The sequence below is a fragment of the Acetobacter sp. P5B1 genome (genome assembly GCF_018811985.1).
Taxonomy (GTDB): domain Bacteria; phylum Pseudomonadota; class Alphaproteobacteria; order Acetobacterales; family Acetobacteraceae; genus Acetobacter; species Acetobacter cerevisiae.
In genome coordinates this window covers 57672-115342 of record NZ_JACRVS010000002.1, presented here as the reverse complement: position 1 = coordinate 115342, position 57671 = coordinate 57672, and the positions used below count along the sequence as shown (strand labels likewise).

The 57671-nt window shown below is 59.6% G+C and carries 51 protein-coding genes (2 of these 51 cut by a window edge); 27 read left to right on the top strand and 24 right to left on the bottom strand.

What is annotated here, in order from left to right:
- Together KP703_RS01860 and KP703_RS01855 are read right to left on the bottom strand one after the other, a co-directional pair.
- On the bottom strand, positions 1-600 hold the 5' portion of the coding sequence (locus KP703_RS01860; protein WP_215753629.1) for an FAD-dependent oxidoreductase. 384 nt of this gene lie to the left of the window's left edge; the window shows 600 of its 984 coding nt (coding positions 1-600); the start codon lies at positions 598-600; its stop codon lies beyond the left edge, outside the window.
- 77 nt (positions 601-677) lie between these two features.
- Entirely contained in the window at positions 678-1154 is a 477-nt protein-coding gene (locus KP703_RS01855) for a DUF3429 domain-containing protein (protein WP_215753628.1), read from the bottom strand.
- A 182-nt stretch (positions 1155-1336) separates the two neighbouring features.
- Here KP703_RS01855 and eno point away from each other — a divergent pair, with 182 nt between their 5' ends.
- Both eno and KP703_RS01845 read left to right on the top strand, forming a co-directional pair.
- Positions 1337-2614, top strand: coding sequence for a phosphopyruvate hydratase (gene eno / locus KP703_RS01850; RefSeq protein ID WP_215753627.1), 1278 nt, complete (start codon positions 1337-1339; stop codon positions 2612-2614).
- A 161-nt stretch (positions 2615-2775) separates the two neighbouring features.
- On the top strand, positions 2776-3105 hold the full coding sequence (locus tag KP703_RS01845) for a septum formation initiator family protein (RefSeq protein WP_215753626.1): 330 nt from the start codon (positions 2776-2778) through the stop codon (positions 3103-3105).
- A gap of 196 nt (positions 3106-3301) precedes the next feature.
- On the opposite strand, the gene rpmG is transcribed toward KP703_RS01845, so the two are convergent.
- Positions 3302-3469, bottom strand: a complete 168-nt coding sequence (rpmG, locus tag KP703_RS01840; RefSeq protein WP_003623017.1) for a 50S ribosomal protein L33 — start codon at positions 3467-3469, stop codon at positions 3302-3304.
- A 152-nt stretch (positions 3470-3621) separates the two neighbouring features.
- On the opposite strand from rpmG, the gene glp reads away from it, so the two are divergent.
- Positions 3622-4821 carry a gephyrin-like molybdotransferase Glp gene (gene glp / locus KP703_RS01835; protein WP_215753625.1) on the top strand — a complete coding sequence of 400 codons (1200 nt, stop codon included), beginning with the start codon at positions 3622-3624 and terminating at the stop codon, positions 4819-4821.
- 5 nt (positions 4822-4826) lie between these two features.
- Here glp and KP703_RS01830 read toward each other — a convergent pair whose 3' ends face one another.
- Positions 4827-6134: a carbohydrate porin gene (locus KP703_RS01830; protein WP_373687413.1), complete on the bottom strand. Its 1308-nt coding sequence runs from the start codon at positions 6132-6134 to the stop codon at positions 4827-4829.
- Between the two features lie 257 nt (positions 6135-6391).
- Between KP703_RS01830 and lexA the strand changes: the two genes are divergently transcribed.
- The gene (lexA, locus tag KP703_RS01825; RefSeq protein ID WP_215753624.1) at positions 6392-7057 is read left to right on the top strand and encodes a transcriptional repressor LexA; all 666 of its coding nucleotides are present in this window, start codon (positions 6392-6394) and stop codon (positions 7055-7057) included.
- Between the two features lie 106 nt (positions 7058-7163).
- Here the strand turns inward: lexA and bioD are convergent, their stop codons facing one another.
- Genes bioD through KP703_RS01810 form a run of 3 tightly spaced genes read right to left on the bottom strand, consistent with a single transcriptional unit; the run spans position 7164 to position 10494 of the window.
- A complete protein-coding gene (gene bioD, locus KP703_RS01820; protein ID WP_215753623.1) occupies positions 7164-8612 on the bottom strand; it encodes a dethiobiotin synthase in 1449 nt (482 codons plus the stop codon).
- The gene (locus KP703_RS01815; RefSeq protein WP_215753622.1) at positions 8609-9301 is read right to left on the bottom strand and encodes an alpha/beta fold hydrolase; all 693 of its coding nucleotides are present in this window, start codon (positions 9299-9301) and stop codon (positions 8609-8611) included. Before KP703_RS01815 ends, bioD begins: the two co-directional genes overlap by 4 nt.
- The gene (locus KP703_RS01810; RefSeq protein WP_215753621.1) at positions 9298-10494 is read right to left on the bottom strand and encodes an 8-amino-7-oxononanoate synthase; all 1197 of its coding nucleotides are present in this window, start codon (positions 10492-10494) and stop codon (positions 9298-9300) included. Before KP703_RS01810 ends, KP703_RS01815 begins: the two co-directional genes overlap by 4 nt.
- 193 nt (positions 10495-10687) lie before the next feature.
- Between KP703_RS01810 and KP703_RS01805 the strand changes: the two genes are divergently transcribed.
- Positions 10688-11893, top strand: coding sequence for an adenosylmethionine--8-amino-7-oxononanoate transaminase (locus KP703_RS01805; RefSeq protein ID WP_373687421.1), 1206 nt, complete (start codon positions 10688-10690; stop codon positions 11891-11893).
- 139 nt (positions 11894-12032) lie between these two features.
- Here the strand turns inward: KP703_RS01805 and KP703_RS01800 are convergent, their stop codons facing one another.
- From KP703_RS01800 to KP703_RS01775, 6 genes are all read right to left on the bottom strand, one after another.
- A complete protein-coding gene (locus KP703_RS01800; RefSeq protein WP_373687412.1) occupies positions 12033-12482 on the bottom strand; it encodes a molybdenum cofactor biosynthesis protein MoaE in 450 nt (149 codons plus the stop codon).
- A gap of 4 nt (positions 12483-12486) precedes the next feature.
- Positions 12487-12777, bottom strand: coding sequence for a molybdopterin converting factor subunit 1 (moaD, locus tag KP703_RS01795; protein ID WP_373687411.1), 291 nt, complete (start codon positions 12775-12777; stop codon positions 12487-12489).
- A gap of 36 nt (positions 12778-12813) precedes the next feature.
- The gene (locus KP703_RS01790; RefSeq protein ID WP_062140073.1) at positions 12814-13350 is read right to left on the bottom strand and encodes a hypothetical protein; all 537 of its coding nucleotides are present in this window, start codon (positions 13348-13350) and stop codon (positions 12814-12816) included.
- A 166-nt stretch (positions 13351-13516) separates the two neighbouring features.
- Complete coding sequence (gene pgsA / locus KP703_RS01785) at positions 13517-14089, bottom strand: CDP-diacylglycerol--glycerol-3-phosphate 3-phosphatidyltransferase (RefSeq protein ID WP_062140071.1); 573 nt, start codon at positions 14087-14089, stop codon at positions 13517-13519.
- A 99-nt stretch (positions 14090-14188) separates the two neighbouring features.
- Positions 14189-16105, bottom strand: coding sequence for an excinuclease ABC subunit UvrC (gene uvrC, locus KP703_RS01780; RefSeq protein ID WP_215753735.1), 1917 nt, complete (start codon positions 16103-16105; stop codon positions 14189-14191).
- Between the two features lie 262 nt (positions 16106-16367).
- A complete protein-coding gene (locus KP703_RS01775) occupies positions 16368-17456 on the bottom strand; it encodes a dipeptidase (protein ID WP_215753619.1) in 1089 nt (362 codons plus the stop codon).
- Positions 17457-17557: 101 nt separating this feature from the next.
- On the opposite strand from KP703_RS01775, the gene KP703_RS01770 reads away from it, so the two are divergent.
- Positions 17558-18364: an exodeoxyribonuclease III gene (locus KP703_RS01770; protein ID WP_215753618.1), complete on the top strand. Its 807-nt coding sequence runs from the start codon at positions 17558-17560 to the stop codon at positions 18362-18364.
- A 93-nt stretch (positions 18365-18457) separates the two neighbouring features.
- Here the strand turns inward: KP703_RS01770 and KP703_RS01765 are convergent, their stop codons facing one another.
- Together KP703_RS01765 and KP703_RS01760 are read right to left on the bottom strand one after the other, a co-directional pair.
- Positions 18458-22831 carry a translocation/assembly module TamB domain-containing protein gene (locus KP703_RS01765; RefSeq protein ID WP_215753617.1) on the bottom strand — a complete coding sequence of 1458 codons (4374 nt, stop codon included), beginning with the start codon at positions 22829-22831 and terminating at the stop codon, positions 18458-18460.
- On the bottom strand, positions 22831-24717 hold the full coding sequence (locus tag KP703_RS01760; RefSeq protein ID WP_062140430.1) for an autotransporter assembly complex family protein: 1887 nt from the start codon (positions 24715-24717) through the stop codon (positions 22831-22833). The genes KP703_RS01765 and KP703_RS01760 overlap by 1 nt, the downstream gene beginning before the upstream one ends.
- Before the next feature lie 334 nt (positions 24718-25051).
- Here KP703_RS01760 and KP703_RS01755 point away from each other — a divergent pair, with 334 nt between their 5' ends.
- The 8 genes from KP703_RS01755 to KP703_RS01720 all read left to right on the top strand — a co-directional run bounded on the left by KP703_RS01755 (position 25052) and on the right by KP703_RS01720 (position 36263).
- On the top strand, positions 25052-26128 hold the full coding sequence (locus KP703_RS01755) for a lysophospholipid acyltransferase family protein (RefSeq protein WP_215753616.1): 1077 nt from the start codon (positions 25052-25054) through the stop codon (positions 26126-26128).
- Positions 26129-26222: 94 nt separating this feature from the next.
- Complete coding sequence (miaB, locus tag KP703_RS01750; RefSeq protein ID WP_215753615.1) at positions 26223-27641, top strand: tRNA (N6-isopentenyl adenosine(37)-C2)-methylthiotransferase MiaB; 1419 nt, start codon at positions 26223-26225, stop codon at positions 27639-27641.
- A gap of 65 nt (positions 27642-27706) precedes the next feature.
- On the top strand, positions 27707-28759 hold the full coding sequence (locus KP703_RS01745) for a PhoH family protein (RefSeq protein WP_373687420.1): 1053 nt from the start codon (positions 27707-27709) through the stop codon (positions 28757-28759).
- Positions 28743-29282 (top strand): rRNA maturation RNase YbeY, encoded by a 540-nt coding sequence (gene ybeY / locus KP703_RS01740; protein WP_043552451.1) that lies wholly within the window; start codon positions 28743-28745, stop codon positions 29280-29282. The genes KP703_RS01745 and ybeY overlap by 17 nt, the downstream gene beginning before the upstream one ends.
- The gene (locus KP703_RS01735; protein ID WP_215753613.1) at positions 29279-30226 is read left to right on the top strand and encodes a hemolysin family protein; all 948 of its coding nucleotides are present in this window, start codon (positions 29279-29281) and stop codon (positions 30224-30226) included. The genes ybeY and KP703_RS01735 overlap by 4 nt, the downstream gene beginning before the upstream one ends.
- A gap of 70 nt (positions 30227-30296) precedes the next feature.
- Positions 30297-30923, top strand: a complete 627-nt coding sequence (locus tag KP703_RS01730; protein ID WP_062140063.1) for a thioredoxin domain-containing protein — start codon at positions 30297-30299, stop codon at positions 30921-30923.
- A gap of 41 nt (positions 30924-30964) precedes the next feature.
- Complete coding sequence (locus KP703_RS01725) at positions 30965-35491, top strand: AAA family ATPase (RefSeq protein ID WP_215753612.1); 4527 nt, start codon at positions 30965-30967, stop codon at positions 35489-35491.
- Positions 35492-35504: 13 nt separating this feature from the next.
- On the top strand, positions 35505-36263 hold the full coding sequence (locus KP703_RS01720; protein WP_062140059.1) for a hypothetical protein: 759 nt from the start codon (positions 35505-35507) through the stop codon (positions 36261-36263).
- A 24-nt stretch (positions 36264-36287) separates the two neighbouring features.
- Here the strand turns inward: KP703_RS01720 and KP703_RS01715 are convergent, their stop codons facing one another.
- Entirely contained in the window at positions 36288-37805 is a 1518-nt protein-coding gene (locus tag KP703_RS01715; protein WP_062140057.1) for an acetyl-CoA hydrolase/transferase family protein, read from the bottom strand.
- A gap of 265 nt (positions 37806-38070) precedes the next feature.
- Here KP703_RS01715 and KP703_RS01710 point away from each other — a divergent pair, with 265 nt between their 5' ends.
- The 4 genes from KP703_RS01710 to gltA all read left to right on the top strand — a co-directional run bounded on the left by KP703_RS01710 (position 38071) and on the right by gltA (position 41183).
- A complete protein-coding gene (locus tag KP703_RS01710) occupies positions 38071-38814 on the top strand; it encodes a metallophosphoesterase (RefSeq protein ID WP_215753611.1) in 744 nt (247 codons plus the stop codon).
- A gap of 65 nt (positions 38815-38879) precedes the next feature.
- A complete protein-coding gene (locus tag KP703_RS01705; RefSeq protein WP_197463965.1) occupies positions 38880-39197 on the top strand; it encodes a chorismate mutase in 318 nt (105 codons plus the stop codon).
- Positions 39194-39721, top strand: a complete 528-nt coding sequence (locus tag KP703_RS01700; protein ID WP_062251051.1) for a histidine phosphatase family protein — start codon at positions 39194-39196, stop codon at positions 39719-39721. Before KP703_RS01705 ends, KP703_RS01700 begins: the two co-directional genes overlap by 4 nt.
- Positions 39722-39872: 151 nt before the next feature.
- Positions 39873-41183 (top strand): citrate synthase, encoded by a 1311-nt coding sequence (gene gltA, locus KP703_RS01695; RefSeq protein WP_062251050.1) that lies wholly within the window; start codon positions 39873-39875, stop codon positions 41181-41183.
- Between the two features lie 464 nt (positions 41184-41647).
- Here gltA and KP703_RS15560 read toward each other — a convergent pair whose 3' ends face one another.
- The gene (locus KP703_RS15560; RefSeq protein WP_082779472.1) at positions 41648-41887 is read right to left on the bottom strand and encodes a hypothetical protein; all 240 of its coding nucleotides are present in this window, start codon (positions 41885-41887) and stop codon (positions 41648-41650) included.
- A 142-nt stretch (positions 41888-42029) separates the two neighbouring features.
- Positions 42030-42953, bottom strand: coding sequence for an ELM1/GtrOC1 family putative glycosyltransferase (locus tag KP703_RS01690; RefSeq protein ID WP_215753610.1), 924 nt, complete (start codon positions 42951-42953; stop codon positions 42030-42032).
- 102 nt (positions 42954-43055) lie between these two features.
- On the opposite strand from KP703_RS01690, the gene KP703_RS01685 reads away from it, so the two are divergent.
- The 3 genes from KP703_RS01685 to KP703_RS01675 all read left to right on the top strand — a co-directional run bounded on the left by KP703_RS01685 (position 43056) and on the right by KP703_RS01675 (position 45836).
- Positions 43056-43817, top strand: a complete 762-nt coding sequence (locus tag KP703_RS01685) for an orotate phosphoribosyltransferase (RefSeq protein ID WP_025828154.1) — start codon at positions 43056-43058, stop codon at positions 43815-43817.
- A 12-nt stretch (positions 43818-43829) separates the two neighbouring features.
- Positions 43830-44657, top strand: a complete 828-nt coding sequence (locus KP703_RS01680; protein ID WP_215753609.1) for a glutamate racemase — start codon at positions 43830-43832, stop codon at positions 44655-44657.
- Positions 44658-44846: 189 nt separating this feature from the next.
- On the top strand, positions 44847-45836 hold the full coding sequence (locus tag KP703_RS01675; protein ID WP_062272680.1) for an aldo/keto reductase: 990 nt from the start codon (positions 44847-44849) through the stop codon (positions 45834-45836).
- 82 nt (positions 45837-45918) lie between these two features.
- On the opposite strand, the gene KP703_RS01670 is transcribed toward KP703_RS01675, so the two are convergent.
- Positions 45919-46989: a polyprenyl synthetase family protein gene (locus tag KP703_RS01670; protein WP_062272679.1), complete on the bottom strand. Its 1071-nt coding sequence runs from the start codon at positions 46987-46989 to the stop codon at positions 45919-45921.
- 117 nt (positions 46990-47106) lie between these two features.
- Between KP703_RS01670 and KP703_RS01665 the strand changes: the two genes are divergently transcribed.
- Complete coding sequence (locus KP703_RS01665; protein WP_215753608.1) at positions 47107-47892, top strand: tRNA1(Val) (adenine(37)-N6)-methyltransferase; 786 nt, start codon at positions 47107-47109, stop codon at positions 47890-47892.
- A gap of 96 nt (positions 47893-47988) precedes the next feature.
- On the opposite strand, the gene KP703_RS01660 is transcribed toward KP703_RS01665, so the two are convergent.
- The 3 genes from KP703_RS01660 to KP703_RS01650 all read right to left on the bottom strand — a co-directional run bounded on the left by KP703_RS01660 (position 47989) and on the right by KP703_RS01650 (position 52211).
- Positions 47989-49005: a ribonucleotide-diphosphate reductase subunit beta gene (locus KP703_RS01660; protein WP_062140026.1), complete on the bottom strand. Its 1017-nt coding sequence runs from the start codon at positions 49003-49005 to the stop codon at positions 47989-47991.
- A gap of 59 nt (positions 49006-49064) precedes the next feature.
- Positions 49065-51002 carry a ribonucleoside-diphosphate reductase subunit alpha gene (locus KP703_RS01655; protein WP_062140024.1) on the bottom strand — a complete coding sequence of 646 codons (1938 nt, stop codon included), beginning with the start codon at positions 51000-51002 and terminating at the stop codon, positions 49065-49067.
- A gap of 228 nt (positions 51003-51230) precedes the next feature.
- The gene (locus KP703_RS01650) at positions 51231-52211 is read right to left on the bottom strand and encodes a Gfo/Idh/MocA family protein (protein WP_062140022.1); all 981 of its coding nucleotides are present in this window, start codon (positions 52209-52211) and stop codon (positions 51231-51233) included.
- A gap of 364 nt (positions 52212-52575) precedes the next feature.
- On the opposite strand from KP703_RS01650, the gene secD reads away from it, so the two are divergent.
- Positions 52576-54141 carry a protein translocase subunit SecD gene (gene secD, locus KP703_RS01645; protein ID WP_197463969.1) on the top strand — a complete coding sequence of 522 codons (1566 nt, stop codon included), beginning with the start codon at positions 52576-52578 and terminating at the stop codon, positions 54139-54141.
- Between the two features lie 12 nt (positions 54142-54153).
- On the top strand, positions 54154-55098 hold the full coding sequence (gene secF, locus KP703_RS01640) for a protein translocase subunit SecF (protein WP_062140018.1): 945 nt from the start codon (positions 54154-54156) through the stop codon (positions 55096-55098).
- A 98-nt stretch (positions 55099-55196) separates the two neighbouring features.
- Here the strand turns inward: secF and KP703_RS01635 are convergent, their stop codons facing one another.
- A complete protein-coding gene (locus KP703_RS01635; protein WP_215753607.1) occupies positions 55197-55562 on the bottom strand; it encodes a hypothetical protein in 366 nt (121 codons plus the stop codon).
- 81 nt (positions 55563-55643) lie between these two features.
- Positions 55644-56102, bottom strand: a complete 459-nt coding sequence (gene mscL / locus KP703_RS01630; RefSeq protein WP_062140014.1) for a large conductance mechanosensitive channel protein MscL — start codon at positions 56100-56102, stop codon at positions 55644-55646.
- A 273-nt stretch (positions 56103-56375) separates the two neighbouring features.
- Between mscL and rpmE the strand changes: the two genes are divergently transcribed.
- The 3 genes from rpmE to KP703_RS01615 all read left to right on the top strand — a co-directional run.
- Positions 56376-56606 (top strand): 50S ribosomal protein L31, encoded by a 231-nt coding sequence (gene rpmE, locus KP703_RS01625; RefSeq protein WP_043552419.1) that lies wholly within the window; start codon positions 56376-56378, stop codon positions 56604-56606.
- A gap of 200 nt (positions 56607-56806) precedes the next feature.
- Positions 56807-57322, top strand: coding sequence for an Hsp20 family protein (locus KP703_RS01620; protein ID WP_252353758.1), 516 nt, complete (start codon positions 56807-56809; stop codon positions 57320-57322).
- Between the two features lie 210 nt (positions 57323-57532).
- On the top strand, positions 57533-57671 hold the start of the coding sequence (locus KP703_RS01615) for a DUF1013 domain-containing protein (protein ID WP_043552418.1). The gene runs 455 nt beyond the window's last position; only the first 139 of its 594 coding nucleotides appear in the window; it begins with the start codon at positions 57533-57535; its stop codon lies off the right edge, out of view.

Genomic DNA, 57671 nt, shown 5'->3' with positions numbered 1-57671 from the left:
CAGAATCATCTCACCCCGCACGCCACGCAGCGTTGTGAGCCTGGTGCGGGCATTCAGGCCGGTGCAGTCCACCACCCAGTCAAACTCGGCCTCATCCGGCGCCTGAGCACCTTCCAGAAGAACGGTGCCACCTTTGGCTTCCAGACTTTGCCGCAGGGCAACCAGAGCCTTGCGAGGGTCCACATGCCCTTCATCGGCAAAAAAGAGGGCTTTATGGAAACGGCCCGCCAGATCTGGCTCCAGCAGAGCAATGTCTTCCGTGCCAAGTGTATGAAAATGTGAAGTACGCCGCCCGAACCGGGCGATCTCCCCCACATCCCGCGGTGGGGCCAGAACCAGACTGCCTGCCCGCACCACGTCAGGCACATGAGTTGCCCACCACTCCACCGAATCAACAGACTGCGCCGTCACCTCTGCGGGAGCCGATTCCGCCTCACACCACGGGGCCAGCATGCCACCGGCCATCCATGACGCCCCGGCGCCAACCCGCCCTCCGGCATCATAAAGTGTAACCTGCCCGCCGCGCTCGGCCAGCGTGACAGAGGCCGTCATACCGGCAACACCGGCTCCTTTGACCAGAATGCGCGGAGTGCTGTGCATGGTCTTCAAATCCTTCCACGTCCACCCGGCCACTCCCGCCGGATTTTCATGTTATAACAACAGAGTAGCCGGAAGCGCTAGAAGAGGCGCGCGACAAGCACCACCAGCAGACAGCATTCCGTAACAGCCGTCACAATCCACCGCAGGCCCATATAGCCACTCGGCAAAGCGCCCCTGCGCCACCCCTGCCGCTCCAGTAAGGCGAGGACCGGAACCGCGACGGCCAGAATCGCAACACCTGCCACGGGCATCCACGCAAACGCCGTATAGGCCGCTACCCAGCCGACAAAAGCGGGCACCACGCCCAGCACAAGCCGGATGATATCCGTCCGGTCTGCCCCGCTGGTCACAATCGCGGGTGCAGGTTCAAGCGCCAGCCCCCAGTGCACCGCCCCGAAAAAGGCGAGAGACACCGCGCAGTAAGACACAAACGCCATCATCAGATTGGGGATGGGCACACCGGAGGCAAAAAACACAATCCCACACGCACAGAGAATCAGGGGCAGAAGCCCCGCGATTGCCAGCACCACAGCGACAAATGGAAGTCTCTTCATGAGCTTTTGGTGTGCCTCCTCTGCACGCTTTCAGGCCTTGAACTGGTTGACAGAAAAGCCCAACAGGCTGCCACTAGCAACTGCAAGGAAACGCGCGCCGCCGTGTTTCGTTGAAGCAAAAAGAAAAACAACGCATCTCGGCCAGCCCAAATCGCCTGAGCCTGAAACGGGAATGAAAAATTATGAGTGCCATTGTCGATATCATCGCGCGTGAAATTCTGGACAGCCGCGGAAACCCGACAGTTGAAGTGGATGTTGAACTGGCCTCAGGCGCTAAAGGGCGGGCTGCCGTGCCGTCTGGTGCTTCTACCGGCGCTCATGAAGCCGTTGAACTGCGCGACAAGGACCCCAAGCGCTTTGGTGGCAAGGGTGTTCTGCAGGCCATCGAAAATATTGAAAATGAAATCCTGCCGACACTACAGGGTGCCGAATCGTCCGACCAGATTGATATCGACAATGCGATGATTGATCTGGACGGTACCCCCAACAAGAGCCGCATGGGTGCTAACGCGATTCTGGGCGTGTCTCTGGCCATCGCCAAAGCCACGGCTGCCGAGCTGCATGTGCCGCTGTATCGCTACATTGGGGGTGTGTTTGCCCACACTCTGCCTGTGCCGATGATGAATATCGTCAATGGCGGCGAGCATGCCGACAACCCGATTGATATTCAGGAATTCATGATCCAGCCGGTAGGTGCGCCGACGGAATCCGATGCCATTCGCTGGGGTGCGGAAATTTTTGCCCACCTCAAGAAAGACCTTCAGGCTGCTGGCCACAATACCAACGTGGGCGATGAAGGTGGCTTTGCTCCTGCCCTGAAATCGGCTGACGAAGCGCTGGGCTTTATTACCCGCGCCGTGGAATCCGCAGGCTACCGTCCCGGCGAAGACGTGACCTTTGCGCTGGATTGCGCCTCCACCGAGTTCTTCCGTGATGGCAAATACATCATGAAGGGTGAAGGCAAGACGTTTGATTCGGGCGAGATGGTCAGCTGGCTGGCAGACCTGACGAACCGTTACCCCATTGCCTCCATTGAAGATGGTCTGGCGGAAGATGACTGGGAAGGCTGGGCTCTGCTGACGGAAACGCTCGGTAAGAAAATTCAGCTGGTTGGCGATGATCTGTTCGTCACCAATCCCGAGCGCCTGCGTCGCGGCATTAAAGCCGGTGTGAGCAATTCCATTCTGGTAAAGGTCAACCAGATCGGCACCCTGACGGAAACGCTGGAAGCGATCGAAGTCGCGCACAAGGCAGGCTACACGGCGGTCATGAGCCATCGCTCCGGTGAGACAGAAGATTCCACCATTGCGGATCTGGCTGTTGCCACCAACTGCGGGCAGATCAAGACCGGCTCCCTGTCCCGGTCCGACAGAACTGCAAAATACAACCAGCTCATTCGCATTGAGCAGGAACTGGCTACAGCAGCACAGTATGCAGGCCGTTCCATCCTGAAGTCCTGAGCGACAGGCCTACCTCTTGGCCTATTAGAGCCGTGTTCTTCGGAGCACGGCTTTTTTTATGCCCTTCCCGTCCCGAGGTCTCTTCCTGTGCAGATATTCATGGTTTAGACATAAAGATCTGATCAAAATGTCATTTTCCGGGACAGAGGGACGTTAAAATCGTGCAAATCGGCCGCTTTATCAGACGTGCAGTGCGCGCCATTGTTCCGCCCACCGTTTTTCTGGGCATTGCGGTCTATTTTGGCTGGAACGCCACGCAGGGTGACCACGGCATGAAGGCGTATCAGAGCCAGCTTGTGCTGCTTGATCAGGCCAAACAGGCGCAGCAGGATGCTTCTGCAGAGCAGACAGCCTGGCGGCGGCGGGTGAACGGCCTGCGGGAACAGTCTCTGGATAATGACACGCTGGATGAACGCGCCCGCGCGATGCTCAATCTGGCTGACAAGAACGATATTGTCGTGCCGTATGACCGGCATGATCCGCTTTACTAAACGCCGTAAACGCTAAAGACCGGCTATCGGGCAAACCGCAACGGGCGATAGCCCCGGCAGCATGACCTGTTACGCTCGAACCCCGCAGATCCGTCTGGCGGGGTTTTTCTTTATGCACGCGGCACAACAGCCATAAAAAAAAAGCGGCCCCGGATGGAGCCGCTTTTTTATAATCTCTTCCCCCAGAAGGGCGAGATTATTTGATTTTCGCTTCGCGGAACACGACGTGCTTGCGTGCAACGGGATCGTACTTCTTCAGTTCCATCTTGCCGGTGTGGGCACGGGCGTTCTTCTTGGTGACGTAGAAGTAACCGGTGTCCGCCGTGGAAACGAGACGGATTTTGATAACATTGGTCTTGGCCATAGCTTCCTCAGCAGAGCATCGTTAAACCCGGCACCACGCCAGAAACGTGGTCGGGTGGTGTTCAAGTGCCGGCAAAATGCGCATACAAGAGCCAAACGTCAAGCATTCTTGCATCATTCAGGCGTGGGAATAGCCGAAAGGAGTAAAAAAACATGCTGGATGTGGCTGTTGCACGCGCCCGAATCCTTGAAAAATTCTCAGCCGGGGGCTTGGAAACCGTCTCTCTGGCCGATGGATGTGGCCGGGTGCTGGCATCCCCGCTCACAGCGCGCCTCTCCAATCCACCTGTCTCCATCTCCTCAATGGATGGCTATGCTCTCAAGGCTGAGGACGCGCAGGAAGGCGCCACACTGCGCATTGTGGGCGAAGCCCCCGCAGGACACCCATCCAGCCTGACCGTGAAGAAAGGCACCTGCCTGCGGCTGTTTACCGGCAGCCAGATCCCCGCAGGCGCCGATATGGTCATGATTCAGGAAAATGTGCGGCGTGAGGGCGATCACGCAACGCTGCTCAGCGCCGGGCGCGTGGGCCAGTTCATCCGCAAAGAGGGGCAGGATTTCCGCAAAGGCGACATTCTGGTTCCGGCAGGCAAAAAAATCGGGCCGCGCGATATCGGGCTGGCAGCGGCTGGCGGGCATATCTGGCTCCCCGTGTCTCGCCGCCCGCGCATTGGCGTTCTGGCGACGGGTGATGAGATTGTGCTGCCCGGAGACCCGGCGTCGCCAGACTCCATCGTCAATTCCGGCGCGTTCATGATTACCGCCCTGCTCAAATCTCTGGGGGCGGACGCGATCCTGCTCCCTGTTGCACGGGATAATGCCGAGTCTCTCTCTGCCGCCATCGGGCAGGCGCATACGCTGGATCTGCTGGTGACTATCGGCGGGGCAAGTGTGGGCACGTATGACGTCGTGCGCAGCACGCTGGAGGCTCACGGTCTGGCGCTGGATTTCTGGAAAATCGCCATGCGCCCGGGCAGACCGCTGATGTTCGGCCAGTTGGGCCACACCCCCGTTATCGGCCTGCCGGGCAATCCGGTCGCGGCGCTGGTGTGTAGTCTGGTGTTTGTGGTCCCTGCCCTGCGCAAGCTGCTCGGCCAGCCCGTGCCGGACAAGATGGAAACGGAAGCCGCCGTGCTGGGCACGGATATTGGCGAGAACGACCAGCGGCAGGATTTTGTGCGGTGCCGCCTCACGCCCCAGGCTGATGGACAACTTCCACTGGCAACACCCTTCAGTTCACAGGATTCGGCTCAGCTGAATATTTTCGCCCAAAGTCAGGCGCTCCTGATTCGCGCGCCCTTCGCACCAGCCGAGAAAGCCGGCGCGCCCTGCCGTATTCTTCGCCTGCCCTGAGAGCTTCAGAACGACATGCTGGAATGCAGGCCAAAAATGGCTTCGTCTTTCACCCTGCGACCTGCGGTATCCAGTACACCGCCGCTGGGTGAAAGCATCCCCTGAAGATCAGGCTGGATGAGGAGCCAGGGTGTCGCCTGAAACTGATAAGTCAGTTCCAGATGATATTCGGCGTGCTGCGCCAGCGTGCCCGCACGCCGTTCTGACCGCCGCAAAACCGGGCTGGCCTCGCCATAGCCGAACCCAAGCCCCAGAACATCGTTTGCGCGCTGGAATGGCGCGTTCAACAAAAATCCGGCGTCTACCGCATTCACAATCTGGTTGCGGTTAGCGGGCGGTGCCCATGTGGCGCGCACAAAGCCCGCAACCGTCTGCTTACCTGCAAGATTAGCCAGAACCTGATCGGCCACGGCGTAAAACGTCCAGTTGCCTTTATGGCGAACAGTTGGGTCAGCCTGATCCGGAAAGCGGCCGGTATCTCCGTAACCACCCAGCTTATAGGTTCCGTCCTTCCCCCAGAGTTGCGTGTGATACTGCGCTTCCAGAAACATCAGCGCCCCGGTGCCAAAATGGAATCGGGTGCCGCTGGGGTCCTGATTCTGGTTCCACGGGTCGGCATCGTTCAGAAAACCAGCGCCAATCGGGTTATCATCCGCAACGGCGGCCAGAACCGTCAAGCTTTTGGAAAGCTTGTATTTGACCCGCACGGCAGGCGTGCCCAGCGGTGACGCCGGCCCCTGATCGTACAGGTTGTTATCCGGCACCATGGGCCAGGAGAATGAGGCGTTCATGAACTGCATCGCGCCATCACTCCCCATGAAGTCATGACTGAGATCAAGCTTCCCAATACGCATATCCAGCCGATCATGGTCAAAAGTCTGGCCATACCAGACCTCATAGAGGCGCAGGTTGATATCCGCCTCAATCCCGGAGACCTGATTGAACACATAAAGCGGCTGGTTGCTGAAGGGATGACCGCGAATATCCACCCCACTGATGCCAATGGTGCCGAGCGGCAGATGCGTCAGGCGCCCAAGATCCACAGAAAGCTGGCCGGTGGTCACGCCAATGTAGTTATTGGACGGCTGGCTCCCCCCGACAGGCACAGCCCACAACTCGTTCTGGTCCGTCAGCTGAAAATCCACCCCATGTTCCGCCAGCGTGCGACGTACACCGCCCCAGTCCCGCGTCAGGCGGTCTGCGAAGCTGAACGCATTCGCATCGGGAGCAGTCGCCTGCGCCGCAGCCTGAGGCAAACTCAGGCTAAAACAGGCACAAAACGCTGCCGGAACCGTGATAATTTTCCTAAACACCGAACCTTTTCAATATGTTATAGAACCGCATACAAAGACGGCATCAGGGATTTCGGACCGATGATCACCGGCCCCGCTTAAATAGCCAGACTGAAAGCACAGGCCCCAACGGGCCTTCTGCAGGAACCTTTACAGACACCACAAAAAATACAGAAGTGCTTTTGGCTGGGGTGAATAACCCCTTGACTAAAAAAGAGAACTTATATAGAACAAAGCACTATAAATACAAAAACACTCATCTGCTCCGGGGTGCCGCAATGCTGACGCGCAAACAGCACAAACTGCTGCTTTTTATTGATTCTCACCTCAAGCAGACGGGTTTCTCTCCTTCTTTCGACGAGATGAAAGAGGCCATGGGCCTGCGCTCCAAATCCGGCATTCATCGCCTGATTTCCGGGCTGGAAGAACGTGGATTTCTGCGTCGTCATCACCATCGGGCCCGCGCGCTGGAAGTCATCCATCTCCCGGAAATGGCGCCTGCCTCCGAAACGCTGCCCACAAATGTCGTGCGTGGTGATTTCTCCCGCCACCAGCCCGCCGCGCTGAAAATCCCGCTTTATGGGCGCATTGCCGCTGGTCTGCCGATTGAAGCCATGGCCGAAACGGATACCTTTCTGGACATCCCGAAAGATATGGTGACCTCAGGCGACTACTACGCGCTGGAAGTCACCGGGGATTCCATGATTGAGGCCGGGATTCTGGACGGCGATCACGTCATCATCCGTCGCACAGAAGATGCCGAGAACGGACAGATTGTTGTCGCACTCATTGATAATAGCGAAGTCACGCTCAAACGCCTGCGCCGCAAGGGCAACACCATTGCGCTGGAACCCGCCAACCCGCGCTATGAAACGCGCATTGTGCCCGCTGAACGCCTGCACATTCAGGGTCGACTGGCTGGACTGATCCGCCGCTACCACTGACGACTGAGACACTACGGAGCGTGATGTTGAAAGATCACGCATCCGCTCTGTTGGGGCTTCTCCATTCAGGAGCAGAAGCCCCATCCATCAAGACCGGGTAGAAACGTCAGACTTTCTCTGAAACGCCCTTACGCCCCACTTGCATTGCTTCAGACACATCGTCCCATGCGGGAATCAGGCGGCTCAGTGCGGCAACGGTCTCCGCAGTCAGGGCCTCCTGCTGGGGTAATTCCGCGAGAATGCGCACCTGCCCTTTTTCCTGAATGGTCTTGCTGTTCTCCGGGTTGAGCGGGCCGCTCAGCACCACCCCGGCAATGGCCAGACCACGGGTACGCAACGCTTCCAGACTAAGCAGCGTATGGTTCAGCGTCCCCAGTCCGCTTCGGGCGACAAGCACCACCGGCAAACCCCAGCGTTCAGCCAGATCAACCATCATCAGCGTATCGGTCGCAGGCACCATCAGGCCTCCTGCCCCTTCCACCACGAGCGGGCGCTGTGGATCCTCTAAAGGCAAAGCCAGACGTGCGGGGTCAATCTCCGCACCTTCGGCCCTGGCAGCCGCCAGAGGAGACAGAGAGGCCTGATACGCCCCGGCTGACGGAAAGCAGTCCTCCGGCAGGCAACCGCTCAGCTTTATGACCGTCGCCGTATCACCTTCTTCATCCGCAAGCCCGCTTTGCAACGGCTTCCAGTAGACCGCTTTCCACGCATGCACGAGGCAGGCAGATGTCAGCGTTTTGCCCACGCCGGTATCTGTCCCGGTGACAAACACTCCGGCGCGCTGAGGCTTTTGAAAACAGCCGTAGGCCAGATGCCATGTCACCATGGCTCCGGCCTGATCAAAGCGTGTCAGAGCACGGCGCAGTTCGACGGGAGAGAAGGCCTTCCCGTCTTCACGCGGCACGGAAGCCCCGGTGTCCTTCAAATGCTTTACAAAGGCCAGTCCATTTTCAAAGGGCTGAACGCACCGTTCTGTTGTCCATTTCCCGGCGCACAGGCCGGGCTGCCAGCCTTGCACAGTCCGGGCGGCCGGGTAATCCGGTGTTGCCGCCATCAGCCCTTCTGCGGTGCAGGCCTGTCGCCATTCTTCAAAGGTGCCATCCAGCAAGGTGGAGACCGCAATCACACCACCGGGGGCCAGCTGGTCCGCCAGCGTTTGCAAGGCTACTGAGGGTTCAGCCAGCCACTGAAAAACCAGATTGCCGCAAATCAGGTCGAACGCTCCTGCCACATCGGGTCGGGCCGCATCCATCACGCAAAACTGCACGCCGTCCCCGACTCGCTTGCGGGCGCGTTCCAGCATACGGGTCGCAACATCCGTTGCGACCAGTTCCGCCTCAGGCCATGCCTCATGCAGCATGTGCGTGAGAAAGCCCGTACCGCACCCAACTTCCAGAATGCGTCGGGGTGCCCGGCCAGCCAGTCGCGCCCGGAGACCATCAAACAGACGCCGCGCCGCCACACGTTGCAGCACAGCGGCGGCATCATACCCCTCCGCAGCATCAAAACTTTGCTGAATGCGAGCCTGTCGGGCCGGGGCAGAACGGTCGGTCATGAGTTTTCCAGATTTTGTGACATCATGCACCGAACAACCTCGGCACAGACATGTGGATGTGTCAGCGGGAGCATGTGCCCGCCCTCAGATTCCCATTCAACCGGCACACCCCGCGGGAAAGAGGCCTGCGTCATCTCCGGGCTGACAATCGGATCGTGCTCCCCGGCCAGAACCTTTACGGTCCCGGGCACCTCAGCGAGACGGGCCAGCGCAGGCCTTGCGTCCAGCGTCATCAGCTCTGTCAGACCGTCCTGCAGGGCTGGCACACAAAGAGCATTTGGCGTAACCGGCCCCACGCCACAGCGGGCGCGAAAATTATTGACCACCTGAACCGCATCGCGCTGCAGGCCTGTCTGCATACGAGTCAGCATACGCTGAGGCACGCCCTGCGAAAAACCGTCTTCGGCCGCAAAGCGCCCGAACGCGTTGATGCCCAGAAAGCGTGTCCCTTTTGGCCAGCCTCCACGAGAGAGAAGCCAGAGAAAGCCCAGAGAATGACCAACGGCGAGTACGGGCAGTGATCCACGCAGCACAGCGTCCAGCCGCTGCTGTGTGTCGCTCTGCGAGGCTCCGAAATAGCCCAGATCCAGCACACAGGCTGAAGGCTGATCCAATGCCTCCAGCACCGGCTCCCAGATATCCGGCCCGCAACCCCAGCCATGCACAAAAACAAGCCGCGGCCCGATCATGCAAATCCCATTGCTGCGCACTGCGACACAGCATCCTTGAGCACCTGCGCCAGCTGGTCCACCTGCGCCTCTGTATGGTTTCCGTGCAGCACCACCCGCAGGCGGCAGCCACCCGGTGGCACGGTAGGCGGACGAATAGCAATCGCCAGAAAACCTGCGTCTTCCACCATGCGAGAAAGGGTGAGAGCCGTGCGTTCGCCCCCCACCACAACCGGCACAATCTGAGTAGAAGACGGCCCCATTTCCAACCCGGCCCGCCACATATGCTGCCGGAACCGCTCTGCCAGTCCTGCAACATGGTCTCGCGTTGCGTCCAAATCTGGCAGCAGATCAAGTGCTGCATCCAGCGCACCCAGCACCAGTGGAGACGGCGCTGTGGAATAGATATAACCCGAGCCTTTGTTCACCAGCCAGCGACATACGGCGGATGAGGAAGCGATAAATGCGCCCATCCCGCCCAGAGCCTTACTGAACGTGCCGATAATCAGATCCGCCTGCCCGTCAGCCAGACCTTTTCCGTCCGGCCCCAGAATGCCGGTGGCATGTGCCTCATCCACGCACAAAAACGCGCCATACTGGCGAGCCAATGCACCAAGCGCCGCCATATCGGCCCGGTCTCCATCCATACTGAAGACGCTTTCTGTCAGAATGATTTTCAGGCCGGGGCCATCGGCTTTCTGCAGGAGGCTTTCAAGATACTCCATGTCATTATGCCGGAAGCGCACAGGCCGCACGCCAGCCGCCGCACAGCCATGATACAGGCTGGCATGAATGAACTTATCGACAATCAGCGTGGGCGCCCCACCCGTCGCCGCCAGCGAGAGCTGAGCGAGAGCGGGCACCAGAGTCGCATTTGCCTGCCACCCGGAGGAGAAAATGCAGGCTGCCTCCATCCCCTTCAGGGCCGCCAGCCGCGCTTCCAGCGCGACCATACCAGGGGCTGTGCCTGTCACCAGTCGTGAGGCCCCGGAGCCAGCCCCATAGCGCTCCGCCCAGGCAAGCGCGCGCTCACGCAAAAGCGGATGCCCCCGCAGGCCGAGATAGTCATTGGAGGAAAAATCAACCAGAACGGTGCCGTCTTCTCTCTCCAGCAGCCCATCGGCTCTGGGTTGAAGACTGCGCGGCGTGCGAAGACGCCCCTGTTCGGCCAGTTCCTCCAGCCCATGCTGGAAAAGATGATCAAACCGCGTCATGAAGCGAGTGGTGCCGGAGCCAGGACCGCCGGTCAATCACCTAAGCAGGAGTTCTCGCGCAATGTCCGCCCCCCAGAATCCCCTTGCGGCCTCCCGCACAGCCTCTTCTCAGCACTCAGGGCAGGCCGCTACTGCCGCCACGCCGGAGTGGTACACACAGGGACTGCCGCATATCTGGCTGCCTTACAGCCAGATGAAAACCGCCCCTGCCCCTCTGGCGGCCCGCAGCACGCATAATGCGCGCATTCAGTTGACGGATGGCCGGGAACTGGTGGATGGCGTGGCCGCATGGTGGACAGCCTGCCACGGCTACAACCACCCCCATATCCGCACAGCCATTGAGGCGCAGCTGGCCACCATGCCCCACGTCATGTTTGGCGGCATGGTGCATGAGCCCGCGCTAAAACTGGCTACCCGCCTGTCCGCCCTGCTGCCGGGGGATCTGGACCGGGTTTTCTTTACAGATTCCGGCTCTGTTGCAGTGGAAGTCGCCATGAAAATGGCCATTCAGTATCGTCTGAATAAAGGTGAGCCGAAACGCACCAAAATGCTGGCCTTCAAGGGCGGATATCATGGGGATACCCTCGCCACCATGTCGGTCTGCGACCCGGAAGAAGGCATGCACCATCTCTATGGAGACGTGCTGGCCAACCACATCATCGCGCCACTCCCGCAGGACGATGCCAGCGAGGCAGAATTTTTCACGCTGCTGGAGACCCACGCGCATGAGCTGACCGCCATCATCACCGAGCCTCTGGTGCAGGGTGCGGGCGGCATGCTCTTCCATTCCCCCGATGTGCTGCGCACGTTGCGCGCTGCGGCAGATCGCTATGGCCTGCTACTCATTCTGGATGAAATTTTTACCGGGTTTGGCCGCACCGGCACGATGTTTGCGTGCGAACAGGCAGGAATTGTACCGGATATCGTAACGCTCTCCAAAGCCCTGACAGGCGGCACCATGGCGCTTGCGGCCACCATTGCACGCCCGCATGTGTTTGAAGCGTTCCTGTCCGACAACCCGGAACACGCCCTGATGCACGGGCCGACTTTTATGGCCAACGCTCTGGCCTGCGCCTGCGCCAATGCCTCGCTGGATCTGTTTGAAAGTGAACCCCGGCTTGAACAGGTTGCCGCCATCAACGCGCACCTGACCAGAGAACTGGAACGCTGCCGCACCCTGCCGGGCGTGAAGGATGTCCGTGTTCTGGGCGCGATTGGTGTGGTGGAACTGGAGAAAATCGCCAACCCGGACGCTCTGAGGCAGCGCTTTATTGCGGAAAATGTGTGGATCAGACCGTTCCGCTCAATTGTCTATCTGACCCCAGCCTTCACCATTCCGCCGGAAGACCTGACTGCCCTGACGGACGCAATCTATCGCGTCTTATCGACGGAAAACTGAACGCCACACTGGCACAGCAGGGAAAAGCCTGTTGTGCCATCCGGCTTTGCAGGCACGGTTTTTCGTGAAGAAAAAACCTATGCGTGCACCCAAAAAGAAATTTCGAAGAATTTTAAAATCAAACCGCTAAGGGATATTCTTAATCCCAGGACGCAGCAGCCTTATCGTCTGCTTCCCGCGCATCCACCCATACCTGACGTCCATCCTGATAGCGCTCGCACTTCCAGAAAGGCGCGCCGGTCTTGAGCCGATCAATCAGAAAATTCGTGGCCGCCAGAGCTTCCGCCCGATGCGCGGACGACGTGCCGACAAAAACAATCGGTGCGCCCACCACAAGAGTGCCCACCCGATGAATGAGGGTGCAGCCAATAAGGCTGAACCGTTTGACAGCCTCAGCGGCCAGTTCCGTCAGCACTTTTTCAGTCATGCCGGGATAATGTTCCAGAGTGAGGCTTTCCAGCCCATCCGGTCCATCCCGCACCTGCCCCATAAAAACGCTGATGCCGCCAATTCCCTGTGAGTCCGCAGAGAGGCGATCCATCTCCGCCCCCATATCAAACAACTCGTTTTGGACAAGAACGCGCAGCACGGGCTTATCCCCCCGTCATAGGCGGGAAAAAGGCCAGCTCATCACCGGGTTTGACGGTATCCTGAAACGTCGCAAGGGTCTGGTTGATGGCAACCCGGATACGGGGCGAGGCCGCAAAGACCTCATCCATGCCCACATCCTTCTGGCGCAACTCCGTCACCAGCGCTTCCACTGTTATGGACTGCGCAGGCAGGGGGACAGTCTCCTTTTCCCGCCCCATCTGCTCACGCAATGCGGCGAAATAGAAAATTGTGACGTCCTGCGCCATACCTGCTTCCTTACTTGATTTATTCACGCGACAGCGGCCTGCGCGGGGCCGCCCCCTTTCCCGTTAATGCCGGGGTGTCGCGGGGGCTTCGCTCTTTTTAGCCTGCGTTGTGCTTACCGACCCATCCGGATGGATCAGTGTGACTGTGCCGTCGCCATTGGGGATTTCAATCGTCGAGGCAGAGCCACGCTGCGCGCCGTATTTGGCTGCGGCATCAGGCTCCGCATCCGGCAGTTTACCTGTGATGGACTGCGACGTATCAGGCATGCCGTCCGGCTCCCCAACACTCATTTCCCCGCCGTCCTGCAACTGCTTGCCACCCGAATTGGGCACGCCACCCAGAATGGTGCCAGCCCGGTCTTTCTCAACGTCTTCAAGCGTGGGCAACGGCGCAGGCGGCCCCGGCCAGATATCCCCGCCAGCAGGCAGCAGCGGCGTTTCTGCGGTGGAATATCCATGCACACGCCGCATATTGAGATTGTCCCCGGAGGGCGCATTCGGGTTTTCTCCCGGCAGGGTCGCGGTATCGGACACAAATTTCCCGAAGCCGGAACATCCGCTCAAAACCAGACACAACCCTACAAGAGCGGCTTTCCGCATCACCTGACTCCGCTAACCATGACACCATGCAGGCAAATCAGAGAGACCTGCTACCGGCAAGAACATGCCGTCCAAAGCTTAAATAACGGTTTGCGGAGGGGATACAAGCCGATGAAAGCCATTTGAGGCTAATGAGACACACCTTATGTGCGTTTAAAACGATCGTTCACGAGAGATTAACATGCCGCAAGCCGGTTGTGAGGTAATCCCAACCGGTGATCAGCGTCAGAACGGCAGCAATCCAGAGAAGGATAGCGCCGATCAGCGCGACATGCAGCCAGGGCATACCCAACAGCATCCCCGTGCCATCCCCTGCCAGCAGAAACCCGATGGCGGTCATCTGGAAGCCGGTTTTCCATTTAGCCAGCCGTGTAACCGGCAGACTGGCGCGACGCTCGGCCAGATATTCCCGCATGCCGGACACCAGAATTTCCCGGCACAGGATGATAATGGCGGGCCACAGGCTGAAATAGGCCATGCGCCCCAGCCCGGCCAGCACCATCAGGCAGGCGCCTACCAGCAGCTTATCGGCAATGGAGTCAAACATCCGGCCAAAGTCAGACATCTGGTGGCGGGAGCGGGCCAGCTTACCATCAAAATAGTCCGTCACCCCGGCGAGGATGAACAGAAGACAGGCCAGCGCATCCGTTTGCGGAGAACCCCATGCGGCAAAAAGCACCACGATCGGGATCGCCACGATACGCGAGATAGTCAGAACATTCGGCAGGTCTGTCAGCATTGGCGGAATGCTAGCCTATTTCCGGCAGAGCTGAAATGGTTTCTGACTGCCACTTTTCACCACTCACCCAGAAGTTCAGTGCAGGGCTAAAAACCGGGACTATGCCGGTGTCCAGTCCGGATGAAAGTGACCATACACGGCCCGCGCTGTCTCACGGTTAATTCCCGGCGCCGATTCGAGCTCCGAGAGCCCCGCCTGCTTGACCGCCCGGGCTGACCCGAACGTATTGAGCAGCATCTTTTTCCGCGCAGGACCAACCCCCGGAATTTCATCCAGTTCGGATGTCACCAGCGTCTTGGAGCGCCCGGCCCGATGGGTGGTAATGGCAAAGCGATGCGCCTCATCGCGCAGCCGTTGCAGATAATAGAGAACCGGATCTCGTGGTTCGAGCTGGAATGGTGGGGCATCCCCCGTATGGAACCATTCCCGACCGGCATCACGGTCCGGTCCCTTGGCAATCCCCACCAGTTTGACACCCGTCACCCCAAGGTCATCCAGCACACCGCGCACGGCGGAATACTGCCCTGCCCCGCCGTCAATCAGCAGGACATCGGGCCAGTTGGACATATCGCCCTCGGCAGCCTCCTTCAAAGCCCGACCAAAACGACGCTCCAGCACTTCCCGCATCATACCAAAGTCATCCCCCGGCGTGACGGGGCCTTTGATCAGGAATTTACGATACGCGCGGCGGTCAAACCCTTCCGGGCCGCCCACAATCATCACGCCATAGGCATGGGAACCCATGATGTGACTGTTATCATAAACCTCAATCCGCTCAGGCGGCGCATCCAGCCCCAGAACACGGGCCACGCCCTCCAGCAGTTTGGCCTGCCCGGCACTCTCGGCCAGTTTGCGATGCAGGGCATCCCGCGCATTCGCCACGGCATGGTCCAGCACCTGCTTTTTCTCACCCCGTAGCGGGTGAAGAATTTCCACCTTGCGCTCGCGCCGTAGCGTCAGCGCTTCCGCCAGCAAGGCTTCTTCCGGGAGTTCATGGTTCACCAGCACCTGTGCGGGACAGGGCTTGTCGTCATAAAACTGGGCGATGAAGGAGGCCAGAATCTCACCGGCTTCCTGATCCTGCGTATGGGCCGGGAAGAACGAACGGTTGCCGTTATTGCGCCCACCCCGGATGAAAAACACCTGAATGCAGGCCTGTCCGGCTTCCTGCCAGATCCCGAACACATCGGCGTTCTGCAGAGAGGCCGGATTGATCACACTGGACTCCTGCATTTGCGCCAGAGCGCGGATACGGTCGCGCATGGTCGCAGCGCGCTCAAAATCCAGCGCTTCGGCCGCCCGGTGCATCTCGGCACTCATCTCCTCCCGCAAGGCGTGATCCTTGCCGGAGAGAAACTCCCGCGCCTGCTCAACGAGCTTCGCGTAGGAGGCCTGATCAATCCGGTCCACGCACGGGCCGGAGCAGCGTTTGATTTGATACAGCAGGCATGGGCGAGAGCGGCTGTTGAACACAGAATCTGCACAGGAGCGCAGCAAGAAAACCCGCTGGAGCAGATTGAGGGTCTGATTAACCGCCCATGCGGAAGCAAACGGCCCCCACAAGCTGGCCCCTTTCACCGGCTTGCCGCGATGTTTGGCAATCTGCGGGAACGGATGCGCGTCCGTTAGCATTAGCCAGGGGTAGCTCTTGTCATCCCGCAGCAGGATGTTGAAGCGGGGCTTCATGCGCTTGATGTAGTTGGCCTCAAGCAGCAGCGCCTCGGCCTCAGTATGGGTGGTGACAATCTCCATGGAGGCTGTCTCGGACACCATACGGCGTAGACGTTCCGGCAGGCGATTCACGTGGGTGTAGGACGTCACACGCTTCTTCAGCGCCAGCGCCTTGCCAACGTACAGCACATCCCCCTTCTCCCCCAGCATGCGATACACGCCCGGTGAAAGCGGCATGGTTTTAAGCGCGTGCCGGATGACCTCCACGCCTTTCAGCGGGGCGGAAGGCGCGTCTTTTGCGGCATCCGGCTGGGAATTGTTTGGAGAATTTTCAGCTGTCATCAGGCGCTCTTTCGAGAAAACAATTTCATCCACCGATTTTGTGGATAAGTCTGTGGAAGAGCCGGGCTTGACACCCCGAAATCCGCAGATTTCCCGTGGTCCTGACGCATTGCATATTTTTTAGCCAAACAGAGCAACCCATTGATTTGAAACGATTTTATATATGACGTTACGTAACAGCCAGACCACACCTGAAGACTTTATTGAAAATAAAGTCTGTCAAGAGCGGAAGTGGACAAATGCCACAAAAATCTGGCTGCAGTTTTCAGCCAATAGTCCCGGTTTGTTCCGCCGCCACCGCTTCGGCTCTGGCCAGCAGACGCATGAAGTTTCCGCCCCAGAAAGCGGCAATCTCACTTTTGTCATACCCGCGCCGCAGGAGTTCCGCTGTCAGGTTCACACCCTGCGTGGCGTTCTGCCAGTCTGCCAGCGCACCGCCGCCATCAAAGTCGGAGGAAATCCCGACATGCTCTGCGCCAATCCGCCGCACCACATAATCAATATGGTCAACAAAATCTGATACGCCAGCAGAGCGCGCGCCCGTCTCGTCTTTCGGCTTCAGGAAGGCAGGCATGGCGGTAATCTGAATGACCCCACCGCTTTCCTTCAGCGCATCCAGCTGTTCATCATCCAGATTGCGCGGGTGGTCACATAGCGTGCGCACGCAGGAATGGCTGGCTACCACCGGCACGGCAGAGGCCGCAACAGCCTGCAACATGGTCTTTTTGGAAGCATGAGAGACGTCGATCAGCAGACCAAGACGGTTCATTTCCCGCACCGCCTCACGCCCCAGCGCTGAGAGGCCACCATGATTTTCCGGCTTATCGCCCAGACTGGGCCGATGCACGGCCGCATCCGCCAACGCGTTATGGCCATTGTGGGTCAGCGTCACATAACGGGCCCCCTTGGCGCGGAACTGCGCCAGCACCGCCGGATTATCCCCCATGGCGTAGCCATTTTCCACCGCGGGAATGACCGCCAGAACGCCAGCCTCATACGCTGCCCTGATTTCCGCCACAGTGGAACAAACGCGCGCCGTAACCCCGTTGTGGGTGCCCTGCATGCCGTTGATGACATCCAGCATGGCCAGACATTGGGCCTGCGCCTGCGCATGGCCTTCTGCATTCACCATCGCCTGAGCGATATAGGCCACAAAGCAGCCGGCAGACATGCCGCCCTTTTGCATCTTGGGCAGATCAACCCGACGGGTTTCCGTGTCTTCAAACGCATCCCCCCGATCCGGCCAGGGGATATCAATATGGCTGTCCAGCGTGAACAGAGCGCGATGCAGCGCTTGTGCCTCGGCGGAAGGAACGGGGGGCTGGCCCGGCTGAGCCTGTGAGGAAGACGTCATGAGAGAAAAATGGTCCTGTCAGTCAAGATTGCAAGGCGCATGCCCTGCTGTGCCTTCTCTTATGTGACTGTTTTTTCTTGCTCCGCAAACCCGGATGCGCAATGCCTCAGCCCATGCGACTTGTAACCTGGAATATCAATTCCCTCCGCCTGCGCCTGCCCCGGCTTGAAGATCTTGTCACCGAGCTGGCCCCCGACATTATCTGCCTGCAGGAAACCAAGGTGCCAGATCCCCTCTTCCCGGAAGACGCCGTGCGCGCTCTAGGCTTTGAGCATCTGCATTACAAAGGCATGAAGAGTTATAATGGCGTGGCCATCCTCTCCCGCCATCCCATCACACCCCTGGATAATCTGCCGGACTGGCACGGCAAGGAAGATTGCCGCCATGTCGGCGCGGTTATCACCACACCTTCCGGCCCCGTTGAGTTGCATGATTTTTACGTGCCTGCGGGCGGTGACATCCCAGACCCGGACGCCAACCCCAAATTTGCGCACAAACTGGCCTTTGTTGAGGAAGTGACCGCGTGGTTTGAAGAGCGCAAACCGGCTCGCGCCATTCTGGTGGGGGACCTCAACATCGCGCCGCTTGAGCATGATGTGTGGAGCCACAAGCAGCTGCTCAAAATTGTCAGCCACACACCGCCGGAGACCGAGCGACTCAACCGCTGGCTGGAGACAGGCTTTGTGGATGCCATGCGGCATTTTATCCCGCCGCAGGAAAAGCTTTATACATGGTGGTCCTACCGCAACCGGGACTGGCAGAAATCCAACCGCGGCCGCCGTCTGGACCATGTGTGGGTAACGCCGGATCTGGTCCCGAGCCTCACCGGCATGACCGTCGTGCGGGAAGCCCGTAACTGGACCAGCCCCTCCGACCATGTGCCCGTTGTAGTCGATTTCCAGTTTTAAGAGTGTCGAGGAAAGGGGCTGATCCGTCTGCTCCTTTCCCCGCACCTGAGCAAATGCTGACCAGCTCTCTGTGAGCCAGCCAGCGCCCGTGCCTCAGTAACGATACTGCCAGAGCAGGCCCACGCTACTGCCAGGGTCATTTTCCGGCGTGGTAAAGCCGGTCACGTTACCACCTGTCCCAACAGTTGTGTTCAGCTTGAGATGCTTGGTCAGATCAACCTGCACCTGCGCCTGCGTGCCTGAGCCGGATGTGGCCTGTTTGGCCCCCACATACACGCCGCGCATCACATACTTCCCGGCTTCCACCGTCGTGCCGCCATTGCCGACGCCTGAACCACCGCCAACGGCCAGACGGTCAAGACCCAGCGTTTTGCGTATGGTGCCCATGGGGTCGAAAGACGTCACCCCCGTCAACGTTGCCAGCGCCGTGCCAAGTTCCACCATCTGAGTAGACGACAGGGAATGGGCATCCGTGCCGAACAGCAGCATGGCCAGAACCTGATCCTGCGGCAAAGACGGAATGGATTCAAAGCTGATTTTCGGCGCGCTGGCATATCCACCGACTTTAAGCATCGCGGTTTCCCCGTTCACAGCACGGTCGGCCTCAAAGTCCAGTGTGGGGTCCAGCTTGTGGTCCACGCTGCTGCCGTTAAAGGCGACACGGCCTTTGGTGAAGTTGAGGGAAATCCCCGCCAGATCGAAGTTCCCGCGCTTGAGATCAAACCCACCGCTGACCAGCGGCGCAGAGCTTGTGCCCTTAACCTTCAGCTTACCCGCCATTTCGGCATCCAGACCATGCCCGCGCACAAAGAACTTGCCCGGTGATGTCAGGCTCAGATCAAGACCGATCACACTTGCGCTGGCATTCGTCGTCGCAGTGTCAGTCGGTGGCTTATCACCCGGACGCACAACATCCAGCCGCGCCACAGAGGATGGGAGCGAGTTGGGAATATTGATTTCCACTTTCCGCAGATCAACATTCCCCGCCACATCCAGCCGGCCTGCGGCCTGACCTTTAATGGTCATGTCTGAATTCATCACAGCTGTAATCAGGTCGCTGGAGATGGGGCGGGCATCACGAGACACAAAATGGATATCCACCGGCAGACCCGGTGCCAGAACACCAACGGAGCCTGTCACGCCCATTGTCCCATCGCCCGCTTTGGCGGTCAGGTTCTGAATGACAATGCTGTTGCCCTGCCCGACAATGCGCCCATTGATGGCAGACAGATGCACACCCTGCGCAAAGTCCTGAATATCAGCATTCTGCAGGTCCACCGTGCCCGTAATGTGCGGAGCGGCCATTGTGCCATCCACCTGCAGGGCCAGCAGAACCTGCCCCAGAGCCTGCCGCGCCTGTGCGCCCAGATAGCCATTGGCAATCGCCAGATCCAGATGCCCGTTGGTGCGCAGATTGACCGGCCCCGTGCTGTTCAGCGGTGCGGTGCCAGCCAGACCAAGCGCGAGTTTAGACCCGGCATCCGCCTGCATCTTCACCTTGGCAGAGGTTCCGGCCAAATCGGCCGTGGCGTCCAGATGCAACGGCGGCAAAGACGCCGCAGCCGAAACACCCTGCATCCGCAGGCCATTGCCCATCAGATGCACCTGCCCCTGCGGGCGCTCTATGGTGCCGCTGACTTTGGCCTGCACAGCCAACGTGCCCTGAGCATGCAGATCCGGCATGAACGGACGTGCCAGTGCGGGTGTCAGGTTTCGCACATCCACCGTGGCTGCCAGAGTCGGCTTGATGCGGCCAGCGATATCCGCTGTTGCCGGTTCAGCCCCCTGCGTGCCCAATGTAGCGCGCAGACGGTCAACACCCATTGTCTCGCCAAAGGAGATCAAAGCCGGAGCCTGCAAACGCAGATTTTCCTGTTTGGCCGTCGCCGTCAGCTTTTGCAGTTTGACTTCTTTAGCAGGCAGATTGAGCAGAGCTGCCGTATCCAGAGCAAGTGGGCTGCCTGACCACGTTGCCGGACCAATTTGCGCTGTGAGCGCCATGGCATTTTCCGGCCCTTTAGCTGTCACTCGCGCCTGCCCGGTCATGCCAGCGGCGGCCAGTCCACCCAGCTTCAGGCTCAGATCCGCATCCGGGTGCGCAGCCGGGTCCTTCACCGTGCCAGCCAGAGCAAGGGACCCAATTTTGGCCTGCGGCATGGCCACATTGCCATCCAGCTTCAACGCCACCAGCGGCTTCTCATTAACCTGCGTGGTTTTGACGGAAGCGGCCAGCGCGCCGGAAATCGGCTGCCCGATCACATCTTTCAGGTCTGCAAGTCGGCCCACTTTCAGGTCCAGTGTGCCCAGCGGCACGACCTCGCCCGATGCAAGAGAGAGCGTCCCCTGCCCCTGCACGCTGTTCCAGGAAAGCTTTTTCAGATCAAGCTGCCTGCTGCCCTTCTCATCCTGCGCAAAAACTGCATTCAGCAGCAAGGGGGCTTTATTGACGGAACCGTGGGCCTCCACTGTGCCCGCAGGGGCGGACGGCAGATGTTGCAAAGCCGCATCTAGCACCACCGGCCCACGCGGCATGGTGGCCGTGCCCGGGTCGCCCTCAAGATGCAGGTTGGCCGCAAAGTCCTGCATCAGCCCTTTGGCGGACAGCGCCAGCGTGACCCCACCGCGCAAAGACGGCAGCGCCTTGGCCAGATCAGGCAGCGCCAGCGTGGACGTGACATCCATATCCTGCCCGGTATTCACCCGGCCCTGCGCCTTCAGATGCAGCGCCTGCCCGTCCACAGTCAGGGATGCCAGATCAATCTGCTGCCCGGCAGACTGCGCCGCAGGCTGAGTAGTCTGGGTTTTCTGCTCAGTCTGAACGGTAGAACCTGCCGGGTTGGATGTGGGAGTAGACGAGTCTGGCGTCGCGGAGCCCGTCTTTTTGAGAGTGACAGACGGCGCGTGCGTTGAAGCCGGCACAGTTGCACTCGGAGCCGGAGCCGGAGCCGGAGCCGCATGCGGACGCATCGTGGCCGCCAGCGCAAAGGTGCCTTTCGGGCCAATCAGCCCTGCGGCTTGCGGCTGGCCGCCGGTAATAGCCAGCGTGCCGTCCGCTTTCAGGTGCGTATCACCCTCCGCTTTCGCCGGCAGATCAAACTGCGCTGTAACCCCGGCATTCCCCTTGAGCGGCGTGCCAGCCGCCTGCCCAATAGGCCCCAGATCCGGCAGGCTCAGCGTCACGGTGCCGCGCTGGGGCGCTGCCGTCATGACAGAGCCCGTCAAGTGCAGCAACGGATGTGAGATATCCAGTTCCAGCGGTTTACCGGCGGGTTGCGGCGAGAGCTTAGCATCCAGCTGCACCGGCGCAGACGCCAGCAGATTGGGCGCTTTGCCCGGCAGACGCACACCATCCGCTGTCATGACCAGATGCAGCAGGTCCGTTACACCGGACTGCCCGGTCTGACCTGTGAACGTCGCTTTCAACGTCCCCACAGCGGCTCCGGCGGCCGCCAGTCTGTCCACCTGCAACTGCGCCGTGCCGTCTGGCTCAGTCATTTTGCCTTTAAGCTGGGCAACCAGATGAATCGCATCCCAGCCGATATCCGGGGTCAGAGCAAGTTGCGGCGAATCAAACTGCGCGGACAGTCGCGCCATGTTTCCGGCCAGCAAATTCAGCTCGCCGTCCGCTTTGGCCTTCACCGGCCCGGCAGAGGCGGAAAAGCCCAGCACAGCTGCGTTCGTCGGGCCTTTAATATCCAGCGCCAGAGACAACGGTGTGAGCTGCGGCATTTTCAGCTTAGCCGCAGCAAAACCATCCTGACCTTCCTGCGCATCCAGATGCAGCCCAAGCTTGCCGCCACCGGTGGTGGTCGTCAGATCAATCTGCCCGCTGGCGTCCAGCCGTTTGACGTGCAGAGCAATGTCGGATTTTGGCAGTGTGGGCAGACTCAGCCCGTCAATCACCGGGTCAATAGAGGACAGGCTCCCATGCCCAGCCAGAGAGAAACTGGCCGGAACACCCGCCAGCGGCGCACCCACGTTAATCCGCTGCACAGCCAGCGTGCGGATATCAACACTCAGCCCCAGTTTAGACTTTGATGTCGAGGCCGGAGCCGCAGGCGCTGCATTAGGATCAGACACCGGCAGGCGCGGAATATTCAGCTCATCCGCCTTCAGGGTGTAAATGCGGGCCGTGCGCCACACCATGCTCAGCGGAGACCAGTTCAGGTCAACATTCCGCAGAGAGAGCCAAACTCCGTCCTTGTCATGCAGGGCGATGGAATCCAGATGGAAATTATCCGGGAACCGGCCAGACATCCCGGCAAGCGTCACGGTGCCGCCCGTCAGCGCCGTTGTCTGCTTGATCAGCAACCCACGGCCCGGCCCGGTATTGGCACCCACCAGAATGGCGCCTACAGCCAGAACGGCAACACCTGTCAGAACACCGGCGGACAGACCAATAACTCGCCCGGCGCGACGGAGGACCGAGCGACGCGGGGCAGGATTTGCCTCGTTAGACTCAGCCATCAGAACGTTTCCCCAAGACCGATATACAAATCCCATTTGTCGCCACGATAGGCGCGGTTCAGCGGTACGGCGACGTCCACACGCACCGGCCCGATGGGAGTATAATAACGCACGCCACCACCGGCACCTACGCGCAGCGTGCCGGTAAAGGGCATGCTACTGCTGCCCACCTGCCCGGCATCCACAAACCCGGCCATGCCGAAGCTTTTGAACAGTCTCTGCCGGTATTCAATGGACCCGGCATCCAGCGATGTCCCACCAATGGCGTAGCGCGTGCGCCCATATTGCGGCCCCACACCCTGCCAGCGATAGCCTCGCACCGTGGCGCTACCACCGGCATACATGCGCTGGTCAGGCGGGATATCGTAAGTGGATGCGCCCTGAATGCTGCCAATCATCCCGCGCAGCGCAATAATACTGCGGCCCGGTTTGCTGATACCCAGATGATGGAGGTCAAAATAGGTCGAGGCCGACGCATTCAGAATGGCGAAAAAGGACGTCCCGCTCCCCTTATCCCCCAGCGAGACAGACGGCGTGGCGTTAATGCTGGCACGGACGCCATGCAGAGCCGGTTCAATGGGGTTGCCCACACCCGTATTGTCAAACGTCGCGCCCAGTGGGGCGGAGACAATGGTGTAATCCCGGCTCACATTGAACTGTTCGATATTTTCCTGTTCGGCGGCCAGCCCGAAATTGATATTCCAGTTTTTATCAATTTTGCGGGTAATCCCGGCATTCACCAGAAACGCCGTCTGGCGATAAGACCAGAACAGCTGGCGCAGCGCTTCAACCCGCACACTCAGATTCTGGTTGCGACTGTAAAAATCTGGCTTCATGAAATCCGCATACACATCATAACCCAGCCCCTGCTGGGCAGAACCGCCAAGACCGGTAATCAGAGCCGTCAGCTTCAGACGCTCGGCATTGCCCAGAATATTGTAATGCGTCCACGTCGCACCCACACGGGCCCCAAGGTCGGTTGAATACCCGGCTTCCGCCCCCACAGACCGCCGTTTGGCTTCCTTGAGTGTAAAGTCCAGCGGCATGGTGCCATTGACCGGCTTGGTGGAACCGTCCTTGACCCCCACGTTGGAAAATACACCCAGCGAACTCAGATCCTGCCGGGCCGCCTCAATTTTAGAGGGCTGATACAGCTCCCCTTCCTGCACAGTCAGCCTGCGGCGCACAAAAGGTTCATGCACACGCTGCAACCCGTCTACATCAATCTTGCCAATATTCAGCACCGGCCCCGCTGAGGCAGGATAGACAATATCCAGCGTATGCGTTTGCGGCTGGAGATAAGCGCGCGGCTTGTCCACCTGTGCGAGCGCATGGCCTTCTTCCCGCCAGGCATCCAGCAGGTTGCCGCCACTGCCCAGCACATCCTGCGCCACAGCATCCTGCCCGGATTTCAGACCAAAAGCCGTCTGCTCAGACTGTGTCAGCGTAACGGGAGTATTGGTTTTCGGGTCCACAACCCTCACCGACCCAAGGTGATAAAGTGGCCCCTTCTGCACCTTGATCTCAGCGGTTACTTTTTCCCCTGCAGGAACGCCCGACAGCCAGTCGGACAGAGCCGGAGACATCCCATCGACCGTGACGGAATCTTTTTCCTTCGCCCGATGCAGGGAAATCTGCACCGTGCCTTCGTAATAGCCGTAACTCTCCAGCGCAGAGCGCATGCGGTCATATTCATTCCGCACCCGCCCGGCCAGCGCAAACGGCCCGACGGCATGGGTCGCCTGCAGGCTCAGCAGATCGGAGGAGGATTTCAGGGCGGCATCAAGATCGGCCTGCCCGGTGCCTGCAAGCTGGGTCACATAAGGCTGCGGGTCCGCAGCCCAGGCGCAGCCTGCTGCCGCACCCCACAGCGTCACACCCGTCATCACACGATTCGCTGTCAGCACGAGGCCATCCAGAACGCCTTTACTGCTCACCTGCACGCACCTCTGCTCTCACAGCCTGTCTCACTCCCTTGCCTCACGCCTCGTGCATCCTGCCTTTTCATGATCACGGCCTGCGTCATGGCGCATCACCATGACAAAAATGAGATCATTTTCAGGCTTTATGGATTTCTCCGCCCCATAGCCCCTTGTGCCATCTTGCAGGCATCTTGCGAAGCACGATTGTCCGAGGGCATCAGTTCGCGTTATGAGAGCCTATGATTTGCCATTCCCGCCGCAAACCCAGCCCCTGCCCGTGCAAGGCAGGCCCAAGATCATGAAGCGTGCCTCCCCCGCTCAGACGCGGTTTTCCGAGACATCCGCCCCGCCGGGCCGTGACATGCTGTCGCCCCTGCCGTCATGGGTCGAAAAGTGGTGTCAGGTCAGCAGCCAGGTCCAGGGCGGCCTGCGACTTGGGGCTATTACCCTGTGGGTTCCGCTCTCCGTCGGGTTTGAAGCCTGCCTGCTGCTGGTGCCGGGCACCGTCAAAATCCGCTGGACACGGGTGATCTGGGGCGTGCTGTGCAAGCTGCTGGGCCTGCGTATCCGGGTTATCGGCAAGCGGGCCGGCACCGTGGGTGGCGCGCGCGCCCGTGCGCGAGGGGAACGCCCGGTTATTTATATTTCCAACCATTCCTCATGGCTGGATGTACTGGTACTGGGCACGCTGCTGCCGTCTGTTTTTGTAGCCAAAGGCGATATTGAGAAATGGCCCATCATGGGGCTGGTCTCCAAAATTGGCCGGACCATTTTTGTCAGCCGCCAGCGCAGCACCACCGGACGTGAGCGTGACCTGATGATCCGCCGCATGGTGGACGGGGATAATCTCATTCTCTTCCCGGAAGGCACATCGTCCGACGGCTCCCGCGTGCTGCCGTTCATGTCCGCCTTCTTCGCCATCGCCAAGCTGCCCCGGCTGCGCAATGGTGAAAAAAGCCTGCTGCCTATTACCTACGCCCCCGGCATGTCCCCCATCATTCAGCCGGTTTCCGTGGTGTATGATGAGCTGGAAGGCCTGCCCGTCTCCCGCCTGCGCCGCCCGGTTTTTGCGTGGTATGGCGATATGGATCTCGGCCCGCACCTCTGGCAGCTGGTGCAGTGGCACAAGTCCCGCGCCACCGTTGTTCTGCATGAGCCTCTGGACCCGGAACTGTTCCCCAGCCGAAAAGCTCTGGCGCAGGCCGCATGGAATGCCGTCGCGCGCGGCGCGGCCGATTTGCGGCAGAACCAGAACCCGGTTCCGCAGCCCGGCCGGTGCGAGCCGTCGGAAATTCCCTACAACAAACCGCGTGTCATGAAACGTCTGCTTGACAGACTGCCCCCACGTTTTGCTTCATACCTGAAGATCCGGTGAGGACCGCTTTTCATGGCACACTGCCCCTCCGTTTGCGGAAAAGACTCTTGACCTCTGGCCTCACTGGCCCGATTTCCTCCCCCTGCCGTATGGAATGGGCCTGCGGCGTGCCGGAGCCCCTGCTGTCATGACTGGACTTCCTTCTTCTTCCACCGCCCCGCGCGGCCTGCATGTCATCACATGGGGCTGCCAGATGAACGTGTATGACAGCGCACGGATGAGCGACGTGCTGCGTCCGCTCGGCTACCAGCCGGTAGACACCCCTGACGCTGCCGACATGATCATCCTCAACACCTGCCATATTCGGGACCGAGCAGCGGAAAAGGTGTTCTCCGAACTCGGGCGCCTGAGGAAGATCAAGGAAGCGCGCGAGACCACAGGCCAGCCGACCATTATTGCCGTCGCAGGCTGCGTGGCTCAGGCGGAGGGGCAGGAAATTCTGGCCCGTGCGCCGTATGTGGACATCGTACTCGGCCCGCAGACCTATCATCGCCTGCCGGAAATGGTGGCCCGCGCCGCCCGTGCCGGTGGCGCGGTGATTGAGACAGACTTCCCCGCAGAGCAGAAGTTTGACTTCCTGCCAGACACCGCAGCGCCGCAGACGCCCGGCAATCTCACTGCCTTCCTCACCATTCAGGAAGGGTGTGACAAGTTCTGCTCCTTCTGCGTGGTGCCCTACACACGCGGCGCGGAAGTCAGCCGGTCGGTCGCCTCCGTTCTGGCGGAAGCTCGCCGGATGGTGGAAAGCGGCGTGCAGGACATCAGCCTGCTGGGCCAGAATGTAAACGCCTATCACGGCACCGGCCCGGACGGAGAGGTCTGGGATCTGGCACGGCTGGCGTACGCACTGGCCGCCATCCCCGGCCTGAACCGCATTCGCTACGCCACATCCCACCCGCGCGATATGGATGACGCCCTGATTGCCGCCCACCGGGATCTGCCGGAACTCATGCCCTACCTGCACCTGCCCGTGCAGTCCGGGTCCGACAAGATTCTGCGCGCCATGAACCGTGGCCACACGGCGGATGAGTATCGGGAGATTGTCCGTAAACTGCATGCCGCGCGGCCGGACCTCGCCCTGTCGTCTGACTTCATTGTCGGCCATCCGGGTGAAACGGATGAGGATTTTGAGGCCACCATGCAGCTGGTGCGGGATGTCACCTTTGCGCAGGCCTATTCCTTCAAATACTCCCAGCGCCCCGGAACTCCGGCAGCCGGTGCCCCGTTGCAGGTACCAGAGGATGTAAAAGACGCACGCCTGCAAGCCTTGCAGGCCTTGCTGCGGGAACAGCAGGATGCTTTCAATCAGTCTCTGGTCGGGCAGACCGTGCCAGTCCTGTTCACGTCAGAAGGGCGTAAGCCGGGGCAGATTTCCGGTCGTTCCCCCTGGCTCCAGCCTGTGCACGTCACCGGATCGCCTGATCTGATTGGCCGGGAAGTGCCCGTACGCATTACTGAACGCCTGACCAACTCTCTGAACGGTATTCTGGAAGAGGAGAAAGTTTACGCTTGAGCACCATAGTCCAGCCCCTTTCCTCCGCTCCCTCCCTCTCTGGCGGCACGGCTCCGGAAAAACCGGTGACCCTGCTGTTTGAAGACAACACGCTGCTGGCCCGACTGGTGGGAGACCATGATCGCAATCTGCGACATCTGGAGGAAGGGCTGGATGTACAGGTCGCCCATCGCGGAAACCGCATCTCCATCAAGGGCTCGCCGGAGCATGTCGCTCTGGCCCGCACAACGCTCAGCACACTTTACCAGAAACTGGCCGCCGGGGGCGTGGTGGATGTCAGCATGATTGAAGCTGTCATCCGCATGACCCAACTGCGCGAAAGCACAAGGCACACCGATATGCAGCGTTCAGGCTCTGAGACCGGGACAACTGCCCCCGCACCACGCTCTGAGGCCACGCCGACCCTCCCTGCCCTGAAAATGCGCCACGGCGTGATTGAACCCCGCTCCCCCGGTCAGGCGGCCTATATGCAGGCGCTGGCCAAAAAGGAAATGGTGTTCGGTATTGGCCCAGCAGGCACGGGCAAAACCTATCTGGCCGTGGCGCAGGCAGTCGCCATGTTGCAGGCGGGCTCGGTGGACCGGATCATCCTCTCCCGACCGGCAGTGGAAGCAGGCGAGCGTCTCGGCTTTCTGCCCGGTGACATGAAGGACAAGATCGACCCGTATCTCCGCCCGCTTTATGACGCCCTGCATGATATGCTGCCGGGGGATCAGGTGGTGCGGCGGATGGCAGCGGGCGATATTGAGGTCGCCCCGCTGGCCTTTATGCGTGGGCGCACCCTCTCCCACGCGTTTGTCATTCTGGACGAAGCTCAGAACACCACCATTGCCCAGATGAAGATGTTCCTGACCCGCCTCGGGCCGGGATCACGCATGGTGGTTACCGGAGACCTCACCCAGATTGATCTGCCTCCGGGCACGACATCCGGGCTGAAGGATGCCCTGGAAACGCTGGAAAATGTGCGCGGTATCAGCATCACACAGTTTGACGCGGCAGATGTCGTACGTCACAGACTGGTCGCGCGCATTGTGGAAGCGTATGATGCAAGGACGACGGCTCTCAGGGGATCGCCCCGTAACAATCGCCGTCAGGAGAACAATGGAACCGCCAAGTAGCACAAGCCACGTTCACGAAAGGAATGTGGCTGGCCCGGAAAGTCTTGCCGCTGCAGGGTTTTTCCCATCATGCGCGTTTGAAGAAACGCCTGAAATTCTGATAGAGGACCGGCGCTGGCACTGCTATGTGCCCCGCCCGGAACACCTGATACGGCGCGCACTGGCCGCCTGTGAAGGCTATGGCCGGCAGCCCGGCAGCGTTGTGCTCTCAACAGACCGCGTCGTGCGTGTCCTCAACGGGCAGCATCGCGGCAAGCACCGCCCCACCAATGTCCTGACCTTTGACCCGCCCCCCGGCATTCCCGGCGGAGACGTTATTCTCGCGCTGGAAACCGTGCTGCGGGAGGCCCGTCAGTCAGGCAAGTCCGTCAGCCATCATCTGGCGCATCTGATCGTTCATGGCAGCCTGCATCTGGCTGGGTATGATCATCATCAGGCGGGAGAAGCCCGCGAAATGGAAATGCTGGAAGCGCGCCTGCTTTCCCGGCTGCATATTCCCAATCCATGGAAGCCACGGGCATGAGCGAGCACGAGTCCACACGGTCTGAGGGACAGGAAACGCCTGGTCGCGGCGGTCTGTTCTCCTTTTTCAGCCGTAAGAAGCAGGCTCCCGGCCTGCGCAGCTCCATTGCCGCCCTTGTCCAGCAGGCCGCCAACGAATCGGAAACGCCGGAAGGCGAAAAGCCCGAGCTGGACCGGCAGGAGCGCGTGCTGATTGCCAACATCCTGCGCCTGCGGAACATCTCAGCAGATGACGTGATGATCCCGCGCCCGGATATTGTCGCCATGCCGGTCTCCATCAGTCTGGATGACGCACTGGCGATGATGCGGCGGGAAAACCACTCCCGCATGCCGGTCTACCGCAACCAGCTGGATGATATTGTGGGCATGATCCATGTAAAGGATCTCATCGCCTATGTCGGCACCAGCGAGGCGTTCAATATCGAACCCCTGCTCCGCCAGCCGCTGATGATTGCCCCGCAGATTCCGGTAATGGACCTGATGCTGCAAATGCGCCTGCGGCAGACGCATCTGGCGCTGGTGATTGATGAATATGGCGGCGTGGACGGTCTGGTCACCATTGAGGATCTGATTGAAACCATCGTCGGTGATATTTCCGACGAGCATGATGAACCCGCCGTGACCATGATTACGGAACGCCCTGACGGCACATATGACGTGGATGCCCGCTGCCCCGTGCAGGAATTTGAGCAGCGGATTGGCGCGATTCTCACCGCCTCTGAAAAGGAAGCGGAAATCGAGACCATCGGCGGTCTGGTGTTCCGTATGGCGGGCCACGTGCCAGCCCGCGGGGAAGTGCTGACGCATGAAAACGGCTATGTTTTCCGGGTGCTTGATGCTGATGCCCGGCATATCCGCAGGGTACGGGTCCGCAAACTCCCAAATGCCGCAGAACCCACGCCCAGCGAAGGCGAGCGCGGCGACGAGACCCCGCGTACGGGTTGACGGAAAGACCGTTCTGCCGTCATCCCTAAAACTCTGATCTGTTCAACCAGTAATGAAGCCAGGATTTCCGATGTCCTTTTCCCGCCGCTCACTCCTTGTCACCGCTGGCACGGCTCTGGCCGCAACGGCAACGCATGGCCTGGCTTTTGCCGATACGGCTCCCGCAACAGACCCGCGCATGGCGACGCGTGAACTGGGTGACCCGAACGCGAAAATTGTTGTGGAAGAATGGTTCTCCCTCACCTGCATTCATTGCGCCCATTTTTCCGAGAACACCTTCCCGCTGGTGAAGAAGAACCTGATCGACACCGGGAAAATCCGCTACGTTTTCCATGACTTCCCGACCGATCAGCTGGCAACCGTGGCCGCCATGGTCGCCCGCACCCTGCCGCCGGAACGCTATGAACCCTTCACCGCGTCCCTGCTCGCCAGTCTGGACCGCTGGGCTTACATCCGCGACAGCAGCCCGCTGGAAGCCCTGAAGAAAATGGCTGCCTTTGCCGGCATGCCGGGCGATGTGTTCGACAAGACGGTTGCTGACCAGCAGATGATGCAGTTCATCCTGTCTCAGCAGACGGAAGCGCAGAACAAATATCATTTCGATTCCACGCCGACCTTCCGCTTCAACAACAAAATCCAGATGTCGAATGACATGACGTACGAAGCCTTCGCCAAAAACGTGGCAGACGCCAGCTGACGCGCTCTTCCCCCTTTATCCTGCAGTAAGTCCGTTTCTGCATGACCGTCCGTTTTGTCCGTTTGCGGATTGTCGGGTTCAAAAGCTTTGCTGAACCCGTCACCGTGGAAATCCTCCCCGGTCTGACCGGCATTGTGGGGCCTAACGGTTGCGGCAAATCCAACGTGGTGGAAGCCCTGCGCTGGGTGATGGGGGAATCCTCCGCCCGCTCCCTGCGCGGCGGAGAAATGGATGATCTGATTTTTGCCGGCACGGCAGGCCGCCCGCCCCGCTCTCTGGCAGAAGTCACCGTCACGCTGGAAGGCACGCAGGGCCGTGGCCCCGCAGCCTTTGCCGATCAGGACGAACTCCAGATTACCCGCCGGGCCGAACGCGGCTCCGGCAGTGAATACCGCATTAACGGCAAACCCGCCCGTGCGCGTGATGTGCAGACTCTGTTTGCCGATCTGGCGTCCGGTGCCCGCTCTTCCGCCATGGTCAGTCAGGGCCGCGTGGCCATGCTGGTGGGCGCACGACCGGAAGAGCGCCGCTCCATTCTGGAAGAAGCCGCAGGCATCACCGGCCTGCATGCCCGCAGGCACGAGGCGGAACTCAAGCTCCGCGCGACCGAAAACAATCTGACCCGCGCGGAAGACCTTCGCCAGCAGCTGGAAGCCCGGCTGGGTGGTCTGGCCGAACAGTCCCGTGAGGCCAGCCGCTACCGGGAACTCTCCTCCGCCCTGCGCGAGACCGAAACCGAATTGCTGGCCGTGCTGCATGCCCGCGCCCGGCAGGCGGTTGAACGCGCTATCGAGACTGCCGCCCGTGCCCGCCATGCTCTGACAGAGCATGAAGAGGCCGCAGAAAGCGCGGTTGTTGCAGAGTTTGAAGCCAACCAGAAACTCCCCGCCATCCGCGCCCGTGCGGATGAAGCCCGGACCGTGCTGGAACGCTGCCGCGTAACGGCGGAAGGTGTAACGCGGGAAGAAGAACGCGCCGCCGCACAGGCCAAAAGTGCGACAGACCGCCTCCATCAGCATGAGGCCGACACCACCGCCGCCCAGACCCGCGTGGAAGATGCCACCAGCACACTGGAGCGCCTGAATGCCGAGAAAGCCGAGGCCGAAGAGGCTGAAGCCTCGCTCCCGCAGCGGACGGCAGACGCAGAAACCCGGCAGACAGAGCTGACCGAAGCGCTGGCAGAAAGCGAACGCACCCTCGCCCAGCAGACCGAAACACTGGCCGCCGCCCGTGCCCGCAAGCAGCGCGCAACGGAAGATCTGGACGCTGCCACAACCTTGCTGGCTCGCGCGTCCGATGCCGTCTCCACTTTGCAGGCCGAACTAAGCGCCCTGCAGGAGCGCTTGCCGTCTGATGACAGCATGGAAGCCGCCGTCAAAGCCGTGCAGGACGCCCGTGCTGCTCAGGCTGCCGCCCGCACCGCTTTTGAAGAGGCTGACCGTGCGCGTTCCGAATCCAGCGTGGCTCTTTCCATCGCCCGGAACGATGCAGAGAACGCCCGCCAGACGCAGGCTGAAACCCGTAAGGCACTGGAGCGCAGCCGCGCCAAACTGAACACCTTGCGAGCCGATCTGGCGCAGCTGGAAAAACGGCACGCCGACACGCAAGGCGCATTGCTGGAAGAGGCTACTCTTCAGGCTCTGAGAGACAAGGCCGCACAGGCCACCACCACCCACCAGATCGCAGCGCGCACGCTGGAAGAGGCCGAGGCCACCCGGCGCGAGACCTCGGCCAGCCTTACGCAGGCCAGCCGCAATTTTCAGGAACATGAAAGCCACCGCAAGACCGTAGAAGCTGCGTGCTCTGCCGCTCAGACCGCCCTGCATCGCGCCCGTCAGGAAGAAGAAACGCTGACAAAAGGGCTGCAACAGGCGCAGGCGGATGCCCTTCCCGACGACACACTGAAAGCAGCCCAGACCGCCCGCGCCACGCAGGAAGACAAGCTCCGTACCGTCACGGATGCGCTCAGTCAGGCTGAAACGGCCCTGACAGACCTCAAAAGCCGCCATAACGACGCCCTGACCCGCCAGAACACCCTGCGCACGGAACTCACCCGGTTACAGGCTCAGGCGGAAGGTCTGGCGCAGACACTGGGCACGGACGCCACAGGCTCGGACGAACCCGTCTCCGCCCGCATGGAAATCCCGGAAGGGTATGAGGCGGCTCTGGCCGCTGCTCTCTCGGAAGGGCTGGACGCCCCGGTGGCAGAGAACGCCGCACGTGGTTGGCACGCTCTCCCCGCAGCCGGTGATCTGCCTGCCCTGCCCGGGAACGCGGTGCCCCTCAAGGCACACATCAAGGCCCCGGAAGCGCTGGACCGTGTGCTGGCCTGCATCGGTCTGCTACCCGACGGTGTGGACGGTCGCCCCTTGCAGGCCGCACTCAGGCCGGGCCAAAGCCTTGTCTCCCGCAAGGGCGACCTCTGGCGCTGGGATGGGTTTTACACCCGTGCGGGGGAACCGGACGCCGCAACCCGCCGCCTCGGCCAGCGCCGGATTCTGAAAGAAACAGAACAGCGCATTGCAACGCTTCAGGAAGATGCCCCGGCAGCGGAACAGGCCGTCACCACCGCCACCACCGCTCTGCGGGAGATGGAACAGCAGGCGGCAGACCAGCGGACCCAGCGCGCCAAACTGGAACAGGCCCTGCAGCAGGCCCGCACGCAGGAAGCAGACCTTGAGCGCCACCATGCCGCCTCTCGCGCCCGGCTGGATGGCCTGCGTCCGCAGCAGGAGCGTGCCGTCGCGGCCCGAAAGGATGCAGACGCCGCCCTGACCGCCGCCACAGCAGCGCGGGATGCCCTGCCGCAAACGGAAACGCTCAAAACAGCTCTGGATCAGGCGCGCCAGAAAGACACCGCCGCCCAGCAGGCGGAACAACAGGCGCGCACAGCTCTGAAAATGGCGGAACAGCAGCTCCGCTCCGCGCAGGAAGCCCTCACCCGCGCAGAAAACCAGCAGGCCACCGCCAGCGCCCGGCTGGAAACTCTGCTGCCGGAGCGCGACCGCCTGCGCCAGGATGTTGCGGTAGAAGAAAGCGCCCTCACGGATCTGGAAAGCCGTCTGGCTGCCGGACAGGCGGATAAGCAGATTGAAGAGGTTCTGCAAGCCGCCCAAACCCGGCAGACAGAAGCTGAGGCCGCCTGCCGCACGGCAGAACAGGCTGCCGTCAGTGCGGAAAGCGCCGCACAAACGGCTGCGCAGCAACACCAGAAACTGCAGGAACTCTCGCTCGAACTCCGCTCCCGTCTGGCGGCCCTCTCCCCGCGTCTGGAAACGCTTCAGGCGGAACAGACCGAAGCCGAAGCCCGCAAAACCTATGCCACTACCGCGCTGGAAGAAGCCTCTGCGGCTCTACCGGAAACCGGGGAAGATGATCTGGCCAGCCTGCGAGAACAGCGCAGCGCCTTAACAACAGAACTGGAGCAGGTGCGCGAACTCCGGGCTGCCCTGCAGGCAGAAAAAGCCACGCTAGCCAGCAAACAGGCCTCTCTGAACGCAGCGGTGCAGGACTGGACAGCCCGTGCAGAAGCCGCCCAAACGGACCTGACCCACGCTCAGGCCCGGCTGGAGGCCGCCCGCACGGAACATCAGACCGTCTCGGAACTCCCGGCAGAAGCCGAACGGCTGAAAAAGAACACGCTTCAGGCTTTGACCGAGGCAGAAACAACCTACGCCGAAGCCGACAAAGCCCGCACTGAGGCCGAAGCCGCTCTGGCCAATGCCAATGAGCAGCGTCGCAAAACGGAAGCGCAGCTCACGGCTGCGCGGGAAAACCTGCTGAAAGCCGAAGCCCGCAGTGAGCAGGCACAGGCCATTCTGGACCAGCTTCTGGTAGAAACCCCGGCCCCGCCGCGCCCACCCACCGGGGACCTGACAGAGGCCGCAGAAAGCGCCCTCCGCCGCAAGATCTCCCGCCTGACGCGGGAGCGCGAAGAGATGGGCCCGGTCAACCTGCGCGCTGAAATTGAAGCCGAGGAAGCCTCTGGTCAGGCCAATACGCTGGCCGCGGAAATTGCTGATCTTGAAGCCGCCATTGCGCGCCTGCGCGGCTCCATCGGTTCCCTGAACAAGGAAGGGCGGGAACGCCTGATGGCGGTGTTCACACAGGTGGACCAGCATTTCCAATCCCTCTTCTCCCGCATGTTTGGCGGCGGCCGGGCCCATCTGGGCCTTGTGGGCAGTGATGACCCGCTGGAAGCCGGGCTGGAAATCTATGCTCAGCCACCGGGCAAAAAGCTTGCAACCCTCTCTCTGCTTTCGGGAGGTGAACAGGCTTTAACCGCTCTTTCATTGATTTTTGCAGTGTTTCGCTGTAATCCGGCCCCCGTTTGTGTGCTCGACGAGGTTGACGCACCGCTTGATGATGCCAACGTTGGACGTTTCAGTTCCCTGTTAGGGGACATGGTTACAGAAGCAGGAACCCGTTTTCTGGTTGTTACTCACCATCAGCTGACAATGGCACATATGGACCATCTTTTTGGCGTAACCATGCAGGAGCGCGGCGTCAGCCGTGTTCTGTCAGTTGACCTTGCTCGCGCCGCCGCTATGGCTGGGCAACAGGACTAGGGATAAAAGACAGATGCCGCATCCTGATACGACATCAGACAAACCCTGCAAATCCACAGGGAGCCCCCTCAAACGCTGCCTTGGCAAAGGTATTGTTGCTGTTGGCGTGTGCATGCTGGCCTGTGCCGGCGTGGTTCTCCATCACTCCAAAGCCTATGGGCTTCTTGCCCGCATCCATCATGGTCTGATTATCTGCACCCCCGGCACCGGCCTGAGCATGACGTCAGCCTCCGCAGGCCTGCCGCATCAGGACAGCCCCGGCATGCTGCGGCTGGAACTGGCCTCTCAGGAAGATGGACGGGTGGTGGTTGTGCCCGGCTCGAACCCGCTGAACGAGGTTCTGGCCTCATCCCGCCGTGCGCATACACTGCTGATGCTGGATCTGAACGACACCAATCCGGCTGATGTTGCCATGCTGGTGCGTAAAGCCAGAATGCGGGACCGTGTAGTGCTGGTGCCGTCCAGCAAGGAAACCACGCAGGTCGCCCTGCAGGCAGACCCGTCCATGCTGGTTGCCATTCCCGTGCATTCCACGCGGGAAGCTTATGCAGCCCACCGTATGGCGGGGCATCATCCTTACGCGGCGTATCTCTCACCCACCGCAGCACCAGACCTGTTCACGCTGGTGCACCGGGACGCAGAAGCCGTGATTACGGAAAACCCGATCACGACAACTTTCTCGGCAGAAGAATTTCTGGCCGAGCGTCCGGTAGATATTGTCGTTACGCCGCAGCCCACGCAACTGTCCCAGACACTCGCCCGGGACAGCTAATCAGGCTACCGTCTCCCGGCCTTTTCAGGCCGGTAACATGCTTCCCGTTTCTACAAACCGCTGATGCCAGGACAACGCTTCATTCAGCAGATGCGGCGTATGCTTGCCGAACGACTCTTTGCGCGCCCGGTCAAAATAATCCTGCAACATCGGCTGATAATCCGGGTGCGCGCAGTGCGTAATAATCTGCTGCGCCCGCTGCACGGGTGAAAGCCCCCGCAGATCCGCCAGACCGCGTTCCGTCACAAAAATCTGGGTGTCCTGCATGATGTGGTCCACATGCGCCGCCATTGGCACAATGGCGGAAATCTTGCCGCCCTTGGCTGTGGAGGGGGACAGGAAGATGGACAGGTAGGAACTGCGGGCAAAATCGCCGGAACCGCCAATCCCGTTCATCATCTTGGACCCCATCACGCGGGTGGAGTTCACGTTGCCGTAGATGTCGGCTTCAATCATGCCGTTCATGGCAATACAGCCCAGCCGACGGATGACACCGGGACTGTTGCTCACATCCTGCTGGCGCAGAATGATCTTGGTACGGAAGAAATCCATGCGGTTGTTGATCTCTTCCGCCGCATCCGGGCTGAGAGAGAACGATGTGGCAGAGGCCACCCGCATCCGGCCAGAATCCAGCATGGCCAGCATGCCGTCCTGAATCACTTCACTATAGCCAACCAGATTTTCAAACGGGCCTTCATTCAGCCCTTCCAGCACGGCATTCGCCACGTTGCCCACGCCAGACTGCAAGGGCAGCAGAGACGGCGGCAGACGATTCTGTTTGACTTCATGGCTGAAGAAATCGAGCAGATGCCCTGCAATTGCCCGGGCATTTTCATCGGGAGCGGCAAAAGGAGCGTTGCGGTCTCTGTCATGCGCCTTAACCACCGCGACAATCTTGTCCGGGTTTACGCGCAGAGCTGGCCCACCAATGCGGCCATCCGCCGTGCGGAGCGGAATAATGTCGCGCGGCGGGATCCCGCTGACATTCCCGTCCCAGATATCGTGAATGCCTTCCAGACCCGGATTCTGCCAGTCATTGACCTCGATAATCACCTTCTCGGCAATATCCAGAAAGGTCTGGGAATTCCCGACGGATGAGGTCGGAACAATGCCGCCATCTTCCGTAATGGCGACAGCTTCAATCAGGGCAATATCAAATTTGCCGTAATTGCCCTGCACCGCACGTCCGGCAACCTGACCAAGATGGTTATCGAAATATTCCGTCTCACCCTCGTTGATCCGGTTGCGCATGTTCGCATCGGTATTGAAGGGTGAGCGGAACGCCACACCGTTGGCTTTTGCCAGCACACCATCCAGCTGCGGGCCCGTGGATGCCCCGGTAATCAGGCTGATGCGATAGTCTTCACCCCGTGCGTGCGCCTGCTCCATGATGCCAGCCAGAGCTTCCGGCACAGCCTTCGGGTAGCCCGCCCCGGTAAAACCACTGGCACCAACCACGGCACCTGGGCGGATGAGCTCAGCGGCTGTTTCTGCCGAACAGACTTTGCTGCGCAGGGCGACGTTACGAATGCGCTCTTTCATGAGAGGCCTTCCTGTTCTTTATTATTCCTGTTCCGACACGAAGCGGACCAAACGGGCACGAAGCGCTCTATATCCCATTGCTCCACTCCTTCCCACCGGCACACCTGTGGGGCCGGATGATGCGCGTAACGTAGGCAGAAAATTTCAGGCATGGCGCGTCACATGCTTGTGCACAAAACGCTGGCTCACAAAAAATTCTTTCTCCTCCCTTCCCTGCGTCCGCCTGTGGCGCCTACATGGGAAGGAGAAAGATGGATAACAGCAGATGCACACGAGCCTCTTCCTTGACGAAAACGTGAAAGCGGCAATGCGGAAAGGACTCCGCATTGTGGGAGACGTGCATGGAGATTTACAGGCCTTCCGCCACGCAGTTGCCACGGACCGCTTTATTATCCAGCTTGGTGATCTTGTAGATTACGGGCCGGACAGTGCCGGCGTACTGCGCCTGATGCATGATGTGATGCGCGAAGGGCGCGGCCTGTTTCTGATAGGCAACCATGACCGCAAGCTGGGGCGCGCCCTGCTGGGTAAAAAACTGCGGCCCGACCCGCCGCTGGAAGCCACAATGGCGCAGCTCCACCAGCCAGAAAACGCGGATGTGCTGGAGTTCGCGCTGGATATGCTGGAGACAGCCCCGGCCTGGCTGGTTCTGGGCCGGATGCTGTTTGTGCATGGGGCCTTTGATGTGCGGATGCTGATGGAACCGCCTCCCCCCGCATTAGGCCGCGTGACCTTTCTGCTCTCCCGCGCGCTGTTTGGGGAAACCACCAGCAGAGTGCAGAAAGACGGCTTTCCCGAACGCTGCCTGAACTGGGTCAACCACATCCCCACCGGCTACACCGTGTATTGCGGGCATGACCAGCGTTCCACCAATGGCTGCCCGCTGACCATTCCCGGCCGCGCCGGGGGGCAGGCTATCTTTACGGATACCGGAGCAGGAAAAGGCGGCCACCTCGCCTGGCTGGATGTGCCAGCTAACTTTATGGAAGATTCTGGCTCCGCAGTGTAATAGTCTTGCGCGAACCAGTCTTTTATATTACGAAATAGAAACAGAAACGAAGAACCGTGCAAACCGTGACCGACCAGCCCACCCCGACTGATGCCCTGCTGGACCTCCGTCGCAGCATCGACAATATCGACGCCGCCCTTGTTGCCATGCTGGCAGAACGCTTCCGCTGCACCAAAGCCGTCGGCGCGCTTAAAGCCCGCTATGGGATGCCGCCGGCCGACCCGGCCAGAGAAGCACGCCAGATCACCCGCCTGCGCACGCTGGCGGAAGAGGCCCATCTGGACCCCGATTTTGCCGAGAAGTTTCTGAACTTCATTATCCATGAAGTCATTCGCCATCACGAGGCGATTGCAAAACAGTCTTCCGAATCGACTACAAAGTGACGCGCCGCCTCCTTCTGCTGCGGCATGCGGAAGCTGCCAGCCCTCCCGGGGGCGATTTTAGCGAACAGGCCGACCTGGCCCGCCCGCTGACAGCCGAAGGACGGCTTGCCGCCAGCCGATGCGGCGCATGGCTCCGGGCGAACGCTCTGGCTCCAGACCTTATTCTGTGCAGCCCCGCCCGCCGCACGCGAGAGACTCTGGCCGGGCTGGAGCCTTTCCAGCCGCCGCCCGCACTGCCCACCCAGTTCTGCCCCGATATTTATGAAGCCCCACCGTCCGCTCTGCTGGAGCGCATCCGGCAAGCGCCGGCTGAAGCCCGCACTGTGCTGCTGATTGGGCATAATCCCGGCATTTCCGCCCTCGCCCGCTGGCTGGATGATCAGGCGGACGTGCTGGATCAGGGATTCGCAACAGCCTCACTGGCCGTCTTCCATATGTGGGGCTCTGAAATTGCAGACGACGCGTCGCGCTGGGATCAGTGCGATGAGAAAAGCCTGACTTTGGACACATTCGCGCGACCCTAAGGCGCAGAAAGCGCAGTTTTCTGAGCATGATCCTTTTTGATAACGCGCGGTTTATCGCCCACCTGCTTCCTGTTTCTTTCTGGATCGGGGACAAGAATCAGACAGCAGGCCGCCAGTCTGGCAGCGGCTCTACAATGCAGAAGGAAAGATCATGAGCGCATCGCAGAATGAAGGTCAGCGGTCTAACGCAACCCTGTCACTCGGTGGGCGGACGGCTGAACTCCCGGTCCTTTCCGGCACAATCGGACCGGATGTTGTCGATATCCGCAAGCTCCCGGCCGAGATGGGCGTTTTCACCTACGACCCCGGCTATGGCGAAACAGCATCCTGTTCCAGCAAAATCACGTTTATTGACGGGGACAAGGGCGTTCTCCTGCATCGCGGCTATCCCATTGCCCAGCTTGCGGAAAATGCGTCCTATGAGGAAGTCATCTACCTGCTTCTGAATGGTGAACTGCCGAACGAAGGCGACTTCCAGAAATTCTCCAAAACCCTGACCAATCACACTCTGCTGCATGAGCAGATCCGGAATTTCTTCAACGGTTTCCGGCGCGATGCCCACCCCATGGCCATCCTGTGTGGCACGGTTGGCGCGCTCTCCGCGTTCTACCCGGACGCCAGTGATATTGCGATCAAGTCCAACCGTGACCTCGCGGCCATGCGGCTGATCGCCAAAATCCCGACCATCGCGGCATGGGCTTATAAATACACGCAGGGTGAGGCCTTCATTTATCCGCGTAATGATCTGAACTACGCGGAGAACTTCCTCTCCATGATGTTCGCGCGCGTGTCCGAACCCTACAAAATCAACCCCGTTCTGGCCCGCGCCATGAACCGGATCCTGATCCTGCATGCAGACCATGAGCAGAATGCTTCCACATCCACCGTGCGGATGGCCGGCTCCACCGGCGCTAACCCGTTTGCCTGTATTTCCGCAGGCATCGCAGCCCTGTGGGGGCCTGCACATGGCGGCGCGAACGAGGCTGTTCTGAAAATGCTGGCCAGCATTGGCAGCAAGGAAAACATCCCCGACTTCATCGCCAAGGTGAAAGATAAATCCAGCGGCGTGAAGCTGATGGGCTTTGGCCACCGCGTATACAAGAACTTCGACCCGCGCGCGAAGATCATGCAGCAGACCTGTCACGAAGTGCTGGGTGAACTCGGCATTAAGGATGATCCGCTGCTGGATCTGGCGATCGAACTTGAGAAAATCGCCATCAATGACGACTATTTCGTCCAGCGGAAACTCTATCCGAATGTCGATTTCTATTCAGGCATTATCCTGAAAGCCATGGGCATTCCCACCAGCATGTTCACCGTGCTGTTTGCCGTGGCTCGTACCACCGGCTGGGTCAGCCAGTGGAAGGAAATGATCGAAGAGCCGGGCCAGCGCATCTGCCGTCCCCGTCAGCTCTATACCGGCTCACCACAGCGAGACTTTGTAGCACTCGACAAACGCTAAGGCTCTTCCGAGCCTCACCGTTTAAAAAGACCGACGGATTTTGCGCCTGTAATGCGAAAGCATTCAGGCGCAAAATGCCTTTAAAGTCCCTAAGACCAATCCTAGCGCACTGCGTGCCAGTGGTTTCTCAGACTTCGCCCCCCCAGATAAAAAGCATGGCGTGCCCCATAGCCATGCCTGAGTGAGATGCACGCCGACAGGCTCAAACGGCTTCCCACGCGCATCTTTCCAGACAGCACCAGCAGCCAAAGCCTGAGCGCACCTCTCCACCAAAGGGAGACGTCCCTCAGCATTAGCTTCACCCTGCCATTTCTCAATTTTTTATTTAAAAACAAAAATCTAAAGAGTATTTTTCAGAAACAGTCTGAAGCCCTTTAGGCATGCGCCAATAAAAAAAGCCAGACCGGGCAACCCGATCTGACCTCTCCTAAACACCCAACACTCTGCCTTATCGGCTGAGTGAATTAATCGCAGTCACACCCTTTTGTCGGGGATTTAGACTCACGCACCACGTGATGATCAATCCATTCAGAGACCAGACGGCGAGCTTCGTTCAAAGACGATTCAGGATGATGAATACGATACAGAGTTGTGCAGGCATGGAAAGCGGTCACATCCTCTGTGCCGACTTCGCGTAACTCCTGATACGCCGTGACGACAGCTCGCTCGCATTTACGCGCGATCCGACTTAGTTCAACAGCCACAGCACTATCCTTAATTAATAATCACTCTCAACAACTCAGATTAGACGCCAATTCTACTCAATATGCAAGGCACAATGCGCCTCCAGAGCCCTTATTCTGATCACAAGTTTTTACATGCCTCATAATACAGCCTTCGCGCTTGCTATAAGGCCCATCGACTTCTTAAAATAGCCGCCACACGGCCTGCTTCATCCAGAACGTGCCGGGGCCAGGGTGAAAGACTATCAGTCAAAACGCGCACATGTCCGTCTTCTATTAAACGGCGCGCCACACGCCCACGCACACCGCGCAAATCCTGCTCACGCTCCATCAGGAAAACCGGCTTATCCGCCACACAGACTTCCGCCAGCATGGCCATATCGCCGCCGCCCACCACCACACAATCGGAGCAGGCCATAAACCCCAGAAGCGGATCTTCATCCGGCTCTCCCTGCCGCCAGACCAGCAGGAAGGTGTCGGACAGCCCGGTGATAAAAGCGTCCGTCAGGTCCGGTTTGCTGTCATCGCGCACCACCAGCAGCACAGAGCCCCCTTGTCGGTTAACCATCCCCGCCAGCTTTTTGCCATGCAACAAAGCCTCTTCCTGCGTGCGGTAGGCCTGTGCCCCTACAAGAACCGTCATGCGCGGATGCGGCAGATGCTCCAGCCGCTCCTGCCAGGCCTTGCCTGCACGGGCCAGAAGAGCGGGTGAAACAATCGTCATTGGCCCGAGCGTTGGGCAGAATTTGGCCGTGGGGGCAGCAGGAGATGGCGCAACCACCAGATCAAACGGCATGGAGCGCAGCATGGGCGCAGACCGACCTTCATGCCGCACGCACCACACCACAGGGCACCCGGCCCGACGCGCGGCTTTGAGGGCCGCATAGCCCGAGCGCCAGCCGGACGTGAGGATCAGCCTCGGCTCTCGCCGTCCTTCCAGAAACGAATCGAGCGCGAGCATTTCCATCCGCACCCGCCGGAACAGGCAGCCCAAGCGGGAGGCCAGCACATAGGCCAGTCCCGGCTCGGACCCAACGGTGGTCTCTACCACCCAGACAGGCGCCAACTTTGTTACAGAGAAGGTCATTTTCTCATTCCGGCACGCAAGACTGAGATGAAGCATAGATTTTCACAGCGCCGGGGGCTATGCCAAAGCAAATTCCAACCGCCATAATCAAGGAAGCGCTTCATGACGTCACCCGCAAACCTGGTCGCCCCTCATTCTGGCGAGACCAGCGACTGGGATCGCGATGCGGCCCTGTGCACGGCACGTCTGCTGCTGGAAATCAAAGCCATCAACTTTCGCCCGGAAGAGCCTTACACGCTGACCTCCGGCTGGAAGTCCCCGGTTTATATCGACTGCCGCCGCATCATCTTCTTCCCCCGCGCCCGCGCCAAGATCATGGAACTGGGTGTGGAAAAAATCGGCCGTCATGTTGGTTATGAAAGCATCGACGCCGTTGTAGGCGGGGAAACCGCAGGCATTCCCTTCGCGGCATGGATGGCTGACCGCATGATGCTGCCGATGGCCTATGTCCGCAAAAAGCCTAAAGGCTTTGGCCGCAACGCCCAGATTGAAGGTGATGTGCCGGAGAACATGCGCACCCTGCTGGTGGAAGATCTCACCACGGATGGTGCTTCCAAGGTTGCTTTTGCCAATGCGCTGCGGAATGCCGGTGCGCTGATCAATCATGCTTTTGTCATCTTCTATTACGGGGTCTTCCCGGGGGCTCATCAGTCTCTGACGAACATGAACATCTCCCTGCACGCCCTGTGCACATGGTGGGATGTGCTGGAAGCCTGTTCAACGCGTCCTTACTTCTCGGAAGAAGCTGCGGCAGAAGTGCGGCGCTTTCTTGAAAACCCGGCTGCATGGTCTGCTCGCCACGGTGGCGTCGGCAGTCTGGAAGAAGCCGCAGCCTTCAAGGCGAACAAAGACAAGCCTGCCTGAGTTTAGCGTTCCATGACCACCCCTGCTTTCTCTAACCCCCGGCATATTCTGGCATTTGATTCCGGAATTGGGGGGCTGGGGATTGTCAGGGCGATTCGCACACTCTGCCCCGCCGTCTCCGTCAGCTATCTGGCAGATACGGCAGTTTTTCCGTACGGCGAGCAGGATGATGCCTTCCTGACGAACCGCATCGTCTCCCTGCTTTCCGACGCCATTCAACGCCTGCGCCCGCAAGCTGTTGTTGTGGCCTGCAATACCGCGAGCACACTGGCGCTCGATGCTCTGCGCATCGCCTGCCCGGATGTACCGTTTATCGGCTGCGTGCCCCCCATCCGTTGGGCCGCCCGCACAACAAAAACCCACGTCATCGGCCTGCTGGCTACTCGCGCCACCACCAAGCGCCCTTACCTGAGCACGTTGCAGGCGCTTTACGCGCCTGACTGCACGCTGATTGCCCATGCCGCACCGGGGCTTGCTGCCTGCGCGGAGCGGGTTTTCCGGGGCTATGCTGTGCCGGATGACGATATCAGAGCCGAAATCAACGGTCTGTTCACCCGTGACTGCTCCGCTGAGCTTGATACGGTCGGTCTCGGCTGCACGCACTACACCTTCGTGCTGGACCAACTCCGGGCCGTTTCACCCCCCGGCATTACATGGCTGGACCCGGCAGAGGCAGTCGCCCGCCACACTGCAACCATTCTCAGCCCCCTGCCTGACTGCACGCCCCTGCCGGAATCCACCCGCGCATTGTTCACGGCCGAACCACCAGACAGCGCAGCCCTCATCAAAGCCCTGCCCGCTTACGGCTTTGATAATATTGCTTTGTGGAATGCTCTCTAAGCACGGGGAACACCTTCCTCCCGACGCGGCCCGTCCCTACCGTTACGGATTAGGGCGATAGCGCACTACCACACAGAATCGACCACCAGCGCTTGAAACTTGCGGCATGCCCCCCATTACAGACTCAGCGCCCACAGAAATGAACCACTCCTGTATGACGCGCCTTTAAACAGAGGAATTTTTCCGATTATGCATTTGCGAAAACTGGGTGTGAACGGCCCGCATGTCTCGGAACTTGGCCTCGGCTGCATGAGCATGTCCGGCATGTATGGGCCGACAGACCGCCATGAGAGTATCGCCACCATCCACGCAGCACTCGAAGCCGGCATCACGCTTCTCGATACTGGTGATTTCTATGGCATGGGCCATAATGAAATGCTGATTGGTGAAGCCCTCAAAGAGATCCCGCGCGACCGCTTTCTTGTCAGCGTCAAGTTTGGTGCGATGAGGGATCCGGCCGGCAACTGGGGCTCGTACGACGCACGCCCCGCAGCCGTAAAGAACTTCCTGGCCTACACTCTGCAACGGCTGGGACTTGACCATATCGATATCTACCGGCCAGCCAGACTAGACCCGGCTGTCCCTATTGAAGAGACAATCGGTGCCATCGCAGACATGGTTCAGGCTGGCTATGTCCGGCATATCGGCCTCTCAGAAGTCGGCCCGGAAACCATTCGACGCGCTGCCTCCGTCCACCCGATCAGCGATCTTCAAATTGAGTATTCGCTCATCTCGCGTGGCATTGAGGACGCAATTCTTCCAGTCTGCCGAGAGCTTGGCATCGGTATTACCGCATACGGTGTGCTTGCACGCGGTTTGATTAGCGGACATTGGCAGGGTGCCACGGGGCCGGGAGATTTCCGTGTCCATAGCCCCCGCTTTCAGGAAGGAAATGTCGAGAGAAATCTCGCCCTTGTCGAAGCGTTGCGAGACATTGCACACCGCAAAGGGACAACAGTAGCCCAGCTCGCCATTGCATGGGTCGCAGCTCAGGGCGATGACATCATACCGCTTGTGGGCGCTCGCAGGCGTGACAGGCTTTCTGAAGCTGTTGGTGCGCTTGATTTCAACCTGACACCCGAAGATTTAGCTCTGATTGAACAGGCCGTTCCCAGAGATGCAGCGGCTGGAGAGCGCTACAACTCAAAACAAATGGCCGTCCTTGATAGTGAAAAATAGGGACACTCACTCTATCCATAAAAAAAGGGTGGCCCATCCGGCCACCCTTTCCAATTTCATACACCTGCTGTCAAAACGCGATTTAGCGTTCCCGGCTCGCTGAATAGCTGGCGGTTTCAATCAGCAGAGAATGAATTTCACATTCCGGGAACTGCGCCAGTGCCTCACGGGCCTTAGCTGCATATTCTTCCGCTTTGCGCAGTGTTGCGCCAATGGCATCGGTTCGGGCAATCAGCGCCAACGCTGCGTCCAGATCTTCCGGCTTCTGCTCGGAGTCTTCAATCACGCGACGCCAGAAAACCCGGTCTTCCTCGCTGCCTGCTTCATAGGCTGCCAGAACCGGCAGGGTGACTTTTCCTTCACGGAAATCATCGCCCACTTCCTTGCCCAGCACGGCCTGATCCGCAGCGTAATCCAGCGCATCGTCCACCAGCTGGAAGGCCATGCCCAGATTAGCGCCATAGACCCGCAGGGCCTCGCGCTGTTCCGGTGTGGCCTCGCCAATCACGGCCCCGGCTTCACACGCGGCAGCAAACAGTGCCGCGGTTTTGCCATAGATCACCTGCAAATACTGATCGACTGAGGTGGAGAGATCATTCTGCGTGGTCATCTGCATGACCTCGCCTTCCGCCAGCGTGGCAGAGGCCGCAGAGAGAATCGCCATCACATCCAGCGAGGCATCGGCTGTGAGAATCTGGAACGCCCGGGCGAACAGGAAATCCCCCACCAGCACGGACGCCTTATTGCCAAAAATGGCATTGGCGCTGGCGAGCCCACGGCGGAGCTGGCTTTCATCCACCACATCATCATGCAGCAGCGTGGCGGTATGAATAAACTCGACGCAGGCCGCAATTTCGACATGCCGCAGCTTGCCGTCCTGATTATCGTACCCGCAGAGCCGGGCCGCAGCCAGCGTCAGCAACGGACGCAGGCGCTTGCCCCCAGCGGCAACAAGATGCGCGGCGAGTTGCGGGATAAGCGCAACCGGGCTTTGCATTCGCGCAACAATAACCTGATTACAGGCGCGCATATCCTGCGCGAGGTAATCGGCCAGGGCTTTTAAGCCCGCTTCTCCTGGCTTACTCACAGAAACACTAGATCCATCCTGGCTTGTGGCCCTACCAGATTCTGGCAGACTAACTGCAACACCCAAACGCTATATCCCCCAGCCATGGGATGAGTTGACGCCCAACCATATGCGGGGCACCAGAAAAACGGTCAAGCTCCAACCGCCTCAAGACTGCCAGACACTTTTAGTTAAGACCCGTTTATGGCCCATCCTTCAGACCTTTCTCATGATACCTTACTGGGGGGCCGGATTGCCTACTCCCAGTTCCGCATTGGTTACAGAACCGGCCTGGAACCAGTGCTTATGGCTGCTGCCGTTCCTGCCCGCGCCCCGCAGCGCGTGGCGGAAATCGGCTGTGGCGCGGGCGCTGGCCTTCTTTGCCTGAGCCAGCGCATAGCAGGGCTGACAGGCACAGGCGTGGAGCAGAACGCGGAGACAGCCACCCTCGCCCGCCAGAACCTCAGCGCGAATGCGCGAGAGGGACTCACTATTCTCAATGCCCGTTTTCCGGAGATGCTGCCGGACGGGCTGTTCGATCATTGTTTTGCGAATCCGCCCTGGCATGACCCTGACGGCACGGCCTCCGTCATTGAACGGCGCGACCTCGCCCGCAGAGCCCAACCGGACACCCTGAAACTCTGGATACGCGGCAGCGCACGCCTGCTCCGGCATAAAGGCAGCCTGACGCTGGCACTACCCGTGAGCCTGATGGCCGCCGCCATCGCCCAACTGACGGAAAGCGGCTTTGGCGGCGTGACCACCTACCCCTTCTGGCCCAAGGCCGGACGAGAGGCGCGCATTCTCCTGCTGCAAGCCCGTTACGGCGTGCGCAGCCCCGCCCGCCTGCTGCCGGGTATGATTTTGCATGAAGAGGATGGCAGCTTCACAGCGCAGGCACGTGCTGTGCTGGAAGACGGAGCAGCCCTGCCCGGTCTGCAAGAGGTACGCGTCCCTCTGGAGCCACGCCGAGGGCGCAACGCAACCTGAACGGCTCTCTCTAAGGCTTCCAAACAGGTCTGGCGTAGCCTTTAGGGGACTACGCCAGACAAAAATTCAGAACCCGATTTTCAGAACCCGGTCGACTTATTCGAAAACAGACGCCTCAAAGGCTTCTTCCCACGTCCCCGTGGTAGAGGCACGGCTATATTCCGTAGCCCGGTTTTCAAAGAAGTTGGTGTGTTCCACCGCGTTCAGCATGTCATCCAGCCAGGGCAGCGGGTTGGTCGTCGTGTTGTAGAGCGGGTCCAGACCAAGCTGGATCAGGCGACGATCGGCAATGAAGTGGATGTAGGTTTTCACCTGCTCCGCATTCAGCCCCTCGACCGCACCCATTTCAAACGCGAGGTCAATAAAGGCCTCTTCATGCTCAACAATGGTCGCACAGATTTCGCGCAGTTCCTGCTGAAATGCATCCGTCCAGATTTCCGGGTTTTCATGGATAAACTCACGGAACAGGCGGATCACGGACAGGCAATGCAGCGTTTCATCCCGCACGGACCAGGAGACAATCTGCCCCATCCCCTTCAGCTTGTTGAAGCGGGGGAAGTTCAGCAGAATGGCGAAGGAAGCAAACAGCTGAAGCCCTTCGGTAAAGGCCCCGAACGCTGCCAGCGTCTTGGCGATTTCATGCTTGCTGTCCACAGAGAACGCCTGCATGTAATCATATTTATCCTTCATTTCCTTATACTTAAGGAATGCAGAATATTCCGTCTCCGGCATCCCCAGCGTATCAAGCAGATAGCTGTAGGCCGCGATATGGATGGTCTCAATGTTGGAGAACGCTGAGAGCATCATCAGCACTTCAGTCGGTTTGAACACCCGGCTGTAATGCTTCATGTAGCAGTTGTTCACCTCAACGTCAGACTGGGTGAAGAACCGGAAAATCTGCGTCACAAGGTTCCGCTCGCTGTCATTCAGCACGCGGTGCCAGTCTTTCACGTCATCAGCCAGCGGCACTTCTTCCGGCAGCCAGTGCACACGCTGCTGCGTCAGCCAGGCATCGTAAGCCCACGGATAGCGAAAGGGCTTGTAGACGGGGTTTGCGGTCAGCAGGTCGAAATGCTGTTCCTGTTCGCCCGTTCCGGCAGGTTTTTCGCTCATGAGACTATCCTTACAACGGAAAGTTTTAAAATCATCTGGTTACGAGAGGTTATGAAGATTTACTGGCAGGCCAGACATTCATCATAATTGCTCCCGTTAGACGTCGGGGCTTCGGGTGCGACACCTGCACGCTGGGCGGCTTCGGCAGCCAGAACGCCTTCCTTGGTCAGCACGTTACTCACCGTGTCCGCCCGCTGGATAGACAGGGACCGGCAGTAATACAGAGACTTCAGGCCCTTCTTCCAGGCCATGTGGTGGATCTGGTGCAGGTCACGCTTATGCACGTTGGCGGGCAGGAACAGGTTTACTGACTGCGCCTGACACACATACGGCTGGCGGTCTGCCGCATGTTCTACAATCCAGCGCTGATCCAGCTCAAAGGCGGTCTTGAAGACATCCTTTTCCTGCTGGGTCAGGAAGTCCAGCTCCTGCACACTGCCTTTGTTCAGGGTGATGAAGGACCAGATTTCCTCCGTATCCTTCCCCTTCTCTTTCAACAGTTTCTGCAGGTGGCGGTTGCGCACCGTAAAGGAGCCGGAGAGCGTTTTCTGCAGGAAGACGTTTGCCGCAATCGGCTCAATCCCCGGGCTGGCATTGCCAGCAATGATGGAGATGGAGGCCGTCGGTGCAATGGCCATCTTGTTGGAGAAGCGTTCCTGAATGCCATACTCCGCCGCATCCGGGCAGGCCCCGCGCAGGTCCGCCAGCTTGCGGGAAGCCGCGTCAGCCTGCTCACGAATGTGCTTGAACACCTTACGGTTCCAGACCTTCGCCACAACGCCTTCAAACGGCACATTCTTGGCCTGCAGGAAGGAATGGAAGCCCATAACGCCAAGCCCGACGGACCGCTCACGCGAGGCCGCATAAGCCGCCTTCTTCATTTCCGGGGGCGCGCGGTCAATAAAGTCCTGCAGCACGTTATCCAGGAACAGCATGACGTCTTCAATGAACTGCGGATTTTCGTTCCACTGATCCCATGTTTCCAGGTTCAGGGAGGACAGGCAGCACACAGCCGTCCGCTGTTTGCCGTGGTGATCAATCCCGGTCGGCAGCGTAATTTCCGAGCACAGATTGGAGGTCTTGACCTCAAGCCCTGCCAGCTTGTGGTGCTCAGGCCGGGCGTTGTTCACATGGTCGGAATAGACGATGTACGGCTCGCCCTGCTCCATGCGGGCCGTCAGGATACGAATCCACAGCGCGCGGGCCGAAACCTTACGGATCACGGAATTATCGCGCGGGGAAAGCAGGCCCCATTCTTCATCCGCTTCCACAGCCCGCATAAAGGCGTCAGACACCAGCACGCCATGGTGCAGGTTCAGCGCCTTACGGTTGGGGTCCCCCCCGGTCGGGCGGCGGATTTCTACAAATTCTTCAATTTCAGGATGCCAGACCGGCAGATACACGGCAGCCGAGCCACGACGCAGAGATCCCTGACTGATAGCCAGAGTCAGGCTGTCCATCACGCGGATGAACGGAATCACACCGGACGTCTTGCCGTTGCGGCCAACATTTTCACCAATGGAGCGCAGGTTACCCCAGTAGGACCCAATGCCGCCGCCCTTGCTGGCCAGCCAGACATTCTCGTTCCACAGGCCGACGATGCCGTCGAGGCTGTCACTAGCTTCATTCAGGAAGCAGGAAATCGGCAGACCACGGGTGGTGCCGCCATTGGACAGAACCGGCGTTGCAGGCATGAACCAATGCTGGCTCATATAGTCATAGATACGCTGTGCGTGCCCTGCGTCGGCCCCGTAATAGGACGCAACACGCCCAAAGAGATCCTGATAGCCCTCATCCGGCAGCAGATAGCGGTTATCCAGCGTTGCCTTGCCAAACGGCGTCAGCAGGGCATCGCGAGAGCGATCCACGCGCACCTGATGGTGGCCGGGCAGCTGCACCATGTCTTCCAGCTTACCGGGTTCAAACAGGTCTGCTTCTTCCCCGGAGCCGGACATGGAACGACGGCTTTCATTTTCCTGAACGTCGATCAGACTCATGGTGGCGTGCTCCGGTTTTTTGCATTTGCGTGATCTGGCTTGAGAGGCGCTAAGACACACAGGAGTCATGCCCCGCGCTCTCGTGCCTCACCATATGTCGCGTTCATGCGACATATGCGCCCCTATATCTAGTGATTTTTTTACGCTCACAGACCCAAAAAAGGCTTGTGTTTGAAAAGATGGCAGTTTCTGGCTGATCATAAATTATTTCAGCCGGCCAAAGTTTTTTTAGCCCGCGTTGATCAGCCCCGACATCTCCATCCGGCGTCGTGACTCTGTAATCCCGTCTGCCACAGCCAGAGCTGCAGCCAGAGCGCGTCGTCCGGCCCGGGCATCCACCTTAACGGGCGCGCCGTCAAGACAAGAGGCCACAAAAGCCTCATGCTCCGCAAACAGCGAATCATGATCTTTCCATGAAATCGCTTCCCGACGGAATCCGCCCGTGCCGGGCAGCGGCAGGCCTTTCTCCCGGCCAATCATGGTCAGCTCACGCTTCCCGAAATCTGCCGACAGATAGCCTTCCTCAGAAAACAGCCGCATCCGGCGCTCTGTCTTGAGGGAAATGCGGCTGGCGGTAATGGTCGCCACACAGCCGTTTTCAAAGCGCACACGGGCATTGGCGATGTCTTCGTATTCCGAACTGACCGCCGCCCCCAGCGCATCCACCTGCTCAATGGGGCTGTCCACAATCGCCAGAACCAGATCCAGATCATGAATCATCAGGTCCAGAATAACGGACACATCCGTGCCACGCGGCTTGAAGGGCGCAATACGCGTCGCCTCAATATAGAGAGGCCGGGTGATTCGTTTGGTAATGGCCTCATGCTCGGCGGAATAGCGCAGCAGATGCCCGACCTGACACACCAGCCCGCTCTGCTCGGCGAGCGTGATGAGGAAGTCCGCCTGCTCCAGCGTCGCGGCCACGGGCTTTTCCACCAGAACATGCTTGCCAGCCCGCAAGGCCTCTGTCGCCAGGTCAAAATGATATTCCGCAGGGGCCGCCACCACCACGGCATCACACGCGGCCAGCAGCTCTTCGACTGACCCCATGACCGGGCAACCGGCTTCCTTTGCCACCACGGCCGCCCGCTTTGCATCCGGGTCGAACAGACCAACAAGAGTCTCGCGGGGCACCTCTTTGACCTTCAGGGTATGGTACCGTCCAAAATGCCCGGCCCCAATCACCCCAACCCGCAGCGTTTTGTCCATCTTTCCTGACCTTCCCGACCCTGTGCCTCATGGCGTTGCCGTCAGCGGTAGCAGCCTCCGACCAAAATCCCAAAATCACGCGCGTCCTGCAAAAAGCACACCGCCCCCAAAAGCCCCGGATGTCCGGCAGTCCGTAAAAAAACCATAAATTTTTCCGCCCCGACCGAATCCGATCGTTTCGGAGCCATTCCGCTATTTGTGGCTCTTCCGCCCCGCTTCAAAGCCGGGTGTGCCTCGGAAATGTGATGCAACCCCGCCACTGCCGCCCGCCGAATCCCGCCACACAGGTCTGCAAATGTCTGTGGAGTGTTGCATCGCACGCAAGGGAGCGGCATGTTCCGGGCGACAAAAATCGATTGATCAGGTGAGAATGTATTACAGCCGCCTCAAGTTGGCCTCGGTACTGGGTGTGTGCCTTTTAGGGCTGCTGCTCTGCCTGCCCAATGGTCTGCGCAATCCCTTCCCTTCCATGCCCTGGCGCCAGATTCATCTGGGGCTGGATCTGCGCGGCGGGTCCTATCTGCTCATGCAGGTAGACCTCAAAAGCCTGACGCATGACAGGCTGCAAACCCTGGCGGACAGCACGCGTGAGACGCTGCTGAAGTCCCAGCTCGGCTACCGCAACATCACCACCAATGCGGACGCCAGCACGGTGACCTTCATGCCGCGGGATGCATCGGAAACGGAAGCTGACCTCGCAGCCCTCAACAAGCTGCCGCGCGTCGTCCCCAACGAATTCAGCGTGAAGAAGCAGGATAATGGCAGCATTGTCCTCACCCTCTCTCCGGAAGCACTGAAAGCCCGTGCGCGGGAAGCTGTGACGCAGTCCATCGAGATTGTTCGCCGCCGTATTGACGCCACCGGCGCGGTTGACCCGGAAATCACCCGTCAGGGCGATGACCGCATTGTGGTCGAACTGCCCGGTGTGAGTGACCCGGAACGCATCAAGGCGCTACTGGGCACCACCGCAAAAATGACGTTCCGTCTGGTGGACCCCAACCCCATGCACGCAACGGCAGCGCCTCCGGGCGTGAGCCTGCTGCCGATGTCCACTGAGGGCGAAGGGCCGCCGCTGCCGGTTTATGACCATGTGGACGTGGACGGCACGGACCTGACCAATGCTGGCGCTGTGATTGATTCCCAGAGCGGCGAATGGGCAGTGACCTTCACGTTCGATTCTGTCGGCACGCACGCGTTCTCCACGGTCACGCAGGCCAATGTCGGCCGTCGCTTTGCCATTGTGCTGGATAACAAGGTGATTGAAGCCCCGGTCATCCGCTCCCCCATTACGGGCGGCAGCGGCCAGATTACCGGCGGCTTTGATGCTCAGAAAGCAACTGATCTGGCTCTGATGCTCCGCGCAGGCGCCCTCCCGGCCCCGCTGAGCGTTATGGAACAGCGCACCATCGGCCCGTCTCTTGGTGCCGATTCCATCCGGGCCGGCATGCTCAGTCTGGCGGCGGGCTTCGTGTTTGTTATCCTGTTCATGGCGCTGTTTTACGGCCGCTTTGGCTGGTATGCGAACGTCGCCCTGCTGGCCAATCTTGTGCTGATGGTCGCCATTCTCTCCCTGTTTGAAGCCACCCTGACCCTGCCGGGCATGGCCGGGATGTTGCTGACACTCGGGATGGCGGTGGATGCCAACATTCTGATCAATGAACGCATCCGGGAAGAAGTTGCTCGGGGCCGCACGCCTCTCGCGGCCATGCAGGCCGGGTTTGAACGCGCCACCTCCACTATTGTGGATAGTAACGCCACGGCCCTGCTGGCCCACGTCATGCTGTTTGTGTTTGGCACAGGCCCTGTGCGTGGCTTCGCGCTGACCATCACCATCGGTATCGTGACCACCCTGTTCACGACCCTCCTGCTTTCCCGACTGCTTATGGTCCGCTGGTATGCGCTCACGCGCCCGACCAGCCTGCCGGTCTGAGACGAGGCGCTTATGTTTGGACGTCCTCTCCTGCGTTTTGTGCGCAAGGATACCCATATCAACTTCATGCGCGGGCGCTATGCGGGCCTGATTGTCTCGGCTGCGCTGTCTCTGCTCTCCATCGTGCTGTTCATGCATCCGGGCCTGACACTGGGGCTGGATTTCCGGGGCGGCATTGTGGTGGAGGCCAAAACCTCTGGCCCGGCTGATTTTGCCAAGCTGCGCAATGCTCTGGCCGCACATAATGTCACGCACGCCTCCATTCAGGCTTTCGGCGCGCCGGATGATGTGCTGATCCGTCTGGATGCAGGCGATGAGCAGCAGACCAACGCCATTGTCGACACCGTGCGCCACGCGGTTGCGGAAGCCCAGCCGGGCACAACCGTCCTGCGGGCTGATGCTGTTGGCGCATCTGTGTCCTCAGAACTGTTCCGCAACGGCATGCTGGCCCTCGGTCTCAGCCTTGCGATGATTCTGGGCTATATCTGGTTCCGGTTTGAATGGGAGTTCGCCCTCAGTGCCGTCATCACGCTGGTGCTGGATCTGACCAAGACCATGGGCTTTCTGGTCATCACTGGGTTTGAGTTCGATCTGGTGATGGTCGCTGCCATTCTCACCATTCTGGGCTACTCCACCAACGATAAGGTGGTGGTGTATGACCGTGTGCGTGAAAATCTACGCAAATATCGCACCATGCCGCTACGGGAACTGATTGATCTCTCGATCAATGAGACCCTGAACCGCACACTCGGCACCTCCTCCACCGTCTTTCTGGCGTCTCTGCCGCTGGCTCTGTTTGGGGGCACCACGCTGTCCGGCTTTGCCTGGACCATGCTGTTCGGGATTGTGGTCGGCACGTCCTCTTCCATCTTCATCGCCGCCCCACTCCTGCTCTTTATGGGCGAGGGTCGCCTGAAGCGGGATGCCAAGCCTCCCGCCCCGCGCAAAAGCGCCTGAAAACGCAAAAAGCGTTCCGCACCTTTCGGTCGGAACGCTTTTTTTATAAGGGGCGCCAGACATCCGTCCCTGCCCGTATTCTTTAAAAATCCGCGCCCTTAACGCCGCACCACAGAGGGTAGCGTGGCATCAACCGGCTCAATCACTGCCAGAAAATTCTCCATCGCCTGCCCGGCATTTTTGATGCCCGCGCCGGACGGGCTGTATTCTGCATTCAGAATGGCAGCCAGCGCAGTCCGGTCCGCATTCACAATCTGCACAAGGCGTTCTGGTGAGACGAGGCCGGACATCACCTGCCCACGGGCCATGCCGCTGGCAATCACGTAGCTATATATCAATGTGCGGGGTGTGGGGTTTATCGCCACTCTGCCTGCGGAAGACTGGCAGCCTGCCAGCACCGTAAGACCTGCAAGGCCAGCCATCAGGCGAAAAAAAACCGGAAATCCAGATACGGAGCGCGTCATGCGACGAACCTACTCCATATCTGTCTTTCCGGTAAATCTTCTCAGCGCCCCGTAGGACGCCTCAGATCAGACGAATGAGTCTCAGACCTTGCGGGCTGCCAGTTCGTCACGGATCTGCTCAAGCAGAACTTCCGTTTTGGTCGGTGCCGGGGGTGCAGCCGGTTTAGCGGCTTCCTGCCCGTGCAGGCGGCTCAGCACTTTAACAAACCAGAAGATGACCAGAGCCATGATCAGGAACTGAATGACAGCATTCAGGAACAGACCGACATTCAGCGTAACGGCACCGGCTTTCTGAGCGTCCGCCAGCGTTGCCAGATGCGGGCCTTTCAGCGTGATGAAGAGGTTGGAGAAATCAATCCCACCAATCACCAGACCCAGCACCGGGTTGAAAATGTCTTTCACCAGGCTGTTCACAATGGCGGTGAACGCCGCACCGATGATGACACCAACGGCCAGATCGATAACATTGCCACGCATAATAAAGGCGCGGAATTCGCCCACCCAACCCGGGGTGTGCACATGAGATTTAATGTCAGCCATAAGCCACTTTATCCTTTTGAAGGCAGAATATCCTGCTGTCTGTATCCAGTATGAACCCTTTTTAACAAGTCTAAACCACCCCGATTCGCCGACTTTCCTCTCCGGACGTGGCTTTTACGGCAACACCGACACATTTTTCCGCCCCCTACCCGGTAAAAACCAATCAGGAAGGCCGCATGAGTTATTGATCCCACCTGCACAGACGGCTATACGCACTCGCACGCATAGCCCGGTCGGTATCGGGACAGCCTTTTGAACAGAAAGACGCAACACATGAAATCCGGCATTCACCCTGACTACCACGAAATCACCGTCATCATGACCGATGGCACCGAATACAAAACCCGCTCCTGCGCAGGTAAAGCTGGCGACACGCTCCGTCTGGACGTGGACACGAAGTCTCACCCGGCATGGACCGGCGTGCAGCGCATGATGGACACCGGGGGCCAGGTTGCGAAGTTCAACAAGCGCTTTGCTGGTATCGGTACGCGCTCCAAGGCCTGATCAGCCTCCTCTTTATCAGATCAGTTAAAAAATCGGGAACCCCGCCTCTTGAATCAGGAGGCGGGGTTTTCCACGTTTAGTTTCAGGAAGAATGCCCGAAGACGGGGTTCTTCTCTGATTGTTACCTGCCGTAGCAAGCCCGCCAGACACTGGGGGCTGTTGCACGGCAAGACCTTGCTGAACGAGGAGGTTTTTTAACCATGAGTTACGATTTTGCACCGCTTTTCCGTACCGCCATCGGCTTTGACCGTCTGGCACAGGTGATGGACACCGCATCCCGTAGTGCTGCCACCCCGAGCTACCCCCCGTATGACATCGCCAAGACCGGGAATGACAGCTACGCCCTGACTATGGCAGTCGCTGGCTTTGGCCCGGACGATATTGAACTGGTTGTGCAGGACAACACGCTGATTGTGTCCGGTCGTGTGAGTGACCCGCAAAATGAAGGGGAAATTCTGCACCGCGGTATTGCCCGCCGCGCCTTTGAGCGCCGCTTTGCACTGGCGGACCATGTGGAGGTCACGGGTGCCGACATGAATAACGGCCTGCTCCGTATTTCAGTACGTCAGATTGTGCCTGAAGCACTCAAGCCACGCCGTATCCCTGTGCAGTCCGCCCCCCAGACTGAACTGGTCTCAAAAACCGAGGCTCCCGTGCCGGCACAAACCAGCCCGCAGGCGCAGGCTAACCCTCACCCCACAGCCGCCGCAGCGTAAGCATAGCCCGGCAAAAGAGCGTGAAAAAGGAGGAGCCCAGGTTCCTCCTTTTTTATAAGAGCGCATTTGTCGCTTGACCTGTGAGGGACGCTCCCCCCATATCGTCGCCACAGATGCGCGCCGGCAGGCCCGCGGGCCTTCGGATTGGTTTCCGGACCGTCAGTTTCTCCGGTGCCTGCGCAAGCGCCGCCCGACGACAGGATGGAAGCAATGACGACCTTACCGCTGATGCCCAAGGCCACCGCAGTGTGGCTGATTGAAAAAACCGCCCTGAGCTTTACTCAGATTGCTGAGTTCTGCGGCATGCACCCGCTGGAAGTGCAGGCTATTGCCGATGGTGAGGTTGCTC

Coding starts and splice junctions, on each gene's coding strand:
- lexA (WP_215753624.1), top strand. CDS start 6,392: ATGCTGACGCGCAAACAGCACAAACTGCTGCTTTTTATTGATTCTCAC.
- KP703_RS01685 (WP_025828154.1), top strand. CDS start 43,056: ATGACGTCACCCGCAAACCTGGTCGCCCCTCATTCTGGCGAGACCAGC.
- KP703_RS01760 (WP_062140430.1), bottom strand. CDS start 24,717: ATGACGGGTGTGACGCTGTGGGGTGCGGCAGCAGGCTGCGCCTGGGCT.
- pgsA (WP_062140071.1), bottom strand. CDS start 14,089: ATGCTGACAGACCTGCCGAATGTTCTGACTATCTCGCGTATCGTGGCG.
- KP703_RS01770 (WP_215753618.1), top strand. CDS start 17,558: ATGCCTCAGCCCATGCGACTTGTAACCTGGAATATCAATTCCCTCCGC.
- KP703_RS01655 (WP_062140024.1), bottom strand. CDS start 51,002: ATGAGTCTGATCGACGTTCAGGAAAATGAAAGCCGTCGTTCCATGTCC.
- KP703_RS01715 (WP_062140057.1), bottom strand. CDS start 37,805: ATGAAAGAGCGCATTCGTAACGTCGCCCTGCGCAGCAAAGTCTGTTCG.
- KP703_RS01650 (WP_062140022.1), bottom strand. CDS start 52,211: ATGGACAAAACGCTGCGGGTTGGGGTGATTGGGGCCGGGCATTTTGGA.
- KP703_RS01725 (WP_215753612.1), top strand. CDS start 30,965: ATGACCGTCCGTTTTGTCCGTTTGCGGATTGTCGGGTTCAAAAGCTTT.
- miaB (WP_215753615.1), top strand. CDS start 26,223: ATGGGCCTGCGGCGTGCCGGAGCCCCTGCTGTCATGACTGGACTTCCT.
- eno (WP_215753627.1), top strand. CDS start 1,337: ATGAGTGCCATTGTCGATATCATCGCGCGTGAAATTCTGGACAGCCGC.
- KP703_RS01815 (WP_215753622.1), bottom strand. CDS start 9,301: ATGATCGGGCCGCGGCTTGTTTTTGTGCATGGCTGGGGTTGCGGGCCG.
- KP703_RS01690 (WP_215753610.1), bottom strand. CDS start 42,953: ATGACCTTCTCTGTAACAAAGTTGGCGCCTGTCTGGGTGGTAGAGACC.
- glp (WP_215753625.1), top strand. CDS start 3,622: ATGCTGGATGTGGCTGTTGCACGCGCCCGAATCCTTGAAAAATTCTCA.
- KP703_RS01660 (WP_062140026.1), bottom strand. CDS start 49,005: ATGAGCGAAAAACCTGCCGGAACGGGCGAACAGGAACAGCATTTCGAC.
- KP703_RS01775 (WP_215753619.1), bottom strand. CDS start 17,456: ATGACGTCTTCCTCACAGGCTCAGCCGGGCCAGCCCCCCGTTCCTTCC.
- KP703_RS01755 (WP_215753616.1), top strand. CDS start 25,052: ATGAAGCGTGCCTCCCCCGCTCAGACGCGGTTTTCCGAGACATCCGCC.
- bioD (WP_215753623.1), bottom strand. CDS start 8,612: ATGACCGACCGTTCTGCCCCGGCCCGACAGGCTCGCATTCAGCAAAGT.
- KP703_RS01790 (WP_062140073.1), bottom strand. CDS start 13,350: ATGCGGAAAGCCGCTCTTGTAGGGTTGTGTCTGGTTTTGAGCGGATGT.
- rpmE (WP_043552419.1), top strand. CDS start 56,376: ATGAAATCCGGCATTCACCCTGACTACCACGAAATCACCGTCATCATG.
- KP703_RS01810 (WP_215753621.1), bottom strand. CDS start 10,494: ATGACGCGGTTTGATCATCTTTTCCAGCATGGGCTGGAGGAACTGGCC.
- KP703_RS01805 (WP_373687421.1), top strand. CDS start 10,688: ATGAAAACCGCCCCTGCCCCTCTGGCGGCCCGCAGCACGCATAATGCG.
- KP703_RS01735 (WP_215753613.1), top strand. CDS start 29,279: ATGAGCGAGCACGAGTCCACACGGTCTGAGGGACAGGAAACGCCTGGT.
- secF (WP_062140018.1), top strand. CDS start 54,154: ATGTTTGGACGTCCTCTCCTGCGTTTTGTGCGCAAGGATACCCATATC.
- KP703_RS01855 (WP_215753628.1), bottom strand. CDS start 1,154: ATGAAGAGACTTCCATTTGTCGCTGTGGTGCTGGCAATCGCGGGGCTT.
- KP703_RS01620 (WP_252353758.1), top strand. CDS start 56,807: ATGAGTTACGATTTTGCACCGCTTTTCCGTACCGCCATCGGCTTTGAC.
- KP703_RS01675 (WP_062272680.1), top strand. CDS start 44,847: ATGCATTTGCGAAAACTGGGTGTGAACGGCCCGCATGTCTCGGAACTT.
- ybeY (WP_043552451.1), top strand. CDS start 28,743: ATGGAACCGCCAAGTAGCACAAGCCACGTTCACGAAAGGAATGTGGCT.
- KP703_RS01635 (WP_215753607.1), bottom strand. CDS start 55,562: ATGACGCGCTCCGTATCTGGATTTCCGGTTTTTTTTCGCCTGATGGCT.
- KP703_RS01720 (WP_062140059.1), top strand. CDS start 35,505: ATGCCGCATCCTGATACGACATCAGACAAACCCTGCAAATCCACAGGG.
- mscL (WP_062140014.1), bottom strand. CDS start 56,102: ATGGCTGACATTAAATCTCATGTGCACACCCCGGGTTGGGTGGGCGAA.
- KP703_RS01665 (WP_215753608.1), top strand. CDS start 47,107: ATGGCCCATCCTTCAGACCTTTCTCATGATACCTTACTGGGGGGCCGG.
- gltA (WP_062251050.1), top strand. CDS start 39,873: ATGAGCGCATCGCAGAATGAAGGTCAGCGGTCTAACGCAACCCTGTCA.
- KP703_RS01710 (WP_215753611.1), top strand. CDS start 38,071: ATGCACACGAGCCTCTTCCTTGACGAAAACGTGAAAGCGGCAATGCGG.
- KP703_RS01730 (WP_062140063.1), top strand. CDS start 30,297: ATGTCCTTTTCCCGCCGCTCACTCCTTGTCACCGCTGGCACGGCTCTG.
- KP703_RS01680 (WP_215753609.1), top strand. CDS start 43,830: ATGACCACCCCTGCTTTCTCTAACCCCCGGCATATTCTGGCATTTGAT.
- rpmG (WP_003623017.1), bottom strand. CDS start 3,469: ATGGCCAAGACCAATGTTATCAAAATCCGTCTCGTTTCCACGGCGGAC.
- KP703_RS01765 (WP_215753617.1), bottom strand. CDS start 22,831: ATGGCTGAGTCTAACGAGGCAAATCCTGCCCCGCGTCGCTCGGTCCTC.